We start from the raw sequence: 57,671 nt of genomic DNA, 5'->3' as shown, positions 1-57,671 counted from the left end.
CCGTTGACGAATTCCTTGGGATCGAAGCTCGGATCAGCGTCGCTCAGCGCCCGAAGCTGGGTGTTCAGTGTTGTGCCAGCCTTGGCGAAGGCATCGATCGATTCGTAACGACCCGCTTCTTCTTCCGCGCTCTCGCGTCGCGGCAATTGCACGACTTTGCCCTTGTCGCCGTTTTCCGGCCCCTGGCTCATGTCACGCGGCGAATAGGGATCGAATGGCGGCCGTTCGCTTCCTGTCCGGCGGCCCAAAACGCTGCGCAGTTGCAGGAAAATGACCACCGCGGCGATCAGGAAAAAAAACGTGATGAAGTCAAAAGAGCCCATTTCCACCCGGAACCGCTGTTAGAATTTCTCGTGGCTATTCCATATAGTCCGCAAGAATAGATCATTCAAATGGCGATGTCGCACCCTTACAGCACCGAACGTCTTTTAAGACGCACAAAGGTCGCTGTGGCGCTTTAGAGTTGCTGCATGTTTTTGCTCTTAAGTCGGAGACGATTTAAGGGAACACCAGGTTTCATTTTCGGGCAGATTGATGCGCTCATTTCTTATTCCCCTTGTCATCCTCGGGCTCCCGCTCGCCGAGATCGCCGGTTTCGTCGTCGTCGGCCGAGAGATCGGACTTTTGATTACGCTGCTTCTGGTGCTTGCAAGCGCATTTGTGGGTGTGATCCTGCTCCGAGTCCAGGGATTTACCGTCATCCGCAGGATGCAGGATGCCACCCGCACCGGCAGTGACCCGGGCCGGGAGGTGATCGGCGGCGCCTTGCTGTTCGTGGCAGCGATCCTGCTCGTCGTGCCGGGTTTCGTCAGCGACGTGATCGGTCTCCTCCTGTTTCTGCCCTTTGTCCGCAACGCCGTGGCCGCCTATCTGCGCAAGAGGATGACGATCGTGACGGCGGCATCCGGGACGAACTGGTACCCACAAGACGACCCGCGGCAGCCACGACCCTCGACGCGCGTCATCGACCTCGACGAAGGCGAATTTTCGCGGAAGGACGACGAGGATCCGCCGCAAGGTGGGGACCGCGATCGCCCCTAGACGAGGAGCGTTTGGCGGAATGCGCATCCGGCACTCTGTCGCCCACATTCCGGAGCATAATCCTGGCTTGGCGGTTTGGAGCAAAGGTACGCGCATCCGCCTGAAAGCGCCGGGTCCGCAGGGTTGTAAGCCCTAGGCCGAAATGCTAGATGGCCTCACCGAATTGATGTCGAGGAACCCTTATGACGACTGATACCGCATCCAACGGCAACGGCAGCGCGCAGCAGAGCCCGTCGCTGAACATCCTCGCCCAGTATATCAAGGACCTTTCCTTCGAAAACCCGGGCGCTCCGCGTTCGCTGCAGGCTCGCGACAAGGCGCCGTCGATCAACATCAACGTCAATGTCAACGCCAATCCGCTCGCAGAGAACGATTTCGACGTCGTTCTGTCACTGAACGCCGAAGCCAAGGACGGCGACCGTGTTCTCTTCAATGTCGAGCTCGCCTATGGCGGCGTCTTCCGCGTTGCAGGCTTCCCGCAGGAGCACATGCTGCCGCTGCTCTTCATCGAGTGCCCGCGCCTGCTGTTCCCGTTCGCGCGCCAGATCGTTGCCGACGCGACCCGCAACGGTGGCTTCCCGCCGCTGATGATCGACCCGATCGACTTCGCGCAGATGTTCGCGCAGCGCATGGCAGAAGAAAAGGTCCGTGCTCAGGTTTCGAACTCGAACGAAACCGCGAACTGATCGAAAATCAGAACGCTGAAACAATGAAGCCCGGCTCACGCCGGGCTTTTTTGATGCCTGATTATTCCTGGGGATCGTATTTTGCCCAGATCGCCTTGGAGCCGATCTTGGCAATCAGCGCAGCGTGAGCCGCAAGTTCGTCCTCCGACAGCCGGCTCGGCAGCGGACGCGGACGCTGGCCAATGACGATCGGCACATCATCGAGCTCGATCGACTGCCCCGCCGATTTCGTCGAGACAAGGCCGAGCGCTGCCTGACGACCACCGATCATCTCAATATAGACTTCGGCGAGCAGTTCGGAGTCGAGAAGAGCGCCGTGTTTCGCGCGGTGCGAATTGTCGATGCCGTAACGACGGCAAAGCGCATCGAGCGAGTTCGGCCCCATCGGATGCTTGCGGCGAGCAAGCGCCAATGTGTCCGTCACCCGATCGATGGCGATCGGCGGCAGTCCCAGACGCGCGAACTCGGCGTTGACGAAGCCCATGTCGAAGGTGGCGTTGTGGGCGACCCAACGCGCATCGCCGAAGAAATCGAGGATCTCATCGACGACATCGGCGAAGGGCGGCTTGTCCTTCAGGAAGTCGTCGGTGATCCCGTGGATGGCGAGCGCATCCGGATGAACCTTGCGGCTGCCGGGATTGATGAAGATATGCAGCGTGCGGCCGGTTGGAAACTGGTTTTCGAGTTCGACACCGCCGATTTCGATCACCCGGTCCTCGCGATTGTCGAGCCCAGTCGTTTCCGTATCGAAGATGATCTCACGCATCCGCGTCTCCGTTTCTGGCTGCGAGTTCGTCGACGACTGCCTTCACCTGGCCGCGGGTGACGTCGAAACTGTCGCTGGTATCGATGATGTAGTCGGCGCGTTTACGCTTTTCGCTGTCCGGCACCTGCCGCGCAAGGATCATCGCGAGTTTTTCCTCTGTCATTCCCGGTCGCTTCAACGCCCTTTCGCGCTGGAGCTCGGCCGAACAGGTCACCACGACGACGCGGTCGACCCGTTTTTCCGCTCCCGTTTCAAACAACAGCGGGATGTCCAGGACGATAAGGGGCGCAGCCGTGGCCGCGTACTTTGCAAGGAACTCCTGTTCCTTCTTGCGCACGAGCGGATGTACGATCGCCTCGAGTTCGGACAGCCGTCCCGGCGCCTCCATGAGCTGGCGCGACAGTTCGGCCCGGTCAATCTCACGGTCTTTCGTCGTTCCGGGAAAAGCCGCCTCGACCGGCGCAACCGCCTCGCCGCGATAAAGTTGATGCACCACCTCATCGGCATCGTTCACCGGAACGCCGAAGTCACGGAACATCTGGGCGGCCGTCGACTTGCCCATGGCGATCGATCCTGTGAGCCCAAGGATAATCATCAATGCCTGTCCATGTCATCGATGATGCGTTGTCGAAGCGTGGCATCGACCGTCGGCCGACAGCCGAACCAGAGCTCGAAGCCGGGGACGGCCTGGTGCAGGAGCATGCCCAAACCGTCGACGATCGCAAAACCTTGCGCCTCTGCCTGTGCGAGGATCGGCGTCTTCAGGGGAACATAGACGATGTCCGTGACAACGGCGCTGGAAGCCATGACGCCGAAATCGAGCGCGAGCGCTTCGCTGCCATCCATGCCTAGTGACGTGGTGTTGATGAACAGGCCGGCACCCACCATTACGTCTTTGAGCGCGCCCATCGGATGCGCTTCGACCGCCGGGCCGAAACGATCGGCGAGTTCCTTCGCCCGCTCGACCGTCCGATTGACGACATGGATCGTCTTGATGCCGCGATCACGGACGGCCTGAATGATCGCCCGGCTGGCGCCGCCGGCGCCGAGGATGACTGCGGTCGACGTCTTGTCCCAGCCAGCCGCCCGCTCATCGAGATTGGCAACGAAGCCGCGGCCATCGGTGTTGGTAGCGTGCACCTCTCCATCCCTGAGCCACAGCGTGTTGGCGGCGCCGAGTTCCTGGCTCAGCTCATCCGGCCGATCCGCCAGGCGACAGGCGAGCTCCTTGTGCGGGATGGTGACGTTGCCGCCGCAGAAGCCGGATGTTCCGTCCTTGAGACTTTCGATGAAAGCGACAAAATCTTCCGGCCTTACCTCATGCGCGCGGTAGCTTCCGGCCAGACCGAGCTCATTCAGCCAATAACCGTGGATCAGAGGCGACCGGGAGTGTTTGATCGGATAGCCGGTGACGAAGGCGTGGTTAACAAATGTTTCACGTGAATCACGCATCGATCGTTCCCAGTTCACGAAGTTTGGCGAGCAGCGGCAGCATCGGAAGACCGAGGATGGTGAAGTAGTCGCCCTCGATCTTCTCGAAGAGCTGGATCCCCTCGCCCTCCAATTGATAGGCGCCGACGCTCGAAAGCGCCTTTTCGCCAACACGCTGCAAGTGGCGATCGACGAAAGCTGCCGTCAGCGGCCGCACGGTCATGTGGGCGGAAGAAACGTGCCGCCAGACAACCTCTTCACCGTGCAAAAGCACGATGGCGCTGTTCAGGCGATGGGTCTTGCCGGACAACGACAGCAAGTGCCGAGCCGCTTCCGCCATATCCTTCGGCTTATGATAGACCCGTGCTTCCAGAGACATGGTCTGGTCGGAGCCGATCACCAGCGCCTCGCCATAATGTCGGGCGACGTCGCGCGCCTTTGCCTCCGCCAGTGCGAGCGCTACCGTTTCGGGTGCAGCACCGGCTTCTTCGAGCGGCTTTTCCAGCGTACGTTCATCAATCTTAGCTGCCTTCGCCTCGAAAACGAGGCCGGCATTTTCCAGGAGCGCACGTCGAAACGGGCTTGCCGAGGCCAGGACGAGCGAAAGATTCATCATGCAGGTTCCCGTATTGTTCGATTCGGGTCTAGCGCAGACGCGGACGCAGGGCAACGATTGCCGCCGCGGTTTCCTCGATCGAACGGCGGGTGACGTCGATGACCGGCCAATTGTTGCGGGCGCAAAGCGACCGGGCATATTTCAGTTCCTCGGTAATCGAGGCCTTGTCCGTATATTGATCGCCGTGAAAACCCTGAGTCGTTCCGAGCACCCGGTGCTGGCGCACCTGCGAGATACGGTCGGCCGTGGCGATCAGGCCGACGACGAGCGGCCTCGTCGCCTCCATCAATCTTTCGGGTAGCGGCACGCCCGGGACGATCGGGATGTTGACCGTCTTGATGCCGCGGTTGGCGAGATAGATGCTGGTCGGCGTCTTCGACGTCCGGCTGATGCCGACCAGAACGACATCCGCCTCGTCGAAATCGGCGGGCAACTGACCGTCGTCATGGTCCATCGTGAAATTGAGGGCGTCGATGCGGGCGAAGTACTCCGCATCCATCACGTGCTGGGCGCCCGAGCGGCGGCGCGACGGCGATCCCAGATAGGACTGGAAGAGGTCGATGATCGGATCGAGCACCGAGACGCAAGGGACACCCATCTCGCGGCAACGCCGATCGATGACATCGGCGAGTTCGCGGTCGACAATCGTATAGAGCACGATGCCGGGCGCACCATCGATGGCGTCGAGGACCTGCAGCAACTGTTTGCGGTTGCGGATCAGCGGATAGACATGTTCCAGCGCATGCGAGCTCTGAAACTGAGCGGCAGCGGCGCGTCCGGCAGCAATCAGAGTCTCGCCCGTCGAGTCCGAAATCAGGTGAAGGTGGAAGTAGTTTTTCTTGTTCTCCACGCAATTCTCCTGGTGCTGTTGATAAGCCGGGATGAAAGACAGCTAACGACGGGGCGCCGACCCAGGCAAGTGGAAAACTGCCGACTTATTCACAATTGGCGCTGTCGCGGAAACCGTTTCGGGGCAAATGTGGAAAAGACTCGCGACGATGACAAAGTGTCACGCGTATCAACCGCTTGTCCACAAGCGCGAGTAAAACCGTGGTTCCGCTAATCGACTGAATCCAAAGGCCTTTATTCGCCTCTCTACACTGTTTTTCCAGATTGCCCAGACGCTATCCCATCGCGCGCCGTCCCGAGCAACAGCCGTGGACAAGTCAGTGGGTTGTTTTAATCCTTGATACTCACCGACTCTAAGAAATAGAAACCTTCTAAATATCTTTGATTTTATATTGGGAGAGATGATCCGTGACCGAAACGCGCAGAAAGGTTCTGGAGGTTTTGGCAGGGAAGACGGTGTCTCCTCCTCCGATCTGGCTGATGCGCCAGGCAGGCCGTTACCTGCCGGAGTACAGGGCAACACGGGCTACGGCCGGGAGCTTCCTCGATCTCTGTTACACACCCGATCTCGCAGTCGAGGTGACGCTGCAGCCGATCCGTCGATACGCCTTCGACGCTGCCATTCTCTTCTCCGATATCCTGGTCATTCCCGATGCTCTGAAACGCAATGTGCGCTTCGAGGAAGGTCATGGACCGCGAATGGATCCGATCGATGTCGACGGTATTTTGCGCCTGAAGCCGGAGGGCATCGCTGAACACCTCCAGCCTGTCTTTGAGACGGTGTCGCGGCTGCGTGCTGAACTTCCCGCCGAAACGACCCTGCTCGGCTTCTGTGGCGCTCCCTGGACGGTTGCGACCTATATGATCGCTGGACACGGGACGCCGGACCAAGCCCCGGCCCGGCTCTTCGCCTACCGCAACCCGGAGGCCTTCGATCACCTGCTGTCCTTCCTGGCGGATGTCTCTGCCGATTATCTCGTGCGACAGATCGATGCCGGCGCCGATGCGGTGCAGATCTTCGATTCCTGGGCCGGCGTTCTTGGCGAGGAGGAGTTTGCGCGCTACGCGGTCAAGCCGGTGCAGCGCATAATTGCTTCGGTCAGGGCGCAGCGGCCGAACGCGAAGATCATCGCCTTTGCAAAAGGCGCCGGTCAGCTGTTGAAGACCTATCGCCAGGCGACGGGCGCCGATGCCATCGGTCTCGACTGGACCGTGCCGCTTTCCTTCGCGAAGGATTTGCAGAAGGAAGGGCCGGTCCAGGGCAATCTCGATCCGATGCGGGTCGTGGCAGGCGGCGTGGCACTCGAGGAAGGCACCGATCGTATTCTCGATGCGCTTGGCCACGGACCGCTGATCTTCAATCTCGGCCATGGCATCACGCCGCAGGCCGATCCGGATCACGTGTCGGCGCTGGTTGCCCGGGTTCGCGGAGCGCAATGATGGCCGAGAAGCAGACCGATCTGGCGCCCGGCAACAGGGCGCGGCTCAGGGCAGCGATCGCGATTGGCGCTTTCGTGGCGCTTCTTGTCGGTCTCTTCGTCTGGCGGCCGGATGATTTCTATCTCTGGATCAAGGCGCTGCATGTCATCGCGGTGATGTCGTGGATGGCTGCCCTGCTCTACATGCCGCGCCTTTTCATCTACCACACCGATGCCGAGCCGGGTTCCGCGCAGTCGGAAACCTTCAAGATGATGGAGATGCGGCTGCTGAAGGTCATCATGAACCCGGCGATGATGATCTCCTGGGTGCTCGGCCTCTACCTCGCCTGGAGCGTCTATGGCTTCCAGGGCGGCTGGCTGCACGCCAAGCTGCTGTTCGTAGTGCTTTTGACGGCAGTCCACATGCGCTTCAGCCGTGCCGTTCGCGAATTCCAGCGGGACGAAAACAAGCACGATGCGCGTTATTGGCGGCTGATGAACGAGGCCCCGACGCTGCTGATGATTCTCATCGTGATCATGGTCGTGGTGAAGCCGTTCTGAATTTAATCGATTCGTGATTTGCAATAGTCGTTTCTAATTTGCGACAGCCCCTTGCAGGGTTTCACGTGAATCGCTATTTTCTGCCATCTCCTCTTCATGGCTTGTGACAAAGACAAGAGCCTGCCTCTTCCAGCCGCAGCTCCCCAACGAATACTCGCCATCTCTCCACTACCCATACCAAACATGGATCCTTCATGGCTGAAATGAAGCTACAAGAACTCAAGAACAAGACGCCGACCGATCTGCTCGCCTTTGCCGAGGAGCTCGAGGTGGAGAACGCCAGCACGATGCGCAAGCAGGAGCTGATGTTCGCGATCCTCAAGATGCTCGCGGCTCAGGATATCGAAATCATCGGCGAAGGCGTTGTTGAAGTGCTGCAGGATGGGTTCGGCTTTCTCCGGTCCGCGAATGCAAACTACCTTCCCGGCCCTGATGATATCTACATCTCGCCTTCCCAGATCCGCCGCTTCTCGCTGAAGACCGGCGACACGGTCGAGGGCCCGATCCGCGGACCGAAAGAAGGCGAGCGCTACTTCGCTCTCCTCAAAGTCAACACCATCAATTTCGACGATCCGGAAAAGATCCGTCACAAGGTTCACTTCGACAACCTGACGCCGCTCTATCCGAACGAGCGCTTCAAGATGGAGCTCGAGGTTCCGACGTCGAAAGATCTCTCCGCCCGCGTCATCGACCTGGTGGCGCCGCTCGGCAAAGGCCAGCGTGGTCTGATCGTCGCACCGCCGCGCACCGGTAAGACGGTTCTGTTGCAGAACATCGCGCACTCGATCACTGCCAATCATCCGGAATGCTATCTGATCGTTCTTCTGATCGACGAGCGTCCGGAAGAAGTGACGGACATGCAGCGCTCGGTGAAGGGCGAAGTCGTTTCATCGACCTTCGACGAGCCGGCGACGCGCCACGTCCAGGTCGCCGAAATGGTGATCGAAAAGGCGAAGCGTCTTGTCGAACACGGCCGCGACGTCGTCATCCTGCTCGACTCGATCACCCGCCTCGGCCGCGCCTACAACACGGTTGTTCCGTCATCGGGCAAGGTCCTGACCGGTGGTGTCGACGCCAATGCGCTGCAGCGTCCGAAGCGCTTCTTCGGTGCCGCCCGTAACATCGAAGAGGGTGGCTCGCTGACGATTATCGCGACCGCGCTGATCGATACCGGCAGCCGCATGGACGAAGTCATCTTCGAAGAATTCAAGGGCACCGGCAACTCGGAAATCGTGCTCGACCGCAAGGTCGCCGACAAGCGCATCTTCCCGGCGATGGACATTCTCAAGTCCGGCACGCGTAAGGAGGACCTGCTGGTGCCGCGCCAGGATCTGCAGAAGATCTTCGTGCTCCGCCGCATCCTGGCGCCGATGGGCACGACCGACGCGATCGAGTTCCTCATCGACAAGCTCAAGCAGACGAAGAACAATGGCGATTTCTTCGACTCGATGAACACGTAAGACCCGTTCGATATCCGATTTCAAAGACCGGTCGACCTATCGTCGACCGGTCTTTTGTTTTCCCAGAACCTTATCCGGATTCTTCTTCCTCATTGATTCGGCTTCGCAACAATCTCGTTCTCTTCGGGATCTGGGATCGGTGATCGCTCCGGCTGATTCACGTGAAACACACCGACGCTGTGAAACATGAGCGTGGCGGGACCTTGATATTTCGGCGCCGTTTCGGCATAAGCTCCCCGACCCTTTGAGATACCGTTTTCATTCTGCGTGAGCACGCTCCGCGAAGAATAAACAATCGGTCCGGAACTTCGACGATCCCCATTGTTTCGACCAGCGAGGCGCCCTTCCGTCTCCGCGGTCTTTTCAGGTGAGCCAATGACAGCAATGCACACGATATATGCGCTTTCCAGTGGAGCCCTGCCCGCTGGCGTCGCGGTCGTGCGTGTCAGCGGTCAGCGCACTGCGGCGGTCCTACGGGAATTGTGCGGCGATGTCCCGTTACCGCGGGCAGCAACGCTCAAAACGATTCGGACACGCAACGGTCTTGTGATCGATAGCGGTCTTGTTCTCTATTTTCACGGACCAGCCTCTTTCACGGGGGAAGACTGCGCCGAGTTTCAGATCCATGGCGGTCGCGCTGCGGTGAACGCCCTGCTCGAAGAGCTCTCCGAGTTCGAAGGTCTACGCCACGCCGAAGCGGGTGAGTTCTCACGACGCGCCTTCCAGAACGGCAAGCTGGATCTTGTGGAAGTCGAGGGTCTCGCCGACCTGATCGTCGCCGAGACCGAGATGCAGCGCCGCCTGGCGATCGAACACTCTGGCGGCGGGCAATCGCAGGTCTATGCGGCTTGGGCGAAACGTCTCACGCACGCGCGAGCGATGATCGAGGCCGAACTCGACTTTGCTGACGAGGACGATGTGCCGGGCTCGGTGAGCGAACGCATCTGGCAGGACATGTCCGTGCTTGCACAGGAGATCGCCGCACACATTGCCGATGCGCCGATTGCCGAGATCATCCGTGATGGGCTGAAGATCGTCATCGCCGGTGAGCCGAACGCCGGAAAGTCCAGCTTGCTCAATGCACTGGCGCAGAGAGATATCGCGATCGTCACGGAAATTGCCGGGACAACGCGTGACGTGCTCTCGGTGGATCTTTCATTAGCCGGATTCTCAGTCAAGCTTTATGACACCGCCGGTCTGCGTGAAACCGAGGAACGTGTCGAGCAAGAGGGCATACGTCGCGCGCGAGAAGTTATCGAGCGAGCAGATTTGATCCTCCTCCTTTCGGAGACGGCGAGCGGCTTTGATTCTCTGTCCGATATCACATCTGACGGCACTGCCGTCTTGCGTGTAGCAACGAAGATAGATCGAGATGATCGGCAATGGTCTCCTGATGAAGCCGATGTTTTGATCTCGACCCGGACGGGTGAGGGCATGGATCGCCTACTGGATGAGATCGCCGCCCATCTCCCCGACCTCAGCGGTCGAACGTCGCTTGCCTTGCCTTCACGTCGCCGTCACGTCGATAGTCTCCGGCAGGCTCTTCGGGCAATCGAAGAGAGCTTGGCGGGGCAACATTACGGCCTGGACATCCGAGCAGAGCAGCTTCGTCTTGCCGGAGACGCGATTGGACGGATTACCGGGCGGGTGGATGTCGAGAACCTTTTGGATGTGATATTTTCCGAATTCTGTATCGGAAAATAGTCTGTGGAAACAACGATACAACGTTTGCGAGTCCATCGTTGTGTTTCACGTGAAACGATTCGTGCCGGTGCAAAGGTGTGCTGGCTTGGAGATATGAGCAATGACCCAGTATGATGTTATCGTCATTGGCGGTGGACATGCCGGTTGCGAGGCGGCGGCCGCGGCTGCACGTCTCGGCGCCAACACGGCACTGATCACGCACAAGGCGTCGACCATCGGCGTGATGTCCTGCAATCCAGCGATTGGTGGATTGGGCAAGGGCCATCTCGTGCGCGAGATCGATGCCATGGATGGTCTGATGGGTCGGGTCGCCGATGCCGGCGGGATTCAGTTTCGCCTGCTCAACCGTCGCAAGGGCCCGGCTGTCCGCGGTCCGCGCACGCAGGCCGACCGGCGCCTTTATCGCGAAGCCATGCAGCGCGAAATAAGCGGCATTGCCAACCTCACGGTGGTTGAGGGTGACGCCTTCGACTTGATCGAGAGTGATGGCAAGGTCAGCGGTGTCGTCATGAAGGACGGCCGGACGTTTGCATCGACGTCCGTGGTTTTGACGACCGGCACCTTTCTGAAGGGGCTGATCCATATCGGCGACCAGAAGATCCCGGCTGGCCGCGTTGGTGAAGAACCCTCTGTTGGGCTTTCGGCGACACTGCTGCGCTATGGTCTGAAGCTGGGACGTCTGAAGACCGGTACGCCGGCACGCCTGGATGGGCGCACGATCGATTGGGACAGTGTCGGCCGACAAGGTCCCGACGAGCATCCTGTACCGTTCTCCTTCATGACCGACCGCATTCTGAACCGTCAGATTGATTGCGGCGTGACGCGCACGACCGAGGCCACCCACAAGATCATCGCCGACAATATCGGAAAGTCCGCGATGTATTCGGGTCAGATCGAAGGCGTCGGTCCGCGCTATTGCCCGTCGATCGAAGATAAGATCGTGCGTTTTGGCGAGCGCGACGGTCATCAGATCTTCTTGGAGCCGGAAGGCCTCGACGATGACACCATCTATCCGAATGGGATCTCGACCTCATTGCCGGCTGATATCCAGGAGGCGTTCATTCGAACAATTCCGGGATTGGAGAATGTGGCGATCCTGCAGCCCGGCTATGCCATCGAGTATGACCATGTGGATCCGCGCGAGTTGAACGCGACGCTGGCGGTGCGCAAGATGCCCGGCCTGTTCCTGGCAGGGCAGATCAACGGGACGACAGGTTACGAAGAAGCCGGCGCCCAGGGGCTGGTCGCGGGCCTGAATGCGGCGCTGCTGGCGACCGGTCGGCCCGAGGTGATCTTCAGCCGCACCAACTCCTATATCGGCGTCATGATCGACGACCTGACGTCGCGCGGCATTACCGAGCCTTACCGCATGTTTACATCTCGAGCGGAGTATCGTTTGTCGCTGCGCGCTGATAATGCCGATGCGCGACTGACGCCATTGGCGATGGAACTCGGCTGTATTTCAGATGCGCGCCGCGACCGCTTTACCGACTGGCAAGTACAGTTCGATGATGGACGGCAACTGTTGAAGAGCCTCTCGGTGACGCCAGCCGAAGGCAATCGTCATGGCCTGAAGCTGAACCAGGATGGCCAGCGGCGCACCGCCTTTGAAATCCTCTCCTATCTGGATCAATCGATTTCCGCCTTGGTGCCGATCTGGCCGGAGCTGTCGTCGATTGGTTCACGGGTCGTCGAGGCGCTGGAAATTGACGCCGCCTATGCGGTCTATATGGACAGGCAGGCGGCGGATATTGCAGGCATTCGCCGCGAGGAAAATCTGGTGATCCCTGAAGGCTTTGACTTTGACAGGCTGTCGGGATTGTCCAACGAGTTGAAGCAGAAGCTGAAGCAGCATGCCCCGCGCAATCTGTCGCAGGTGATGAAGGTTGATGGCATGACGCCCGCCGCCGCATCGCTGATCCTTGCCTGGCTGAAGCGTCAAAACGGAAGCGCAGAACGCGAAGAAAAGGCAAGTGCACAATGAAAACGAGTCCAATCGATGTGTTGAACGGACTGCGTGTTTCACGTGAAACGAATGAACGCCTGGAGCACTTTGCCCGCCTTTTTCAGAAGTGGGCGAAGTCGATCAATCTCGTAGCGCCTTCGACGATTGAGGATCTATGGCGCCGCCATATCGTTGATAGCTTGCAGCTTGTACAGTTGTCGCCCGAGCCAAAGACCTGGGTTGATCTGGGAAGCGGCGGCGGCTTCCCGGGCATCATTACGGCGATCTATCTCTCGGAGTTCGCTGACGGCTGGGTGCATCTCGTCGAAAGCAACAACAAGAAAGCCGCATTCTTGCGAGTCGCCTTGGCCGAAACGGGCGCGCGTGGCTCCGTTCACCCGATTCGAATCGAAGAAGCCGGCAAGGTGATTCCGCACGCCGACGCGGTTTCGGCGCGGGCCTTGGCCGATTTGACGCTCTTGCTCGACTACTCTGCGCCGTGGTTGCTGGCAGATGAGCGCAAAACGGTCGCCTATTTCCACAAAGGGCGGGATTACCAGCGCGAAATCGACAAAGCCATTGGCCGCTATCAGTTCGATCTGGTAAAACATCCAAGCGTCGTCGAGCCGGACTCTGTTGTGCTCGAGATCGCAAATCTATCACGCAAGGTTCAGTGATCGGCGAGCGGAAACATGTTTGGCGCAAGAAATCGGATCATCACAATCGCAAATCAGAAAGGTGGAGTCGGTAAGACGACGACCGCCATCAATCTGGCGACCGCTCTCGCGGCAATCGGCGAGCGAGTCCTCATCGTCGATCTCGATCCGCAAGGCAATGCCAGCACCGGTCTGGGTATTCAGCGGCGCGATCGGAACCTCTCATCCTACGAGCTGATGATGGGCTCGCACGGGATCAACGAGATAGCACAGCAAACCGCTGTGCCGAATCTTTCGATTGTGCCTTCGACTATGGATCTTCTCGGCGTCGAGATGGAGATTTCTCAGGAACCGGACCGGGTCTTCCGCCTGCGCAAAGCTTTGGTGAGCCCGGCGGCGATGGAGTACTCCTATGTGCTCGTCGATTGCCCGCCGTCGTTCAATCTCCTGACGATGAATGCCATGGCCGCAGCGCATTCCGTGCTGGTGCCGTTGCAGTGCGAGTTCTTCGCGCTGGAAGGTCTCAGCCAGCTGTTGGAAACTGTGGATCAGGTTCGCCGATCGGTGAATCCGTCGCTGGATATACAGGGTATCGTGCTGACGATGTTCGACTCGCGCAACAATCTCGCCCAGCAGGTCGTCAGTGATGTCCGGACCCATCTTGGCGACAAGGTCTATCACACGCTCATTCCGCGCAATGTTCGCGTTTCCGAGGCGCCGTCCTATGGCAAGCCTGCGATTCTCTATGATCTGAAATGCGCTGGAAGCCAGGCCTATCTGCAGTTGGCATCGGAAGTGATTCAGCGTGAACGCCAGCGCAAGGCTGCATAATCATTTCGGTAGCGTAATTTAAATCGGGTGACGATATGAACGACGATAGCTCGAAGAGACGGCTTGGTCGCGGACTGGCCGCGTTGATCGGCGAGATGGATCAACCGCTGCAGGCAGGTGCTTCCGCCCCTGCCCCGGTCAATCCGGACCGGCGTGTGCCGATTGAGTTCGTGTCGCGCAACCCGCGCAACCCGCGCCGGCAGTTCGACGAAGCCGAGCTTCAGGATCTCGCCAATTCGATTCGTCAGCACGGCATCGTTCAGCCCGTTGTCGCTCGCACGATCGGCGCCGACCGCTACGAGATCATCGCCGGCGAACGTCGTTGGCGGGCCGCACAGTTAGCCGGATTCACCGAGATTCCGGTCATTATCCGTGACGTCGACGATCGCACGGCGCTCGAGATCGCGATCGTCGAGAACGTTCAGCGCTCGGATCTCAACCCGCTCGACGAGGCGCTCGGCTATGAGCAGTTGATTGCCGAACACGGTTACACGCAGAACGATCTCGGCGAAATTATCGGCAAGAGCCGCAGCCACGTCGCAAACAGCCTGAGACTGCTGAAATTGCCGGAACCGGTGCGCGACATGCTGTCGGAAGGCGCGCTGTCTGCCGGGCATGCGCGAGCGCTGATTCCGACGTCGGATCCGGCGGCGCTGGCCCGCACGATCGTCTCCAAGGGGCTTTCGGTGCGTGATGCCGAGCGCATCGCCCAGAACGATATCCGCGCGCAGAACGACCCGAATTTCGGCAAGACGGCACGCCGCGACGAGAAGGATGCGGACACGCTGGCGCTTGAACGCACCCTGTCGGACAGCCTTGGCCTCGAGGTCACCGTCAATCACAAGGCTTCCGGCGGCCATCTTCGCATCGCTTACAAGACGCTCGATCAGCTCGAGGAGATCTGCCGTCTGCTCGAGCGCCGCTGAGCGCATACAAACGCCATTGTGAGAACAATCGAGAGGCGCCCCCTGCAAACAAGGGCGCGCCTTAATATATTGATTTCTCTAATCTTTCTGCGCGAACGGACCAGATTCAAAGGGATCGCCTGCAAGGACGCGGATCCATGCGTGTAAAGAGGCAATTCCAGCTAGGAAATGAAGGAAGCAAGCGAACTCAGCCGGCTGAGTTCCCCTGGGCCGAACGCATCAACGCCGTGCGGATTGCACCGCGATCGCCATGAGGTTCTGCAAGACCAGGCTTTCTTCGAGGCTGGCGCGACTGCGGCTTTGGAAGATGGTTGTCTGCAGGCGATTGAGTTCACGCCGTATCGCCGGCGCCGTCCATTGCTTCAGCGCGGCCTCGACGATCGGTTTGCGTCGGAAATGCAGACCACGCCCGAGCGTCGCAATCACTTGCCCTGCCTGTTGACGACTGGCGTCCATCTCGGCGCGCATCACGTCGAGCTGCTGGAACTGCCGCAGACAGGCCTGCAGTACCAGAAACGCCGGGGTCTTCGAGGTCGTGATCTTTTGCATCGCGTGCAGCAGGCCATCGAGATCGCCCTTGAGCACCGCATCGACCGCGTCATCGACGGAAATGGCGCTGGCATCGCCGACGATGTCGAGCACGTCCTCCTCGTCCACGGCCGTCTTCCCACGGCAGTAAAGGGCGAGCTTGCGCAGCTCGTTGCGTGACGCCAGACGGTCGCCGCCGAGAGCGTCCACGAGGCGCGCACGGGCGGCCGGCGTGATTCCCAGCTTCTCGTCGCCAAGTTCCTTATCAATCAAGGCCTGCAGGCCGCGAACGTCATCACTGTAGCAGGCGATACAGGCAACAGAGCGGGCCGTCTCGCCGATCTTGCGAAGGGCGGCACCCTTCTTCAGGTCACCGGCCTCGACGATCACATAGCTGCCTGAGGGCGGCTCGGCCGCCAAAAGCTGCATCGCGTCGACGAGTGACTTCTCGTTGGCTGCTCCCCGCACCCAGATGAGCTTCTCACCGCCAAACAGGCCGATGGAATTGACCTCGTCCAGCAGCCGGCCGGGCGATTGCGCCAGCTCGCTGACATCGAGCTTCAGGACGGAAAAGGGATCATCCAGCGGCACGCCGCAGCGCGCGGCGAGTGCGGACGCACGCTCGGATACGAGCCCGCGATCGGGCCCGTAGAGAATGAACAGCCGGTAGACCCCGACGGACTTCTGGAGGAAGGAGTCGAATTCGTGCGACTTGACTTCGCTCATCCCGACACCGGACTAGCGACTGAGGGCCGCGGCAACATCAGCCCGGATCAGCTCGGCCAATTCCTTTGCGGCGCGGTTTTCGCCATCGCGCACGGCGCGCACCTTGGCAAATTCCTGGACGGAGAAGTCGACAAGCGCGACCGCCGTGCGGTTGCCAGACTTGATCGTCTCGCCCGTTCCGATCTTCGTCAGGTTGTAGTCCGCCTTGACGACGATGCGTCCGGCGCTTGCCCGATCCACGCGGTCCTTGTTCTGATCATAGAGCACGCCCATGGCGCGGCTCGTGACGTCCAGCGACAGGTGATATTGCGGGTTTACCGGTTCGCCCTGCCCGCCCGCCACAAGGAAGATCAGCGCGTTGCGGACTTCCTGTTCGACGCGCTCGTCGGCATCGGAGATCTCGATCGCCGCCAGCGCCGTCGACGTACCGACAGGATCGGAGTAGAGCGGCCTGACCTGGCAGCCGGCGAGCGCGGTCAGCAAAAGAACACCTGCCAGCACCGGAAACGACCGGATACGGGAGCCAGCTCTATCAGACAACGACATTGACGATCCTCTGGGGCACGACGATGATTTTCTTGGGGCTGCTGCCGTTGAGCGCGGACTTGACGGCATCGAGCGCCAGGACGGCGCTTTCGATCGCACTCTGATCCGCATCGCGGGCGATTGTCAAATCGGCGCGCTTCTTGCCGTTGATCTGCACGGGAAGGGTGATTTCGTTCTCGACGACCAGCGCAGGATTGAACGTCGGCCAGCCGCGCTCCGCGATCAGCCCCTCGCCGCCGATTTCGCGCCAGCATTCCTCGGCGAGGTGCGGCGTCATCGGTGCAATCAGGCTGACCAGGATCGTCGTGGCGTCCTTTACAGCGCTCGCGAGCGCTGCGTCCGCCTTGCCGGCGGCAACCTGTGTCAGCGGTGCGGCAAGCGTGTTCACGAGCTCATAGATCCGCGCCACGGCCTTGTTGAAGGCCAGCTTGTCATAATCCGCCTCGACCGCGCGCAGCGTCTTGTGCGCGGCCTGAGAAACGGCAAGGGCTTCGCCTTCAAGCGCCGGTACGGCTTCGATCCCGCGCAGCTTTTCGGCCGCCTCGCTCATCAAGCGCCATACGCGCTGGACGAAGCGATGTGATCCTTCGACACCGGCTTCGGACCAGATGACGTCACGATCCGGCGGCGAATCGGAGAGAACGAAGAAGCGCGCGGTATCGGCGCCATAGGAAGCGATGATGTCATCGGGATCGACGACGTTCTTCTTCGACTTCGACATCTTCTCGATCGAGCCGATGGCGATTTCCTCGCCGGTCTCGAGCAGCACGGCGCGGCGGCGTCCGTCGATTTCCTCAATGCGGATCTCGGCCGGGGTCACCCATTCGCGCTGGGCACCCTCGCCGCGGCTATAGGTTTCGTGCACGACCATGCCCTGGGTGAAGAGACCCTTGAACGGCTCGTCGAGCGCGACATGACCGGTCGCCTTCATCGCGCGGGTGAAGAAGCGCGAGTAGAGCAGGTGCAGGATCGCGTGCTCGATGCCGCCGATATATTGATCCACCGGCAGCCAATGGTTGGCGACCTTGGGGTCGGTCGGATTGTCTTCCCACGGCGCGGTGAAGCGGGTGAAGTACCAGGACGAATCGACGAAGGTGTCCATCGTGTCCGTCTCGCGCCGGGCATCCTTGCCGCAATGCGGGCAGGCAACGTGGCGCCAGGTCGGGTGACGGTCGAGCGGATTGCCCGGCTTGTCGAAGGTGACGTCCGGCGGCAGAATGACCGGCAGGTCGGCCTTCGGAACCGGCACGACGCCACAATCATCACAATGGATGACCGGAATCGGGCAGCCCCAATAGCGCTGACGCGAAATGCCCCAGTCGCGCAGGCGGAAGTTCACCTTGCGCTCGGCGCGCCGCGTGCCGTCGAGCGTTTCCTGCTCGAGCTTCGAGGCGACTGTCTCAAATGCCTCTTCCGTCGACAGGCCGTCGAGGAAGCGCGAGTTGATCATCACGCCGTCGCCGATATAGGCCTCGTCGCCGATGGCGAAGGTTGCGGCATCGCCGTCCTTCGGCATAACGACCGGAACAACCGGCAGGTCGTACTTGCGGGCGAAGTCGAGGTCGCGCTGGTCACCGGAGGGGCAGCCGAAGATGGCGCCCGTGCCGTAGTCCATCAGTACGAAATTTGCGACATAAACAGGCAGTTCCCAGCTCGGATCGAGCGGGTGCTTGGCGCGAATGCCGGTATCGATGCCCTTCTTTTCCGCCGTTTCCAGCGCGGCGAGCGAGGTGCCGGCGCGGCGGCACTCCTCGCAGAAGGCATCGACTTCCGGATTGGTCGCCGCCGCCTGCCTAGCCAGCGGATGGTCGGCAGCGATCGCCAGGAAGGAAGCGCCGAAGAGCGTGTCCGGACGGGTCGTGTAGACGGTCAGCTCGGTCGCGTCACCGGCGGTGCCTTCGACCAGTTCCCAACGCAGCGACAGGCCTTCGGAGCGGCCGATCCAGTTCTTCTGCATCAGGCGCACCTTCTCGGGCCACTGATCCAGCGTGTCGAGCGCGTCGAGCAGTTCCTGGCTGAAGTCGGTGATGCGGAAGAACCACTGCGTCAGTTCGCGCTGTTCGACCAGCGCGCCCGACCGCCAGCCGCGGCCGTCGATCACCTGCTCATTGGCGAGCACGGTGTTGTCGACCGGGTCCCAGTTGACCTTCGACTGCTTGCGGTAGACGAGGCCCTTCTCCAGGAAGTCCAGGAACAGGTGCTGCTGGCGCTGGTAGTAGGCGGGGTCGCAGGTCGCGAATTCGCGGTTCCAGTCGAGCGACAGGCCCATGACCTTGAGCTGCGCCTTCATCGAGGCGATGTTCTGGTAGGTCCAGCTTGCCGGATGCACGCCGCGTTCCATGGCAGCGTTTTCGGCCGGCATGCCGAAGGCGTCCCAGCCCATCGGGTGCAGCACGTTGAAGCCGCGGGCGCGCTTGTAGCGCGCCACCACGTCACCCATGGTGTAGTTGCGCACGTGGCCCATATGGATGCGGCCCGACGGATAGGGGAACATCTCGAGCACGTAGTACTTTTCGCGCGGATCGTCGTTCTCGGTCTGGAAGACCTCGTTCTTTTCCCATTCCTGCTGCCAACGGGGCTCGGCATCACGCGGATTGTATCGTTCGCTAGACATGTCTTTTCGATGTTCCGGAAGTTCTGCGGCGCATAGGGCGCGCCTCATGATAGTTGGGGTGACCTTCACCACGAAACCGCCTGACGGTCAAGTTTTTGAAGGGTTTGCCGCGACACTTTGGCGGATTTGCGCCCGTCATGAGGGTGGCGGTCTTGGCAAGCCGATCAACTTTGCCTAATCCGCTCGGTGAGTGGTTTGAGAAATCCGTTTCGGAGAAAAGGTCCATGGAAGTCCAAGAGCGATTGCAGGATGTCGTGAGCCGGATTCAGGCGGCAGAGAAGTCTGCTCATCGCGCCAAGGGTGCAGCCACGCTGGTCGCCGTGTCCAAAACCTTCGACGCCGATGCAATCCGGCTGGTGATTTCCGCAGGCCAGCGGGTCTTCGGAGAGAACCGGGTTCAGGAAGCGCAAGGCAAGTGGCCGGTGCTGAAGGCTGAAACGCCCAGCCTCGAACTGCACCTGATCGGCCCGCTTCAGTCGAACAAGGCGGCTGAGGCAGTCGCCCTTTTCGACGTCATCGAGACGGTCGATCGCGAGAAGATTGCCCGCGCGCTTGCCGCGGAAATGCAGAAGCAGGGCCGGAACCTCAGGCTCTACGTTCAGGTCAACACCGGGCTGGAGCCGCAGAAGGCCGGCATCCCACCGGAGGAAACGGTCGCCTTCGTCGATCTTTGCCGCCAGGAGCTGGGTCTGCAGATAGAGGGGCTGATGTGCATTCCGCCGGTCGAGGAAAATCCCGGCCCGCATTTCGCCCTGCTCGCCAAGCTGGCCGCCGCCTGCAAGCTCGAGAAGCTGTCGATGGGCATGTCCGGCGATTTCGAGACGGCGGTGCAGTTCGGCGCCACCAGCGTCCGTGTCGGTTCGGCCATTTTCGGCGCGCGATAACGCCATTTCGCCGCATTACGCTTTCGTCGGGGTTCCCCTGCCCACCCATTAGCCTATCCTTGTGCACGAGGAGGCCGGACATGTCCGGCAAATGCATAGGGAGGAACGGAAATGGCGAGTCGCTATTCCGAAGTGTACGCCGCCTGGAAGGCGGATCCGCAAGGTTTCTGGTCCGGTGCTGCCGACGCCATCGACTGGTTCGAACGCCCGCAACGCGCTTTCGATGCCGCGGGCGGCACCTATGGGCACTGGTATGCCGGTGGCTCGACGAACACCTGCTATAACTGTCTCGACCGCCACGTCGAAGCCGGGCGCGGCGAGCAGATCGCTTTCATCTATGACAGTCCGGTCACCGGCCGTGTCGAGCGCATCTCCTATGCGGCATTGCTTGCCGATGTGGCAGCACTGGCTGCCGTCTATCGGAAGCTCGGTGTCGGCAAGGGTGATCGCATCATCATCTACATGCCGATGATCCCGCAGGCGGCGGTTGCCATGCTGGCCGCCGCCCGCATCGGCGCCGTTCATTCGGTGGTCTTCGGCGGTTTTGCCGCCAACGAACTGGCGGTGCGCATCGACGATTGCCAGGCTAAGCTCGTGGTGTCCGCAAGCTGCGGCATCGAACCCGGCCGAACCGTCGCCTATAAGCCGCTGCTCGATGCAGCGCTGGAGATCGCGACCCACAAGCCGGCGCATTGCCTCGTCTTCCAACGGGAGATGGCGGAAGCGGACATGATGGAGGGACGCGACATCGATTTCGCTGTGGCGCTGGCGGCGGCGAAGCAGGAGGGTGAAGAGGTCGGATGCACGCCCGTTGCCTCAACCGATCCGCTTTACGTGCTCTATACGTCGGGCACCACCGGCCAGCCCAAGGGCGTGGTGCGCGACAATGGCGGCCACATGGTTGCGCTCAAATGGTCCATGGAGAACTTCTTCGGCGTCCAGCCGGGAGAGGTATTCTGGGCCGCCTCCGATATCGGCTGGGTCGTCGGCCACTCCTATATCGTCTATGGCCCGCTCCTCAACGGCAGCACCTCGATCCTTTTCGAGGGCAAGCCGGTCGGCACGCCTGACCCCGGAACCTATTGGCGGATCATTGCCGAGCATGGTGTCGTGGTGATGTTTACGGCGCCGACCGCTCTGCGCGCGATCCGCAAGGACGATCCCGACGCGTCCTATGTCGGCCGCTATGACCTGTCGCGCTTCCGCGCGCTGTTCCTTGCCGGTGAGCGGGCGGATCCGGATACGATCCGCTGGGCGGAGAAGGCGCTTGGGGTGCCTGTTATCGACCACTGGTGGCAGACGGAGACCGGTTGGCCCGTGGCCGGCAATCCCATGGGCCTCGGCCTGCTGCCGGTCAAGTACGGTTCTCCGGCGGTCCCACTGCCAGGGTATGATGTCCAGATTCTCGACGATGCCGGACATCCGGTCGACCCGGGCACGCTCGGCAATGTCGTCGTAAAACTGCCGCTGCCGCCCGGCTGTCTGCCGACGCTCTGGAATGCCGACCATCGTTTCCGCGCGGCCTATCTCGAAGAATTCCCCGGTTACTACAAGACCGCCGATGCCGGCTATCTCGACGAGGATGGTTACATCTTCATCATGGCGCGCACCGACGACATCATCAACGTCGCCGGTCACCGCCTCTCGACCGGGGCAATGGAGGAAGTCTGCGCCAGCCATCCTGATGTCGCCGAATGCGCTGTGATCGGGATAGCCGATGATTTGAAGGGTCAGGTGCCAGCGGGCTTCCTCGTCATCAATTCCAATGTTTCCCGTGAAACGTCGGAGATCGAACGCGAAGTAATCAGCCTCGTGCGCGAGCGCATCGGGCCGGTGGCGGCCTTCCGCCTGGCGATTTGCGTCAAGCGACTACCGAAGACGCGGTCGGGCAAGATCCTGCGGGCGACGATCCAGAGGATTGCCGATCGCCAACCCTGGAAAATGCCGGCGACGATCGACGATCCGGTTGTCCTGGACGAGATCACGTTGGCGCTGCATGGCCGGGGAATCGGCATCTAGCGACGTCCTGAGCCGGCTTATGATGTGAGCGCCACTGCGCTTGCATCAAGACCTGACGACGGTCGCGAACCAGTCGCTGAAGATTGACACTGCCTTTGAGCGCGCGGTCTTGGTGATGAGAAAATAGCTCTCGTCTTCGAGAGTGGCGATGTCGGAGAGGATCACGAGGTCGCTACTTTCGATTTCGCGCCGGAAGACCTCGACCGGACAAAGGGCCACGCCATGGCCGGCGATGACGGCCGTGGCGAGAAGGTTGAAGTCCTGGAAGATGGGGCCTCGCAGGCTTTGTCCCGTCGTCACCCGTGCCCTGGCGAACCAATCGCGCCAGCGCGAGGTTGTCTCGTCGTGCAGCAGATCGGCGGAAGCGATCGCCTGCACTGCCCTCAACTCACCTTTCCGTTCGATGTAACGGGGGCTCGCAACTGGCCGATTGATTCGCGAAAACAGCCGGTCTGACCGCGTCCCTTCGCTCGTATCGGCGCCGAGAGTGATGAGGATATCACAGCCGGTTTCGCGCAATTGCTGTTCGGCCATGGCATAGACGACCTTGACGTCGACCTCGGGATGTCGGCCGAGAAATTCACCGAGTGCCGGTATCAGCCAGCGGGTGGCGATCGAGGGAATACAGGCGACGCTCACTTGCGCCTTGGCATTCAGCCGCAGCAACTCGGTTTCCGCGGCGATGCGCTCGAAAGCCGAGGTCAGCGCTGCTGCCAGGCTCTCGGCTTCCGCCGCCAGCCGCACACCACGTTTCTCCCGCACGAACAGCGGCCGGCCGAACCACTCCTCCAGCAGCCGGATCTGGTGGCTGACGGCCGCATGCGTCACGTGCAGTTCGTCGCCGGCACGGGAGAAACTTGCCAAACGCGCCGCGGCTTCGAAGGCGCGCAGCATGCCAAGTGGTGGCATCATCATCTGTAAATTATCCTCATCAATCCCTTGAGGAATCGTCGTTTGATTGGGTGCCGCTGTCAACGGATACTGGGACTATCCCGGTAGCGGGTCGGAATCCTCACCCGAAAACATTAGAAATCCTTACAGATGGAGAGAGCCATGTTCGTGCGCAGCCTGCAGCAGATCGAAGCAACCGATCATTTCGTCGAATGGGGCAGCGGCACCAGTCATCGGCTGCTTACCGAGAAGGATGGCATGGGCTTCACCGTCTGCCACACCGTGGTGCGCGCCGGCACGGTGTCTCTGCTCGAGTACCGCAATCATCTGGAGGCCTGCTACTGCATCGCCGGCCACGGCGAGGTCGAGGACATGCAGGGCAAGATCTTCCCGATCAACAAGGGCGACATCTACGTGCTGGACCAGCACGACAAACACTATCTGCGCGGCGGCAAGGGCGAGGATCTGATCCTCGTCAGCATCTTCAATCCGCCGCTTAAAGGGACCGAGCGCCACAACCTCAACGATCCATCCGGTTCGGCTTACTGAACACATATTGAACGCTGCCCAACAAAAAAGCCCGGATCGACGATCCGGGCTTTTTTCATCGAGCTGGACGGCGATCAATAGTGATCGTCTTCGTCCTCGTCCTTGCGGTCCGACTTCAGCGACTTGAGCTTGGCGAAGACGGCATCGGCGTCGATTTCCTTCTCTTCCTCACGCTCGTAGCTGAAGCCCAGCTTTTCGGTCTCCTGAGCCGATTCCAGCGTCTGGCCGAGTTCGGCAGCTGTCGGCAGCGGGCGGCCCTTGGAGGCGCGTTCGACTTCGAGGTCGAGGTCGATCTGCGAGCAGAGGCCGAGGGTCACCGGATCCATCGGCGTCAAGTTGGCGGAGTTCCAGTGGGTGCGCTCGCGGATCTGTTCGATCGTCGACTTGGTCGTGCCGACGAGGCGCGAAATCTGCGCGTCCTTCAACTCGGGATGGTTGCGAACGAGCCAGAGAATGGCGTTGGGGCGATCCTGGCGCTTGGAAACCGGGGTGTACCGCGGACCTTTACGCTTCGAGTCGGGAACGCGGACCTTCGGCTCGGAAAGCTTCAGCTTGTGGTTGGGGTTTCCTTCTGCGCGAGCGATCTCGTCACGCGAAAGCTGGCCCGTGGCAATCGGGTCGAGGCCCTTGATGCCCTGCGCGGATTCACCGTCGGCGATCGCCTTTACTTCAAGCGGGTGCAGCTTGCAAAACTGCGCGATCTGGTCGAAGGACAGCGCGGTATTGTCAACGAGCCAGACGGCTGTTGCCTTGGGCATAAGCAGTTGCTGAGCCATGGATATAGTCCTTTTGTCCGCCGCGCCGGTGTCGCGGGCCGTGGAGTCTACCACTGATTTCCGGGAAATGTGGGCCTCTATACCGTCCTTGTCTCAAAATTGCAATTCTTCAGTTCCAAATGTCCTTTTGTCTAATTGCGGCGGGCATTTGACCTGCTATGTATGTCCGCGAAACGGGCTGGCCCTGGGAGTGGCGAGCCGCACTAGGAATGCGTAGGGAGGAAAATATGTCCGCCAAAATCTATCCGGTGTTGAAGTCTGCCAAGAGCCGGACGCTGCTCGACAATGCCACTTACCTGAAGTGGTATGAGGAGAGTGTTTCGGACCCGGCAAAGTTCTGGGGCAAACACGGCAAACGGATCGATTGGTTCAAGCCCTATACCAAGGTCAAGAACACCTCCTTCAAGGGCAAGGTTTCGATCAAGTGGTATGAAGACGGCCTCACCAACGTCTCCTACAACTGTATCGACCGCCACCTGAAGACGCATGGCGAGAAGACGGCAATCATCTGGGAAGGTGACAACCCCTATATCGACAAGAAGATCACCTACAACCAGCTCTACGAGCAGGTTTGTCGCCTCGCCAACGTGCTGAAGAAGCACGGCGTCAAAAAGGGCGACCGCGTCACCATCTACATGCCGATGATCCCGGAAGCGGCCTATGCGATGCTTGCCTGCGCCCGCATCGGTGCCATCCATTCGGTCGTCTTCGGCGGTTTCTCGCCGGATGCGCTTGCCGGCCGTATCGTCGACTGCGAATCCACCTTCGTCATTACCTGCGATGAGGGCGTGCGCGGCGGCAAGCCGGTACCGCTCAAGGAAAACACCGACACCGCGATCGACATCGCGGCCAAGCAGCATGTCATCGTCAACAAGGTGCTCGTGGTCCGCCGCACCGGCGGCAAGACCGCCTGGGCGCCTGGCCGCGACCTCTGGTATCACCAGGAAATCGCCACGGTGAAGCCGCATTGCGAGCCGGCGAAGATGAAGGCGGAAGATCCGCTGTTCATCCTCTATACCTCAGGCTCGACCGGCAAGCCGAAGGGCGTGCTGCACACGACCGGCGGTTACCTCGTCTATGCGTCGATGACGCATGAATATGTCTTCGACTACCGCGACGGCGAAGTCTACTGGTGCACGGCCGACGTCGGCTGGGTCACCGGCCACTCTTATATCGTCTACGGCCCGCTGGCGAATGCGGCGACGACCGTCATGTTCGAAGGTGTCCCGAATTTCCCGGATGCTGGGCGCTTCTGGGAAGTGGTCGAAAAGCACAAGGTCAACGTCTTCTACACGGCGCCGACGGCGATCCGCTCGTTGATGGGTGCCGGTGACGACTTCGTCAAGCGCTCGTCGCGCTCGTCGCTCCGCCTGCTCGGCTCGGTTGGTGAGCCGATCAACCCGGAAGCCTGGGAGTGGTACTACAACGTCGTCGGCGAGCAGAAGTCGCCGATTGTCGATACCTGGTGGCAGACGGAGACCGGTGGCATCCTGATTACGCCGCTGCCGGGCGCAACCGATCTCAAGCCCGGTTCCGCCACCCGGCCGTTCTTCGGTGTGCAGCCGCAGCTGGTCGACAATGAAGGAAACGTGCTTGAGGGCGCCGCTGACGGCAACCTCTGCATCACCGACAGCTGGCCCGGCCAGATGCGCACGATCTACGGCGATCACGCGCGCTTCGGCCAGACCTACTTCGCCACCTACAAGGGCAAGTATTTCACCGGTGACGGCTGCCGTCGCGATGAGGACGGCTATTACTGGATCACCGGTCGCGTTGACGACGTTCTCAATGTTTCCGGCCACCGTCTCGGAACGGCAGAAGTCGAATCGGCGCTGGTATCGCATCACCTCGTTTCGGAAGCCGCCGTCGTCGGCTATCCGCATCCGATCAAGGGCCAGGGTATCTACTGCTATGTTTCGCTGATGGCCGGCGAAATCGGCAATGACGATCTTCGCGCGGCCTTGGTGAAGCACGTCCGTTCGGAAATCGGACCGATCGCTACGCCGGACAAGATCCAGTTCGCACCGGGTCTGCCGAAGACCCGCTCTGGCAAGATCATGCGACGCATCCTGCGCAAGATCGCCGAAGACGATTTTGGTGCGCTCGGCGATACCTCGACGCTCGCCGATCCGGCCGTCGTCGACGACCTGATCGCCAACCGTCAGAACAAGGCCTGATCCCTTGCGGCCGCCGCGCATCTCTTGGGTGCGCAGTGGCCGTTTCCACTGAAACAAATAAGCTTCGCTTTGATCTAAGACGTTATTTGCGCACGCCGCAACTTAGTGAGCCGGATTCAGACCGCGGCTAAAGGGCTGGCAGACGGCAGTCCCTGACTCAGAAGTCGATCGCCCGACCCTTGATCTCCCAGTCGCCGTAGCGGGCAGGATCTTCACCGCCGCGCCCGCCGATCTCTGGTGGCAGTTCCTTCTTCTCTTCCGCCTGACGCCGCTCTTCGGCTTCCTTCAGCGCGCGTATGGCTGCGGGCGGCAGTGGCCGTTTCGGGCGATCGGGAGCGTTGTCATTGTCGTTCTGCATCTGAACGGTATCCGGATTCGAGCATCAATATTGAAGAACGGGGCATTTGCACCCATCATATAGGATGCCGTTCCCACAACGGGAACCCTGATTCACGTGAAACATCGACGATCCGGAGACTTAGATGAACCTTGTCCGCACCGCCATGCTGCTTGCAGTCATGACCGCCCTGTTCATGGCGGTGGGCTTCGTCATCGGCGGACGCGGCGGCATGATGATCGCCTTCGTCATGGCTGCGGGCATGAACTTCTTCTCCTACTGGAACTCCGACAAGATGGTGCTGCGCTTGTATCGCGCCCAGGAAGTCGATGAGCGCAGCGCACCGGAGTATTATGGCATCGTGCGGAACCTTGCCCGGAATGCCGGCCTGCCGATGCCACGCGTCTATGTAATCGATAGCCCGCAGCCGAATGCCTTCGCCACCGGTCGCAACCCGGAAAATGCCGCGGTTGCCGCCTCCACCGGCCTGCTGCATGCGCTCAGCTATGATGAAGTGGCGGGCGTCATGGCGCACGAGCTGGCGCACGTGCAGAACCGTGATACCCTCACGATGACGCTGACGGCGACGCTTGCCGGCGCGATCTCGATGCTCGGCAACTTTGCCTTCTTCTTCGGCGGCAACCGTGAAAACAACAATCCGCTCGGTTTCATCGGCACGCTGGTCGCCATGATCGTGGCGCCGATGGCGGCGATGCTGGTGCAGATGGCGATCAGCCGTACCCGTGAATACTCGGCTGACCGGCGCGGCGCCGAGATCTGCGGCAAGCCCATGGCGCTGGCCTCGGCGCTGCAGAAGATTGCCGGTGCGGCGCAGCAGATTCACAATGACGACGCCGAACGCAATCCGGCGACGGCGCATATGTTCATCATCAACCCGCTCTCCGGCGAGCGGATGGACAACCTGTTCTCGACCCATCCGAACACCGAAAACCGGATTGCGGCCCTGCAGCAGATGGCCCAGGAAATGTCTTCGGTCTCGACGCCGCCGGTTCGGGCTGATAATCCGGTGCGCAAATCGCGCTCTGTACCCTCTACCGGTTGGGGTCGCGGTGGTTCCGAACCACCCAAAGGTCCCTGGTCCTGATGTCCGCAGATAACAAGAACGATTCACCCCCGAAACGATCGCACCGAAACGGCGCCGCAGCGAAATCGAAAAAAGCCGCCGATTCGCCTCGCGGCCCGGAAAAACCGGGGCTGAAAGCACGTCAGGCCGCCGCCAAGATTCTCGGCGCGGTGATCGACCGCAAGACGTCGCTCGACGGCATGCTCGACAGCGAGCACGGCAATCCGGCCTATCGCGAACTCAGTGAGGCCGACCGTGCTCTGGTGCGGGCGATCCTGAACTCAGGGCTTCGCCATCTCCCGCGCATCCAGGCCGCCATCAATTCGCTGCTGCAGACGCCTTTGCCGGAGGGCGCGCGCGCGCTTGATCATGTGCTTGCCGTCGCGGCAGCGCAGATCCTCTATCTCGATGTGCCTGATCATTCGGCCGTCGACCTCGCCGTCGAGCAGGCGCAGGCGGATCCCCGCAATCGGCGTTTCGCCAATCTCGTGAATGCTGTTCTTCGGCGCCTGTCACGTGAAAAGGATGCCATTCTCGAAGGTATGCGTGATGTCCCGGCGATGCCAGATTGGTTCTTCGAGCGCCTGGTCGCCCGCTATGGCGCTGGGCCAGCGCAACAGATCGCAGATGCGCAGCTGACGCCGGCGGCAATCGATTTGTCGGTCAAGTCTGAGCCCGCAGCTTGGGCCGAGCGTCTTGGTGGCATCGTCTTGCCGACAGGTTCGGTCCGTCTCGGCGCATTCTCTGGCTCCATCCCTTCCTTAGCCGGATTCGACGATGGCGCCTGGTGGGTTCAGGATGCTGCAGCGTCGATACCGGCGCGGCTGTTCGGCGACCTCAGCGGCAAGCGGGTCGTCGATCTCTGTGCCGCGCCGGGCGGCAAGACCGCACAGCTCATCCTTGCCGGCGCCGAAGTGACGGCGCTTGATCAGTCCGGCAGCCGTCTGCGTCGGCTGAAGGGCAATCTGAAGCGGCTTGGCCTGGAGGCGGAGACGAAGGAAGTCAACATGGCCGACTTCCAGCCGGAAACGCTATTCGATGCGGCCCTGCTCGATGCACCCTGCTCTTCCACCGGCACGACACGTCGTCACCCCGACGTGCTGTGGACCAAGGGGCCGGAGGATATCGCAAAGCTCGCCGCCTTGCAGGAGCGGCTGCTCCGCCATGCGCTCACCGTCGTCAAGCCCGGTGGCATCGTCGTCTTTTCCAATTGCTCTCTCGATCCGCTCGAAGGCGAAGAGGTTGTTGAGCGAGTGATCGGTTCCGGTGCTGCCTATGAACGGGTTGCGATTTCGGCTGCGGACTGGCCGGGGCTGGAGGACGCAATCACGCCGCTCGGCGAAATGCGCACCACGCCGGCGATGTTCCCGCTCGACGCGCCCTTTGCCAGTGGTCTCGACGGCTTCTACGCGGCGGTGATTCGCCGCAAATAGCAGCGCCAACCGAAGTTGAGTCGGTCAAAATGGGGCTCAAGGCCCTGTTTTGCCGCGTCATTTGACGCTATCGCGCCAGAGGCCTATCAAAGACGACAATATTGATAAAAGTTTAACGGTCTCTCTGACACCATGCGGCGGCTGGCGCGAGACCATCGCCCGTTCAGATGTTGAGCGGTCGTGCCAGAAATAAGGAAACCGGCGACCTTGATGTTGTTTTCCGGCAGGCGGAGGCTTTCTTACCTGTATGTGCGTGAAGGCTGGCGCCGCGTGTCGCGCCGGCTATCGATCGGTCGCGTCTCCACTTTGCGCTTTACCGGCTCGACGCCCAACCGCCTGATCGTCGCGCCCACCGATCTTAGAGCCGTCGATCCCTTTGTTGCCGAAGAAATTCTTGCTGGTCGTTTCCCGCTTGCCGGCCGCGTTGTCGATACGGAAGGCGAATCGCCGTTCGAGATCGACCTGCCGTCGCGCGAGTTCGCGGCGCGTCTGCACTCCTTCGGCTGGCTGAGGCACCTGCGTGCGATCCGCGAGGATGCCGGCTACGTGCGTTTGCGCCAGATCGTCGACGACTGGATCGCCACCCATGGCCGCGATCTCGGCGGCATTGCCTGGGATCCGGATATCATCGCCCAGCGCATCATTGCCTGGCTTTCCCACTCGCCCGTTGTTTTGCGCAATGCGGAGCATGGTTTCTATCGCCGTTTCCTGAAGAGTCTCGCGCTTCAGGTGCGCTACCTGCGCCATATCGCCGAGACGGTGCGCGATGGCGAGGCGAGGCTTCGGGTGCGGCTTGCGCTTGCCATGGCGTCGGTCGCCATGCCAGCTTCGCCGAGCGCCATTCGCAAAGCCTCGCGCCATCTCGACCTCGAACTCGATCGCCAGATCCTGCCGGATGGCAGCCATTGCTCGCGTAGCCCCCGGGCCGGGCTCGAATTGCTGCTCGATCTGCTGCCGCTTCGGCAGACCTACGTCAATCTCGGCCATGACGTGCCGTCGCGGCTGATCCCCTGCATCGACCGCATGTATCCGGCCCTGCGCTTTTTCCGCCATCAGGGCGGCGAGCTCGCGCTGTTCAACGGCGCGACGTCGGTCCTGGCGCACGAACTGGCCTCGGTGCTGCGTTATGACGAGACGGCAGGCGAACCGTTCCGTTCACTGCCCCATGCGCATTACGAGCGTCTGGCGATCGAGAACACGGTCGTCATCATGGATACCGGCCGGCCGCTTTCCGTCGATCTTTCGCGCAGCGCTCATGCCGGCTGCCTGTCCTTCGAAATGTCCTCGGGCAAGACCCGCTTTGTCGTCAATTCCGGCGCGCCGAAGTTTGCCGGCGACCGTTTCCGGCAGATGTCGCGTACGACCGCCGCGCATTCAACGGTCACCGTCAACGACACGTCCTCTTCGCGTTTCTCGCAGTCCCGTTTCCTGGGGCCGATCATGACGACAGGCGTTTCCAAGGTAACGGTGGCGCGGAAAGACGAGCCCGGCGGGCTGGAGTCGGTGACGGCAAGTCACGATGGTTATCTCGCTGCCTTCGACCTGGTCCACGAACGTGATATCGGCGTCCTGAACGGCGGCCGTATGATCCGTGGTCGAGACCGGCTGTCGCGGGCAGATGGCAGTGATCCGGACGAGGCCAATACGGCCACGGCGGTGGCGCGCTTCCACATCCATCCGGCCGTCGGCATCCGCCAGAATAATGCGCGCGAGATCTTTCTGACCGCGCCGGATGGCGAGATCTGGCTCTTTGCCTGCCAGGACGGGGAGCTTGCGGTGGAAGAGGATATCTTCTTTGCCGATCCCTCGGGCATCCGCGCGTCGTCGCAACTGACCGTAACCTTCGCCGTCGCCCGCCAGCCGGAGATCCAGTGGACCTTCTCGCGCGCGAACTGAGGTGCTTATTTTAGCGTTGCCGTCTCGTTGAGGTTCCTTCGGCAGACAAGCTATGCTAACGGGCAGCCATCCCAACCGCCGGAGCCTCCTCCCGGGCGTCCGGCGCCGCTAAAGGAGCATGGTTGATGGCTGTCGCCTCCAAGAAAATCCCCGCCCCGAACGAGGTTACGGTCCGCACCGCCCTCCTCTCCGTGTCCGATAAAACAGGCGTCGTCGATCTGGCGCGCGCTCTTCACGAAAAGGGCATCCGGCTCGTATCGACCGGCGGCACGCACAAGGCGCTGTCGGAGGCCGGCTTGCCGGTGAGCGACGTTTCCGAACTGACCGGCTTTCCTGAAGTCATGGATGGCCGCGTGAAGACGCTGCACCCGGGCGTGCACGGCGGCTTGCTCGCGATCCGCGACGATGCCGATCACGTCGCCGCGATGTCGACGCACGGCATCACCGCGATCGACCTTGCGATCATCAACCTCTATCCCTTCGAAGAAGTCCGCGCCCAGGGCGGCGACTATCCGACCACAGTCGAAAACATCGACATCGGCGGCCCGGCAATGATCCGCGCCTCGGCCAAGAACCATGCCTATGTGACGATCGTCACCGATCCGGCCGACTATCCGGTTCTTCTGGAAGAGCTTGCTGCCGGCAAGACGACCTATGCCTTCCGCCAGAAGATGGCGGCCAAGGCCTATGCCCGCACCGCGGCTTACGATGCAGCCATCTCCAACTGGTTCGCCGAGGCGCTCGATACGCCGATGCCGCGCCACCGGGTAATCGGCGGCGTGCTCAAGGAAGAGATGCGCTACGGCGAGAACCCGCATCAGAAGGCCGGGTTCTATCTCACCGGCGAGAACCGCCCGGGCGTCGCCACGGCAACGCTGCTGCAGGGCAAGCAGCTCTCCTACAACAACATCAACGACACGGACGCGGCCTTCGAACTGGTCGCCGAATTCCTACCCGAGAAGGCGCCGGCCTGCGCCATCATCAAGCACGCCAACCCCTGCGGCGTTGCGACGGCGCCGACGCTGGCGGAAGCCTATCGCCGGGCGCTTGCCTGCGATTCCACCTCGGCTTTTGGCGGCATCATTGCGCTCAACCAGGAGCTCGATGCCGAAACGGCGGAAGAAATCGTCAAGCTCTTCACCGAAGTGATCATCGCACCGTCTGTCAGCGATGCGGCCAAGGCGGTCATCGCCCGCAAGCCGAACCTGCGGCTGCTTTCGACCGGCGGCCTGCCGGACCCGCGCATCCCCGGTCTTGCCGCCAAAACCGTTTCCGGCGGCCTGCTGGTCCAGACGCGCGACAACGGCATGGTCGAAGATCTCGAGCTCAAGGTCGTGACCAAGCGCGCGCCGACGGCCCAGGAACTCGAGGACATGAAGTTCGCCTTCAAGGTGGCCAAGCACGTGAAGTCGAACGCGATCGTCTATGCCAAGGATGGCCAGACCGCCGGCATCGGCGCCGGCCAGATGAGCCGCGTCGATTCCGCCCGCATCGCTGCGATCAAGGCCGAGGAGGCGGCGAAGGCGCTCGGTCTCGCAACGCCGCTCACCAAGGGCTCCGCTGTCGCCTCCGAAGCCTTCCTGCCCTTTGCTGACGGTCTGCTGTCAGCGATCGCGGCGGGTGCCACCGCCGTCATCCAGCCGGGCGGCTCGATGCGTGACGAAGAGGTGATTGCCGCTGCCAACGAGCACGGCGTTGCCATGGTCTTCGCCGGTATGCGCCACTTCCGCCACTAAGGCGCGTGAACGACAAGTCAGAGGCCGTCGCGTCCGAAGGATGCGGCGGTTTTTTTGCGCCCGTCGTCAGCCGGATAGGGCGTGCGCAGGAGGATCAACAGGCCAACGACCAGAAACGCGATGAGGGCCATCATGCCGATGCGGGCCGAACCGGTGGCAAGCGTGATCGTCGCGACCGAGGCAGGGGCAAGGAACGACGTGGCGCGGCCGGAAAGCGCATAGAGACCGAAGTAGCGCCCGGCCTCGTCCAGGCTGACGCTGCGGGCAAGATATGAACGCGACGAGGCCTGAACCGGGCCGAAGGCTATGCCAACCAAGAGGCCATAGAGGATGTAGGCCTTCTCAGCCGCCGTGCCGAACAGGCCCCCGGTATCCTCCGTCGACAGCGGCATGAGACCGAACAGGGTGAAGCCCGGGCCGGTCGAGACGATGCCGATCGTTGCCAATGTCAGGCAGATCAGGCTGGCAGTGACGATGACCTTGGAGCCGAGCCGCGTATCAAGCCTGCTTGCATAGAGGCAGCCGCCGATGGCGACGACGTTCAAGATGATGCCGTAGATGCCGAGTTCCAGCGTCCGCCAGCCAAACATTGCGGCGGCGAAGGTGCCGCCAAGCGCCAGAAGGCCGTTGACGCCATCCTGGAAGATCATGCGCGCGATGAGGAAGCGCAGAATGCCCGTTCTTTCCTTGAGTTCGCCGAGCGTGCCCTTCAATTCCCGAAGGCCGGTGACGGTTGCCTTGCCAAGCGACATGGTCGCCTTAGTCGCATCCTGGGTGAACAGGAACATCGGCAGGATGAAGACGAGGTACCAAAGCGCCGAGATCGGGCCGGTGATGCGCGCATCCTCTCCCTTGGCAGGATCGAGACCAAACAACGGATCGATGCCGGCTGCCGTCTTGCCGGTCTCGGGGCTGCCGGCAAGGAGTGCCACGACGGCGATCAGCACGATCATGCCGCCGAGGTAGCCGAGCCCCCAGGCGATGTTGGAGATGCGGCCGACGTCTTTCTCCGGGACGAGGCGGGGCATCATCGAATCGTTGAAGACGATCGAGAACTCGGCCGCGATGCTTGCGAGGATCATGAAGATCGCCGGGTAGAGGATCGGCGAGCCTGGGGCTGCGAACCAAAGCATAGCCAGCGATATGATCTTGATGACCGCGAAGAAGGCGATCCAAGGTTTGCGCGGCCCGGTCGCGTCGGCAATCGAGCCGAGAACCGGTGAAAGGATCGCGATGATGATGCCGGAAACGGTGAGTGTGTAGCCCCACATCGCCTGGCCGACGGCGTGATCCTCCGTCAGTCGCGAGACGAAATAGGGGCCGAAGATGAAGGTGGTGATGACCGTGAAGAAGGGTTGCGCCGCCCAGTCGAACAGCATCCAGCCAGCGATGCCCGCGCGCGACGCCCGCGGTTGTTCCTCAGTCCTCTCGGCCGAAATCTGCAAGGTCCCCTCCCGAAACGACTGCGCCGCGCGTCCTCTCGAACGCGCGGCGCAGCCTATCTTCAATCCCACCGATTCCAAAAGGTCCAGAGCAGGATGCGGACGAAAAAACTGCCCGCATCTGCATTTGTCCCGTTCAGGCGGGTCGGATCCATCCAACCCGCGCCGATCGGTACGGGATAAACTGTCTTACTTCGCCCTACCGCGTGCGAGGTCATTGAGCAGACCAGCAGCAACGGTGATCTTGGCGAGCGTCGTTTCGCCCTTCTCGGTCAGGAGCCGCAGCTGGCCCGTCGCCTGGGCGACACGGACGCGTTCGGCCTCTTCCCAGGCGGCTACCGGATTGCGGTCCTTCTTCTGCTCGCGCAGCGCTGCCGCGGTGATATCCCGCCGCGCGGCGGCGATATCGGATACGGCTCGCGATAGAGCCATTGCCTCGAACTGCTCCGTTGCCGGAACACGATCGGACGCCGCAAGCAGGCGGTTGATCCGAAGCGTATCGGTGACGGCGAAGTAGCCCTGGGCCGTGCGGCTCAGCGTTTCACCGGTTTCAGCGGCAATCTGCATGATCTCGGGCACGAGCGTCATCAACGCCAGTTCCGAAATCTCCTCGGCGAGCTTGACGGGTACCCCGCCCTCGACGAAGGCAGCCGTCTTCAACCGGGCCTCTTCAGCACTCTCGCCGGAGACGGCGGTCCGCATGGTAGCGCGCAGCTTCTGCAGGCCGTCGCCGAGGCGCGATACGGCTTCGGAGACCGAGCCGGTCGCTGCATGGGTCCGCAGCGCCCGCTCGGTGACGAGCGTGAAGATGCGGCCGACTTCCTGGTAGAGGATGTTCTGCAGGCCGCCGCCGATCTTGTTGTCGAGTGCGTCGATCTCGTCATAGATGCGCGGCAGGTCGAAGCCGTCGAGCGCCAGCACAGCGGCCTTGACGACGTCGGCCGAGAAGAAGCCGGTCGCATCCGTCAGCGTCGAGACGAAAGCCGGGCCACCGCGGTTGATGACCTCGTTGGCGAGGATCGTCGCGATGATTTCGCGGCGCAGGCGATGGCCGTGAATGTCGCCGGCATAGGTCTTGCGCATCTTCGCCGGGAAGTAGCGCTCCACCGTTGCCGTGAAGTACGGATCGTCGGGCAGTTCGCTCGCGATCAGTTCATCGAAGAGAACGAGCTTGGAGTAGGAAAGCAACACGCCGATTTCCGCGCGGGTCAACGGCTTGCCTGCCTGGTAGCGCTCGGTCATCGCCTGGTCGGTCGGCAGCGTCTCGACCTTGCGGTTGAGATGGCCGTCGGCCTCGAGGCGCGTCATGAGCCGGCCAAGCGTCGTCCGGTTGCCGAGTCCTTGCATCGCGGTCAGCGAGATCGCCAGCGATTGCTCGTAGTTGTTGCGCAGCACCAGATGGCCCACTTCCTCGGTCATCGAGGCGAGCAGCGTATTGCGCTTCGGGCGGGTCAGGCGACCATCGCGCATGGCCGAAGCAAGCGCGATCTTGATGTTGACCTCGACGTCGGAGGAGTTGACGCCGGCCGAGTTGTCGATGGCGTCCGAGTTGCAGCGGCCGCCATTGAGGCCGAAGCCGATGCGGCCCTTCTGGGTAACGCCCAGGTTAGCGCCCTCGCCGATGACGCGGGCGCGGACCTCTTCGGCCGTCACACGGATGGCATCGTTGGCGCGGTCGCCGACTTCCGCATCCGTTTCGTTGCTGCCGCGGATGTAGGTGCCGATGCCGCCGAACCATAGCAGATCGACCTGGTTCTTCAGGATCGCATTCATGATCTCGAAGGGCGTTGCCTTCTGCTTGTCGAGGCCGATGGCGGCCATCGCCTGAGGCGTGAGCGTCACCGACTTTTCGGCACGCGAGATGATCATCGCGCCCTCGGAGAGCGTCTTGCGGTCATAGTCCTGCCAGCTCGAACGCGGCAGAGCGAACATGCGCGTGCGCTCGGCGAACGAGGCATCGATATCCGGATTCGGATCGATGAAGATGTCGCGGTGGTCGAAGGCCGCGATCAGGCGGATCTTCTCCGAGAGCAGCATGCCGTTGCCGAAGACGTCACCGGACATGTCGCCGACGCCGGCAACGGTGAAGGGCGTCGTCTGGATGTCGATGTCCATCTCGCGGAAGTGCCGCTTGACGGTCTCCCAGGCGCCGCGGGCGGTGATGCCCATCTTCTTGTGGTCGTAGCCGGCGGAGCCGCCCGAGGCGAAGGCGTCGTCAAGCCAGAAGCCCGCTTCCTGCGCCAGGCCGTTGGCCGTGTCGGAGAAGGTCGCAGTGCCCTTGTCGGCGGCAACGACGAAATAGGGGTCGTCACCATCGCGGCGCAGCGTATCGGCGGGCGGCACGATATCCTGGCTGACGATGTTGTCAGTCACCGAAAGCAGAGTGCGGATGTAGGTCTTGTAGGCTTCGGTACCGGCCCTGAAGACCTCGTCACGGGTGCCGCCGACGGGGAGTTGCTTCGGATAGAAGCCGCCCTTGGCGCCAACCGGCACGATGACGGCGTTCTTGACCTGCTGCGCCTTGACGAGGCCAAGCACTTCCGTGCGGTAGTCCTGGGCGCGGTCAGACCAGCGCAGGCCGCCACGGGCGACCTTGCCGAAGCGCAGGTGAACGCCCTCGACCTCGGTGCCGTAGACGAAGATTTCGCGGAACGGACGCGGTTCCGGCAGGCCGTCGAGCTGCTTCGGGTCAAGCTTAAAGGCGAGAACCGCGCGCGGCTTGCCGTCGGCGCCATGTTGGAAGTAGTTGGTCCGGAGCGTCGCTTCGATCGCGTTGACGTAGCGACGAAGGATGCGGTCCTCGTCAAGGCTCGGAACGGCAGACAGCGCGTCCTCGATCGCGGAAAGCAGGGCGCTGCACTTCTTTGCACGCGGCTTTTCCTCGAGCTTCGGATCCATCCGGGTCACGAACAGCTTGAAGATATCGGCTGCGATCGCCGGATACTTGTTCAGCGTGTCGGCGATATAGCCCTGCGAATAGGTGATGCCGGCCTGGCGCAGATAGCGGGAATAGGCGCGCAGCACTGTGACTTCACGGGCATTGAGGCCCGCAAGCAGGATCAGCCGGTTGAAGTTGTCGTCCTCGATCGTGCCGTTCCAGGCGGCGAGGAAGGCTTCCTCCAGCGCCGCACCCGACTTTTCGAGATTGAGCGCAAGGCCGTCGCGATGGATCAGCTCCATGTCGTGCAGCACCACGCGGTGCTTGTCCTCGCCGTGCCTGCCGACATTGAGGTCGTAGGTCTGTTCGCTGATGACCCGGAAGCCGAGGTTTTCCAGCAGCGGCACGCGGCGCGACAGCGACACGGGCTCGCCGGCATGGAAGATCTTCAGCTCGGCCGTGTCAGGACGGTTGACCGGGCGGTTATAGTTGTAGAACGAGATCCGGATCGGATCTTCCGCCTTGCAGGCGGCAATGTCTGCAAGGTCGGCATAGGCTTCCGCCGGCGTGAAGAACGACTGGTAGGCGCCGTCGACATCAAGCTCGATGCCGTCCTTACGGGCGAGAAGGTCGAACCGATCGATCCAGCGCGTGACGATGCCGCGAACGGCCTCTTCAAGCTTGGCCTGCGGAATGCGCGGGGTCTTGCCGCTGGTGCGGCCTATGATGAAGTGCACGCGCGCCAGACCGCCTTCGGGGAAGGCCGGGTAATAAGCCGAAACGCGGCCGTCATAGGCGGTCTTCAGGTAGTCGCCGATCTTTTCGCGTACGTCGGAATCATATTGTTCGCGCGGCACGAAGACGATGACCGAGACGAAGCGGTCGAAATGGTCGATGCGCGGCAGGACGCGGATGCGCGGCCGGTCGCCGAGTTCGTTGATCTGTTCGCAGAAGGCGGCGAGCAGACCGACATCGATCTGGAAGAGGTCGTCGCGCGGATAGGATTCGAGCGTGTTGTCCAGCATCTTGCCGGAGTGGCTCTGCGGGTCGTAGCCGAAATGGTCGACGATCTTCTCGATCTTGTGGCGCAGCAACGGGATTTCAGCCGCCTGGCGGGTATAGGCCGAGGAAGTGAACAGGCCGACGATGCGCAACTCGCCGGCGACATTGCCGTCGGCATCGAAGCGCTTGATGCCGATATAGTCCATATAGGCGCGGCGATGGACGACCGATTTCACGTTGGCCTTGGTGACGATCAGGAAATCGGGGCCGTCGAGGAAGGCGAGGATTTCCGGCGTGGTCAGTACTGCGTCCTTGCCCTGGCGCAGAACGCGCACGTCGGGGTTGGAGAGGATGCCGAGGCCCCTGCCCTTGCCGCGCTCGACCGTCGCCTTTCCGCCCTTGCCCGAGTAGGTATACTCGCGCATGCCGATAAAGGTGAAGTTGTTGTCGCGCAGCCAGCGAAGGAAGGCGAGCGCCTCATCACGGTCGCTCTTCTTGCGCGAGGCGTTGTAGGCCTCGAGTTCCTGCACGGCCTGGTCGAGCAGCGCCGTCATCGCCGGCCAGTCGTGTACCGTCTGGTGTACCTGCTCCAGCACGTCGCGGATGCGGTTGCTGAGCTGCTCGGCTTCGACGGGCGCCAGCTTCGTCAAGTGGATCTGGATGTGGCTGACGCGGTGCGCCGGATCGCTTGCCTCTTCCGGATCGAAGAGTTTTACCGGCTTGCCCGGTTCCTTGACCAGGATGGGATGGATCGCGAGGTGGATATCGCGGTGCGTGCTGGTGATTTCCCCCATGACCGAATCATAGAGGAACGGCATGTTGTGTTCGGTGATCGCGATGATCGAAACCTCGGTGCCACCCGGCGCGACGCCGGCGACGGTTTCGACCGAAACCTGCGGCTTGCCGCCATCCCAGCGGGCGAGTTCACGATGCGCATGGGCTGCAATCAGCGCCAGCATGTCCGCCGAATAAAGATCGAGGTCGTCGTTGCTGGCCCCACCGAAGAGGCTCTCCGGCGCCAGCGCGTCGACGCCCAGTTTGATGGCGGCCGCCTTTGCTGCGTCGATGTGTCTGTCCCGCTTCGGATTGTATTTCACGCCCATGAAGTCTCTCCCACTCATGATAGGCCAAACCCTATCAGAACCATGGCTAATGGCGACCGCTTTTTACGCCGATTTCGGCAAAATCGAGCCGAAAATTGGAGAATTTCACGTGAAAACAGCTTAAATCCATTTAAATCGAAGGCGATTTCGCGAAAATTGCTCGAAATTCGATGAAAAAGCACGAAAACGCCAGCGGCTTCCACCGGACGTATCTGCCATCGCCTGTTGACAGGGCGGTGACAGTCGGGTGATCAGAGTTTCTAGATCGAAGGATTGGACTCGTCGATGCCCGAAATGCCCTCCCTGCCCGGCGCCGTCATCGTCATCTCGAGCCATGTCGTGCGTGGCAAGGTCGGCAACCGGGCCGCGGTGTTCGCGTTGGAGACGCTGGGGCATCCGGTCTGGGCACTGCCGACGGTCATTCTTCCCTGGCATCCCGGACACGGGCGCTCGACCCGCGTCACCATTTCAGACGCGGATTTCCAGTCGATGATCGACGACCTCATTGCCGCGCCCTGGGTCGGCGAGGTGCGCGCCGTGCTTTCGGGCTATCTCGGATCGCCCGGCCAAGCCGAAGGCGTTGTGCGGTTGGTGACGACTCTCAGGGAACGTAATCCCAAGCTGATCTACGCCTGCGATCCCGTCATTGGCGATGCCGGCGGGCTCTATGTCCCGGAGGCGACCGCGACGGCCATCCGCGACCAACTGTTGCCGCTTGCCAACCTGGCGACGCCGAACCGCTTCGAGCTCGCCTGGCTCGCCGGCGCGACGCTGGAGACCAATACGGCGATCCTCGATGCCGCTCTCGGCCTCGGTCCGGCCCGCGTGCTGGTGACCTCGGCGGTGCCGATGATGAGCGGCGGTACCGGCAATCTCTTCCTCTCGGGCAATCACGCACTGCTCGCCGAACATCGGCTCGTCGAGAACCCGCCGAATGGCACCGGCGACTTGCTGACTGCCCTGTTTCTGGCGCGGCTTCTCGAAGGACTATCGGAAGAGCGAGCATTGCAGATGGCGACTGCAAGCGTCTTCGAAATCATCGCGCGGAGCGTCAAGCGCGGTGCCGACGAGCTGACAATCGAGCAGGACGCGTCGAGCCTTTCGACGCCGATGGCGATGGTGCAGATGCGCCGCCTGGTGCACCCGAATCAGATGCGGCGCAAATAGAAGAAACTGTTCATGGGCAGCAGCCCTTGTGGCATCGTGGATTGAACTTTAGGTCATGATGATATTCATGGCGGGGCGTGATGCGGGCGGAATTCCGCTCATCCCGCTCGAAGCAGCAGCGGAGTAATCGATGGACAAGCAGCAGCAGCGTTTTCCGGACCACCTTCTGAACGGCTACCACAACTTCATGAATGGCCGCTTCAGCGAACAGCAGAAGCGCTACAAGGTGCTAGCGGAAACCGGCCAGAAGCCGAGGACAATGGTTGTCGCCTGTTGCGATTCGCGGGCGGCGCCGGAAACGATTTTCGACAGCGGGCCGGGTGAACTCTTCGTCGTGCGCAACGTCGCCAATCTCATGCCGCCCTATGAGCCGGACGGCCATTACCATTCGACGTCGGCCGCGCTTGAGTTCGCCGTGCAGTCGCTCCGCGTCAGCGACATCGTCGTCATGGGGCATGGCCGCTGCGGCGGTATCAAGGCGGCGCTCGATCCGGATGCCGAGCCCTTGTCGTCGGGCGATTTCATCGGTCGCTGGATGAACCTCCTGAAGCCGGCCGCCGAGCAGATCCAAAGCAACGACGTCATGACCCAGGCGGAGCGGCAGCGTGCGCTCGAGCGGGTCTCGATCCGCAACTCGCTTGCCAACCTGCGCACCTTTCCTTGCGTTCAGATCCTCGAAGCCAAGGGCAAGCTGCATCTGCACGGCGCCTGGTTCGACATCTCGACCGGCGAGCTTTGGATCATGGATCCCACGACCGGCGACTTCTCCCGCCCGGGCATGTAACCGGCAAAAAAGCCCGGATCGACGATCCGGGCTTTGCAATCTTCCGAAAGGCATCGTGCATCCGGAGAGATGCGCGAATTGGGTTCGATCAGAGGCCGTCGATCTCGGCGCCGATGATGGCGATTGCCTGCTGGTAGACGGTTGCCGCGTTCCAGCCCTGGATCGCGCCGAAGTTCGCCTGGCCGGGCTGATAGCCGGCGCCAGGCTGCCAGCCATGGCCGCGCAGGAAGTTGGCGGTCGAGGCCAGCGCGTCGGCCTTGGAGCGAACCATGTCGATGTGGCCGTTGCCGTCGCCATCGACGCCGTATTTCAGGACGTTGGCCGGCAGGAACTGGGTCTGCCCGATCTCGCCGTGGGCAGCACCGCGCGCATCGGGGCTCAGGTCACCGCGCTGTACGAGCTGCAGGGCGGCATAGAGCTGGTCGGTGAAATAGTCCGAGCGGCGGCAGTCATAGGCGAGCGTCGAAACGGCCGAGAGCGTATGCTCCTTGCCCATGAAGCCGCCAAAGCCCGTTTCCATGCCCCAGATAGCGATCAGCGGGCCGGCAGGCACGCCGAAGCGGCGTTCAATGCTGGTGAAGAGCGCCGCATTCTGCTGCTTCATCTTCTTGCCGCGGGAAATGATCGTCTGACCGCCGCGCTTCTGCATGAACTGGTCGAGCGACAGCTTGAAGCTCTTCTGGCCGCGGTCGGCGCGGATCGTCGCCTTGTTGTAGGAGACGCTGGAAAGGGCGCGGTCGAGCACCGCAGGGCTGATGCCGCTGCCGGAGGCTTCCTGCTTGAAATTCTGCACCCAGGCCGCAAATCCGCTTCCGTCGTTGCCGCATTGGGCGGCGGAGGCCACCGCCGGAAAAACCACAGTCGAAACCAGGGCAGCAAGCCCCACCGCTACGCACTTTGCCCTGTGCATGAAATACCCCGTCATAGCCCGAATCTCATTGCTTTCAAAAATGCCAGCCTTGGCCGGCCATGTCACCTGCCGGAAGCGGCGGTAACTTTTTCGTGGTTTCACGTGAAGCCGGGGCGAAACGACCCGCGATTGTGAAACAGGAAACCCGCCAAGCCCGGATGGGCTCGGCGGGAACGAATTGCTCAATTGCCGTTTCAGGCGGCCTGCTTACGCGGCTTGATGAGACCGCGGTTGACCAGGAGCTCGGCAATCTGGATCGCGTTGAGTGCCGCACCCTTGCGCAGGTTGTCGGAAACGACCCAGATGTTGAGACCGTTTTCGACGGTTGCGTCCTCGCGGATGCGCGAGATGTAGGTCGCATCTTCGCCGGCGCATTCGTAAGGCGTGACGTAGCCACCGTTTTCGTGCTTGTCGACGACCAGGCAACCCGGTGCTTCGCGCAGGATGTCGCGGGCCTCGTCTGCGGTGATCTCGTTCTCGAACTCGATGTTGACCGATTCCGAATGGCCGATGAAGACGGGAACGCGCACAGCCGTGCAGGTCACCTTGATCTTCGGATCGAGCATCTTCTTGGTTTCGGCCAGGACCTTCCACTCTTCCTTCGTGTAGCCGTCTTCCATGAACACGTCGATGTGCGGGATGACGTTGAAGGCGATGCGCTTGGTGAACTTCTTCGATTCGATCGGATCAGCGACGAAGACGGCGCGGGTCTGGTTGAAGAGTTCGTCCATGCCGTCCTTGCCGGCGCCGGAAACCGACTGGTAGGTCGAGACGACGACGCGCTTGATCTTGGCATGGTCGTGCAGCGGCTTCAGCGCCACGACGAGCTGGGCCGTCGAGCAATTCGGGTTGGCGATGATGTTCTTCTTGGTGAAGAGCGAGATCGCGTCCGGGTTCACTTCCGGCACGATCAGCGGCACTTCGGCGTCGTAGCGCCAGGCCGAAGAGTTGTCGATGACGACGCAGCCCTGCTGGCCGATCTTCGGCGAATACTTGAGAGAAACAGCGCCGCCGGCCGACATCAGGCAGATATCGGTATCGGAAAAATCGTAGTTTTCGAGGTTCCTGACCTTGAGGGTCTTGTCGCCAAAGGAAACTTCCGTGCCCTGGGAGCGGGCGGAAGCAAGCGCGACCACTTCATCCGCGGGAAAGCCGCGTTCGGAAAGGATGTTCAGCATCTCCCGGCCGACATTGCCGGTGGCGCCTGCGACTGCAATCTTGAAACCCATGATCTAAGCTCTCTTTCTGTCTCTCCTCGTCGGGTGGAGGGGGAACCGCGCGCGTTGCCACGAAGGTTCCGGTCCCCGGCCTTACCGGGGAGAGAGCGGAGGGCCAGAGACGTCAGACGGTTTTCGTCGTCGTTTTGGCCGTTGTTTTGCAAGCGAACGAAAAATCGACATCCTGCCCCGCGGCAAGAGCCGGCAGGATCAAAGCAGCGATGGCTGGACCGATCGGTCGCATGGTGGTGATTTCCTCGTTCGTCGCTGCTCTTACGCGGTTTTGGGGAAGAGTCAAGACGCCGCTGCATCGTGGTGGCTTCCCCGGCGTGGTCCGCGGTCGATCGCCGCATTAGACGAAAGTCATAAGCCGAAAGCATCTCTGCCTGCGCCGCAGGTTTTCTGACATCCTCTTCAACAGGCGCACCACGTCCGGCGGTTCTAGGGAGGAATGCCGGACCAGCCAATGGGCGCTCCAACAAGCTGTTTTGGAGTGGAGGATAAACGAAATGGCAAATGTCGCGACAGTGGACGACGCAAAAACGCGTCCAATGACCGGCGAGGAGAAGAAGGTCATCTTCGCCTCGTCGCTTGGTACCGTGTTCGAATGGTACGATTTCTATCTTTACGGCTCGCTTGCCGTCTATATCGGCGCGACCTTCTTCAGTTCCTATCCGGAAACGACGCGTAACATTTTCGCGCTTCTGGCCTTTGCCGCGGGCTTCCTCGTTCGCCCGTTCGGCGCCCTGGTCTTCGGTCGCCTCGGTGACCTCGTCGGCCGCAAGTACACCTTCCTCGTGACGATCCTGATCATGGGTCTGTCGACCTTCCTGGTCGGCATCCTGCCCGGCGCTGCCTCGATCGGCATTGCCGCACCGATCCTGCTGATCGCGCTGCGCATGCTGCAGGGTCTGGCGCTCGGCGGTGAATATGGCGGTGCCGCCACTTATGTGGCCGAGCATGCGCCGCACGGGCGCCGCGGTTACTTCACCTCCTGGATCCAGACGACAGCGACGCTCGGTCTGTTCCTGTCGTTGGTGGTGATCCTCCTCGTCCAGTTCCTGGTCGGCAAGGAAGCCTTTGCTGCCTGGGGTTGGCGCATTCCGTTCCTCGTCTCCGTCGTGCTTCTCGGCGTTTCCGTCTGGATCCGCCTGAAGATGAACGAATCGCCGGCCTTCAAGAAGATGAAGGAAGAGGGCAAGGGCTCCAAGGCACCGTTGTCGGAAGCTTTCGGCCAGTGGAAGAATGCCAAGATCGCGCTTCTGGCACTGTTTGGTGCCGTCGTCGGCCAGGCCGTCGTCTGGTACTCCGGTCAGTTCTACGCGCTGTTCTTCCTGACGGGCGTGCTCAAGGTGGACGGCCAGTCGGCAAATATCATGGTCGCCGCTTCGCTCTTGATCGGTACGGGCTTCTTCGTGCTCTTCGGCTGGCTCTCCGACAAGATCGGCCGCAAGCCGATCATCATGGCCGGCCTGCTGCTTGCCATGCTCACCTACTTCCCGCTGTTCAAGGCGCTGACCTGGGCCGGTAACCCGGCACTCGCTCAAGCCCAGGCAACCGTCCGCGCGACGGTGACCGCGGCCCCCGGCGATTGCAAATTCCAGTTCAACCCGACGGGCACGGCGAAGTTCACCACCTCGTGCGACATCGCAACCGCATTCCTCACCAAGAACTCGGTGCCCTACGACGTGGTAACGACGGCCGCCGCGGGTACGGCCGCAACGGTCAAGGTCGGCGAAACCACGATCAACAGCTACGACGCGGTCGCCGCAGGCGATGGCGCCAAGGCTGCCAATGCCGCCTTCGAAAAGCAAACCAACACGGCGCTTCACAATGCCGGCTACCCGCTGGTTCGTGGTGCGGCAAAGGTTCCGGAATCCAAGCTTGACGGCTTTGTCGCCGCCAACCCGGAACTGGCGCTTGATCCGGCTGCCGTTCGCGGCGGCGAGAAGACCATGGTTCCGGCCGACAAGCTCGTCGCCGACAAGCTGTTGACGAAGGATGAAGTCGGCACTGCCACCGAAATGGCCGTCTACACGATCGCCGGCGGCGGCACCTACGCGATGGTGGCGGATCCCGCCAATGTCAACTGGACGACGATCATCGCCGTTCTGACCGTGCTCGTCATCTACGTGACCATGGTCTACGGCCCGATCGCTGCGCTGCTGGTCGAACTCTTCCCGACCCGCATCCGCTACACCGGCATGTCGCTGCCCTACCACATCGGCAACGGCTGGTTCGGTGGCCTGCTTCCGGCAACGGCCTTCGCGATGAGCGCGGCCCAGGGCGATATCTACTACGGCCTTTGGTACCCGATCGTCTTCGCAGGCATCACGCTGGTCATCGGCCTCCTGTTCCTGCCGGAAACGAAGGACCGCGACATTCACGCGATGGACTAAGTCTGCAGTCACGCGCTCCCGGGAGAACCATTTCCCGGGAGCGCACCAAATCTTCCCCGAGCTACTATGGCTCTCCTGACTCCGGCGCGGCCTTCCGCGCCGGCTTTTTTATGGGCGTGGATCGCTGCGCCCCACGAGCGGCCATCCACCCTCGCTCAGATGAAACAGCCGGTTCTGCCGCGCGAAGAGAAACGCCACCATCACGGATGTCCAGAGACCGAGCAGCAGCCCGGCAGCGACGTCGCTTGGGTAGTGTGCGCCGACGATGACGCGGGAAACGCCGATCGTCAGCGCCAGGATCAGAAAGAGTGGCCTCAGCTTCGGCATCAGCATGGCGAAGACACCGAAGAAGGCGCCGGCCGCGGTCGAATGGCCGGAGGGGAAACTTTCGTACAGACCGCTGTTGGCAAACGGCGTCAGGCTGTAGGCGCCGAGCTCGGTGAAGAGTTCCGGCCGGGCCCGGCCGACGATAATTTTCAGTGTGTGGACCAGCGCGCTGGCTGTGCCGATCGTCAGGAGGAAATAGGCCGCAAGATCGCGGGCGGCACTTGCCCTGCGCTGAAGCGGCCCCTGGTTTGCCGCGCGACGCAGGATGAACGTCGCTGCCAGGAGCCCAGCTGAAAGGTAGATCATCCAGGCGAACGTCCCGAAGTCCGTGATCATCCGATTGAAATCGACGATGCTTTCCGGCAGCGCCTGCGCGCTTTGCGACAGATATGGATCCAATGGAATGAGTGCGAGCACGAGGACGAAAGTAGTCAGTGCAATCCATCCGGTGGTCGCAAGTGGTCCGTTCATGAATCTCCGTCCTGCCGCCGCGTCGCATGTCTGCGCCGCGTTCGTTCTTCTCATGGCGTCTAGTTCCCCGATGTGTCGGTTCTTTCGGCAAATTCAAGGCCGTGCGACGCAAAACACCTCCGGATGCGCTCCGGAGGTGTCTGTTCTTGCCTGCAGGTCGGCGTCAGATCACGCCGACTGGAATCGTTGGTGGCTCAGGCCGACAGCGCCTTGAACGCGGCGAGGATGGCGTCGCCCATTTCCGTCGTGCCGACCTTCTTCGCACCCTCGGCCATGATGTCGCCGGTGCGGATGCCCTGATCGAGCACGGCGGCGATCGCCTTTTCCAGATTGTCGGCTTCCGTCACCAGGTTGAAGGAATAGCGCAGGCACATGGCAAAGGAGGCGATCATCGCGATCGGGTTGGCGATGCCCTTGCCGGCAATGTCGGGGGCCGAGCCGTGCACCGGCTCGTAGAGCGCCTTGCGCTTGCCGGTCACCGCATCCGGGGCGCCGAGCGAGGCCGACGGCAGCATGCCGAGCGAACCGGTGAGCATCGCTGCCACGTCCGACAGCATGTCGCCGAACAGGTTGTCGGTGACGATGACGTCGAACTGCTTGGGCTGGCGCACCAGCTGCATGCCGCCGGCGTCGGCCAGCATGTGCTCGAGCTGGACGTCGGCATATTTCGCCTTGTGCGTCTCGGTCACCACCTGGTTCCAGAGCACACCCGACTTCATGACGTTGCGCTTTTCCATCGAGCAGACGCGGTTCTGCCGCGTGCGCGCCAGCTCGAAGGCGACGCCGGCGATGCGCTCGATCTCGTAGGTGTCGTAGACCTGGGTGTCGATGCCGCGCTTCTGGCCGTTGCCGAGATCGATGATTTCCTTCGGCTCGCCGAAATAGACGCCGCCGGTCAGTTCGCGCACGATCAGGATGTCGAGGCCTTCGACGAGCTCCGGTTTCAGCGACGAGGCGGCAGCCAGCGCCGGGTAGCAGATCGCCGGGCGCAGGTTGGCGAACAGCTCGAGATCCTTGCGCAGGCGCAGCAGGCCGGCTTCCGGACGCACCTCGTAGGGCACCGCATCCCACTTCGGGCCGCCGACGGCGCCAAACAGCACCGCATCGGCGGCCAGCGCCTTCTTCATGTCCGCTTCCGAGATCGCCTGGCCATGGGCGTCATAGGCCGAACCGCCGACCAGGCCCTCGTCGGTCACGAAGCCGGCTGAAAGCTCGGCATTCATGTAGGCGATGATTTTGCGGACTTCCGCCATGGCTTCCGGGCCGATGCCGTCGCCGGGCAGAAGGAAGAGGGTGCGCACAGTCATGGATAGTCCTTCTCGCGGGGGAAAACTCGGCCGCGTTCTAGCGCAACTTCGTGTCGAGGGAAATCGCCGCGACGAAAGATTTGTGCGCGGCTGCGAGCGGCACGTTCCCGGCGGAACAGCTGCTCTACCGAGGAAGTGGGATGCTCTTTTCGAGGCCGCGCATCTTGCCCGGCCATCGATTCTCCGAGGAGAAAAACATGCGCAAGTTCGTCCATGCAGTCGCCACACATATCCGCGCCACGGCCAAGAATTTAACCTTTGCTGGCAAGCGGTCACCTGCGTCGTCATATAGCTGGCTTAGCTTTCCTCTTGACTGAATCGGTGCCTCCGGATCGAATGCGGGCAACACAACCGGGAACCCGCCATGTCCGAGACGCTGCTGATCGGAGCCTTTCTCGCCGCCCTTTCCTATGTCCTCATTCCCGGACCGGCGTTTCTGGCGTTGCTCGGCATCGGCGCCGGCCAGGGGCGCAAGGCAGGCGCCTTGTTCATGGGCGGGCACCTGGCGGGTGACGTTCTCTGGTCGACCCTGGCGCTGGTTGCCATCGTTGGCGCGCGCTCGGTCGGCACCACGATCTTCGATATTCTCGGGCTGTTCTGCGGTGCCTATCTCGGCTGGATCGGCTGGACGGCACTTCGTGCGAGGCCGGCGGGCGAGAACCGGGCACTTCTGACCGTCGAGCGTCCGCTGCGGCGCGGCCTGATCTTTGGGCTCACCAATCCCAAGGGATATCCGGTGGCGCTTGCAACCTTCACGGCGCTGCTTGCCAGCTCGGCGAACGCGCTTGAGTTCAACGCGCTTCCGGCGCTGCTTGGCGTCTCGCTCATCGGCTTTCTCGTTGCCGACCTGATCCTGATCGTCATCATCGGCACCTCTGTGGTGCGGCGTTTCTACCGACACCACGAATTGGCAATCGTCAGGCTCTCCGGTCTCCTGTTCATGGGCTTCGCCGCTCAAGCCGTCTGGCACGCCGCGCCGGGACTTCTCGGGCTGCGCAAACCTTGACGGTATCCCTACCGGCAACCACCTTCATGTTCGCCGCTTCCTCATGTCGGAGGTAGCCGGCCCCCTCCCCGGACCTAAGCCGGACCGCATGCGAAAGGATTTCTGATGACCACCAGCACCCCGCTCAATCCCGCGCTCACGTCATGGACAGGCCACGAGGGCCTGCCGCGTTTCGATCTGGTAAAGGACGAGGATTTCGCGCCGGCGTTCGAAGCGGCCTTCCGGGAGCACGAAGCGGAGATTGACGCGATTGCCGATAATTCCGCCGCTCCGACCTTCGGAAACACTATCGTTGCTCTCGAAATCGCCGGCGATGCACTTTCGCGCGTGTCCTCCATCTTCTGGAATAAGGCCGGGGCCGACACGAACGAAACGGTTCAGGCGCTGGAGCGCGATATCGCCCCGAAGATGTCGCGGCACTATTCCAAGATCGGCATGAATGCCGCGCTGTTCAAGCGCATCGACACGCTGTGGGAAGGCCGCCAGTCCCTGGGACTCGATCTTGAAGCGACCCGTGTGCTCGAGCGGCACTGGAAGGGTTTCGTCAAATCCGGCGCCAAGCTCGCTAAGCCCGAGCAGGAGCGGCTGGCCGCGATCAACGAAAAGCTCGCCGGCATCGGCGCGAAGTTCGGGCAGAACGTGCTTGCCGACGAGAAGAACTGGGTTCTGTTCCTCGAAAGCGAGGAACAGCTCGCCGGTGTGCCGGACTTCCTTCGCGACGCCATGGCGGCAGTGGCCGAGGACCGTGGCCAGAAGGGAAAATACGCGGTTACCCTGTCGCGCTCGATCATCGAACCGTTCCTGACCTTCTCGGAAAATCGCGAGCTCCGTGAACAGGCCTTCCGCGCCTGGGTCGCGCGAGGCGAAAACGGCGGCGACACCGACAATCGCGGGCTGATCGCCGAGATGCTGGCGCTGCGCGCGGAAAAGGCGAAGCTGCTCGGCTATGAAAACTTCGCGTCGCTGAAGCTCGACGACACCATGGCGAAGACGCCGGCCGCAGTGAACGGTCTCCTGATGCAGGTCTGGGAAAAGGCCGTTGCCCGCGCCCACGAGGAAGAGGCGGAGCTTGCCCGGCTCGTTGCCGGCGAGGGTCGCAATCACGACGTCATGCCTTGGGACTGGCGCCATTATGCCGAAAAGCTCCGGGCCGAGAAGTTCAATTTCTCCGAAGGCGAACTCAAGCCTTACCTGCAGCTCGAAAAGATCATCGAAGCTTGCTTCGACGTTGCCAAGCGCCTGTTCGGCATCACCGCGACGGAGAAGAAAGGCATCGCCGCCTATCATCCTGACGTGCGGGTCTTCGAGATCAAGGACGCGTCCGGCAAGCTGGTGGCCCTCTTCCTCGGCGATTATTTCGCCCGGTCGTCGAAGCGTTCCGGCGCCTGGATGAGCTCGTTCCAGTCGCAGCACAAGCTGAAACTGAAGAACGGCGCCGAAGGCGAACTGCCGATCATTTATAACGTCTGCAATTTTGCCAAACCCGCCGAGGGCAAGCCGGCACTGCTGTCGCTCGACGATGCCCGCACGCTCTTCCACGAGTTTGGCCATGCCTTGCATGGCATGCTATCCAACGTCACCTATCCGTCCGTTTCGGGTACCGGTGTGTCGCGCGATTTCGTCGAGCTGCCGTCGCAGCTCTACGAACATTGGCTGACGGTGCCGGAGATCCTCAAGCGCTACGCAGTGCATTACCAGACCGGCGAGCCGATGCCGCAGGCGCTGCTTGACAAGGTGCTCGCCGCCCGGACGTTTAACTCCGGCTTCGCCACCGTCGAGTTCACTTCTTCTGCTCTGGTCGACATGGCCTACCACACGGCCGAGGAGACGGCGGAGCCGATGGCGCTCGAAGCAAAGAAGCTCGATGAGATCGGCATGCCGAAATCCATCGTCATGCGCCACCGCAGCCCACATTTCCTGCACGTCTTCTCGGGCGACGGCTATTCGGCAGGCTACTATTCCTACATGTGGTCGGAAGTGCTCGACGCCGACGCCTTCGCGGCCTTCGAGGAAACCGGCAATGCCTTCGATCCGGCGATGGCCGCCCGCCTCAAGGACAATATCTATTCGGTCGGCGGCTCGATCGATCCGGAGGATGCTTACAAGGCGTTCCGCGGCAAGCTGCCGAGCCCGGATGCGATGCTGGCAAAGAAGGGCCTGGCGGCCTGAGGTGTCCTGAAACCTGCCCGGTTGGCTGGATATTGGAACGGCGCCCTCGGGCGCCGTTTTAGCATTCTGCTCAAGCGCTCTGCTCGACGCCAAATGTCGATAGCAGGCTTTGCATCCGTTGCGCCGCCAGTTCCGGCCGGTCGAGCACATTGGCGCGGTCGGCGAGACGGAAGATGTCGGCATAGTGCAGCGCCCCGCGGGCGGACTGCATGCCGGCGGGCATGGTGAAGTGGCGCTGGTGCCCGTTCAGCCAGGCAAGGAAAACGACCCCGGCCTTGTAGTATTGCGTAGGCGCCTCGAAGATCTTGCGTGACAACGGCACGGTCGGCTCGATCACGCCGCGGAAGGTGGCGAGGTCACTCTTGGCGAGTGCTGCGAGCGCCTTGGAGGCGGAGGGTGCCACCGCATCGAAAATGCCGAGCAGGGCGTGGCTAAACTTCGTGCCGTCGCCTTCGATCAGTTCCGCATAGTTGAAATCGTCGCCGGTAAAGCAGAGCACGCCGTCCGGCAGGCGGTTGCGTAGCGCCACTTCCCTGGCGTTGTCGAGCAGCGAGATCTTGATGCCTTCGACCTTGTCGCGGTTGGCTTCGATGATCGAGAGCACGGTATCGAGCGCCTGGTCGAAGTCCTCAGAGCCCCAGTAACCCCGAAGTTGCGGGTCGAACATGTCGCCGAGCCAGTGCAGCACGACCTTGTGTCGGGTCTGGCCGAGGATGCGCCCATAGACATGGCGATAGTCGTCGGCGGAGCGGGCAACGCGGGCGAGTGCGCGGCTTGCCATCATGATCGCCCTGCCCCCCTCGCCTTCGACGAAGCCGACCTGCTCTTCGTAGGCGGCAATCACGTCGTCCAGCGATCGCGCATCGGTCGGCGCCAGGTGGTCGGTGCCGGCACCGCAGGCAAGATCGGCGCCCGGAACCTGCCGCGCGTCCGCAAGCGAGCGGCGGATCAGTTCCTGCGCGCCCGGCCAGGCAAGGCCCATACCGCGTTGGGCGGTGTCCATCGCCTCGGCGATCTTGAAGCCAAGGCTCCAGAGATGGTGGCGAAACGCCATCGTCGCCCCCCAGTCGATCGCCGGATTGCCCCAGGGATCGAGATCCCGGAGAGGATCCGAGACCACATGGGCGGCCGCATAGGCGATGCGGTTGAAGGTCGGCGGCGTCTGCGGCCGTTCGATCGGGGTTCCCGTCAGGCGGTAGTGTTCGAGCGAGCCGTCTTGGTGCGGCAGCGTCAGGCTTGTCATCGGGGTAGGTCTCCTCCGCGGAAGTTTGTGTTGAAATACTTTGGATCGTTCCAAATGGCAAGTGGCATTGTTTTTGGGAATTCGCCAACAGTGTTATCGGTAGCGGCTCACGTGTGATTACATCGTTGTTTTGTATGGATTTATGTCATCAGGAAGGCGCCAGTATCACTGGCATTTAATGCCGATTGATCGCTAGAAGAGTCGTTGGTCCAGAAAAAAGTGATCAATCATCTCTTGACGAAATTGGAACGTTCCAATTATGAAAGAGAAAAGCAGGTACGAGAATTCGGGAGGATGCTGTGGTCAAGGAAAGGGTGACGGTCATCGATATTGCGCACGCCGCCGACGTGTCCAAGTCGACCGTGTCGCTCGTTCTGCAGGGCAGCTCGCTCGTCAACGAGGCGACGCGCGCCAAGGTGAATGCCGCGATCCGCGATCTCGGCTACGTCTACAACCGTGGAGCTGCCAATCTTCGCCAGGCGAAGTCCAAGATCATCGGCATCGTCGTCAACGATCTCACCAACAGCTTCTTTGCGGAGCTGGCCGTCGGTGTCGATGCCGTCGTGCAGTCGGCTGGCTTCGTGCAGTTCCTTGCCAACACCGGTGAAAAGATCGAGCGTCAGCGCGAAGTGGTGGCGTCGATGCGTGAGCACGGCGTCTCCGGCCTGATCGTCTCTCCGGCGCGCGGCACGGAAGTTGCCGATCTCGCGCCTCTGGTCGATAGCGGCATTCCCGTCGTGCTTGTCGTGCGCGACATTGCCGGCGCCGACGTTTCTTCATTGATATCCGACAATCACGCCGGTGCCATGGCGGCCGTGCGTCACCTGATCGAGCGTGGCCACCAGCGCATCGCCTTTCTCGGCGGCTTTCCCGATACTGCCGTCTTCGAGGCGCGCATGCGCGGCTACCGCGATGCTCTCATCGAGGCCGGTATTGCAGGCTCCGATGCGTTGATCATCGGTTCGGCGCCATCGCGCGCCGGCGGGGTAACGGCGGTGGAACAGGCAATGATGCTCGCCGACCGCCCGACGGCGGCGCTCTGCTTCAACGATGCGGTCGCCTTCGGCGTCTGCGACGGCCTTCGGGCGCGGCGGCTGGAGCCGGGCGCCGATTTCGCCGTCATCGGCTTCGACGACGTGATCGAGGCAAAGACCGCCGTGCCGGCACTGACGACGGTTTCCGTCGATCCGCAGGGCATGGGTCAGCGGGCCGCCGAACTGCTGCTGAAGCAGATCAAGGCCGGCAAGGCGGAACCCGAAGCGATCGTCAGTTCGGTGCGCCTCGTCGTTCGCCAGAGCTGCGGCGCTGCGGTGGAGAGAAAAAGGGAGGCATTGGCATGACGCGGTGGGGTCTGATCGGCGCAAGCACGATTGCGCGCGAATGGGTGATTGGCGCGATCCGCGCCGCCGGTGGCGAGGTCGTCTCGGTCATGAGCACCAATGCCGAGCGCGGCGCTGCCTATGCCGAGGAAAACGGCATTCCGAAGTCGGTGACGTCAGTTGCTGAACTGGTCGGTGATCCCGACGTCGATGCGGTCTATGTCTCGACCACCAACGAATTGCATCGCGAACAGACGCTGGCGGCGATCGCTGCCGGCAAACACGTGCTTTGCGAAAAGCCGCTGGCGATGAATCTCAATGATGGCTGCGAGATGGTGCTGAAGGCGTGTGAGGCGGGCGTCGTGCTCGCCACCAACCACCATCTGCGCAATGCCGCCCCCCATCGCGCCATGCGTGAAGCGATCGCCGCGGGCCGAATCGGCAGGCCGATTGCGGCACGCGTCTTCCATGCCGTCTATCTGCCACCGCACCTCCAGGGCTGGCGGCTCGACAGGCCGGAAGCCGGCGGCGGCGTCATTCTCGACATCACCGTGCATGATGTCGATACGCTGCGCTACGTGCTCGACGACGACCCGATCGAAGCGGTCGCCATCAGCCACAGCGCCGGCATGGGCAAGGAAGGCCTGGAAGACGGCGTCATGGGCGTGCTGCACTTCCGCTCCGGCGTCATCGCCCAGTTCCATGACGCCTTTACCACCAGGTTCGCCGATACCGGCCTCGAGGTGCATGGAACCGAGGGCTCGCTGATCGGCCGCAAGGTCATGACCCAGCGACCGGTCGGAACCGTGACGCTGCGCAATGCCGATGGTGAGACCGAGCTGTCGCTCGACCATCGCAACCTCTACGAAACCGCACTTTCCGCCTTCCACGCCGCAGTCAAGGGCGAAGGCCGTCCTTCGGCCACGGGTGAAGACGGCGTGTGGTCGCTGGCGACGGGTCTTGCCGTGGTCAAGGCGGCTGCGACCGGCCAGGCGGTGGCGATCGAAACGGGACTTTGAACTCATGTCGATGAACAAGCATATCTCGCCGGCCGAAGCGGCCGCCCTGATCCCGGATGGCGCGGTGGTTTCCGTCTCGTCGTCCAGTGGACTCGGCTGCCCCGACCTGATGCTGAAGGCGATCGGTGAGCGCTTCGAGGCGACCGGTCATCCGCGCGATCTCACGACACTGCACCCGATCGCCGCCGGCGACATGAGCGGCATCAAAGGTGTCGACTACATCGCGAAGAAGGGCCTGCTGAAGAAGATCATCGGCGGCTCCTATCCCTCCGGTCCGTCCAGCGCCGAGCCGCCGCTGATCTGGCAGATGATCGGCGCCAACGAAGTGGCCGCCTACAACGTCCCGTCCGGCATCCTGTTCGACATGCATCGCGAAGCTGCGGCCAAGCGGCCGGGCGTGATGACCAAAGTCGGCCTCGACACCTTTGTCGACCCATCGCGCGAGGGCTGCGCGATGAACGCTTCGGCGGCGGCCGAACCGGTGGTCAAGAAGGTCTCGTTCGAGGGCGAGGACTGGCTCTATTTCAAGGCGATCGCGCCTGAGGTGGCCATTATCCGCGCCACGACCGCGGACGAGCGCGGCAACCTCACCTATGAACACGAGGGCGCCTATCTCGGCGGCCTCGACCAGGCGCTCGCCGCCCGCAACAACGGCGGCATCGTCATTGCCCAGGTCAAGCGCATCACCAAGGAAGGCTCGTTGAAGCCGCACGACGTGCGCGTGCCGGGCGTCCTCGTGGATTATGTCGTCGTCGATCCCGACCAGAAGCAGACGACCCAGACGCTCTACGATCCGGCGATCTCAGGCGAAATCTTCCGACCGCTCGAGAGCTTCCGCGTGCCGGAATTCAACATCCAGAAGGTCATTGCCCGCCGTGTGGCGCAGGAACTGGAAGCCGGCAGCGCCGTCAATCTCGGCTTCGGCATCTCGGCCAACGTGCCGCGCATCCTGCTCGAAGAAGGCCTGCATGGCGCGGTCACCTGGGTGATCGAGCAGGGCGCCGTCGGCGGCGTGCCGCTTCTCGATTTCGCTTTCGGCTGCGCCTCGAACGCTGATGCCTTCATGCCTTCGCCCTACCAGTTCACCTATTTCCAGGGTGCCGGCTTCGACGCGTCGCTGCTCTCCTTCCTCGAGATCGACCGTCACGGCTCGGTCAATGTCTCAAAGCTCTCGTTCCGTCCGCATGTGACGGCCGGCGCCGGCGGCTTCGTCGACATCACGGCGCGGGCGAAGAAGATCGTCTTTTCCGGCATGTTCAATGCCGGCGCCAAGCTTTCGATCGGCGATGGCAAGCTGGTGATCGAGAAGGAAGGCAAGCTGAAGAAGCTGGTCAACGAGGTCGAACACGTCACCTTCTCCGGCCGTCGCGGCATCGAGCAAGGCCAGGACATCACCTATGTGACCGAGCGCTGCGTGATGAAGCTGACGCCTGAGGGCGTCATGCTGACGGAGATCGCGCCGGGCGTCGATCTGCAGACCCATATTCTTGATCAGTCGGAGTTTCCGCTGATCGTGTCCAATCAGCTGAAAACGATGGATGCTGCCCTCTTCCAGGACGCACTGATCGGGCTTGAGCTGCCGAAAAAGGCGCAGCGTCGGCTCGACGGAGGCCACCATGGCTGAGGGGCGCATCCGAATTGAGATAGAAGGCGCGATCGCGACCATGACGGTCGCCCGCCCGGAAAAGCTCAACGCCTTCGACATCGACATGCTGAAGGCCCTGGCCGCCGCCTGCGATACGGTAGAGGCCGACCGCAACATCCGCGTTGTCATCCTCACCGGTGAGGGCAAGGCGTTTTCGGCCGGCGGCGACATCAAGGCCTGGGGCGGCATGGATGCGCCCGCATTCGGTCATGACTGGGTGCGCTTCGGCCATCGTGTGTTCGAGCGGCTGGCGACGTTGCGCATGCCTGTGATCGCCGCGCTCAACGGCCACGCGCTCGGAGGCGGGCTGGAGCTTGCGGCCGCGGCCGACATCCGCCTGGCCGAGGCGCAGATCAAGATCGGTCTGCCGGAAACGAGCCTCGGCATGGTTCCCGGTTGGTCGGGCACGCAGCGCCTGGTCTCGCGCTTCGGTGCCCAGATCGTGCGGCGCATGGTGCTGGGTGGCGAGATGTTCACTGCCGAGACTGCGCTCAAGGAAGGTTTGGTCGATGCCGTCGTCGAGACCGGCACGGTCCTTGCCGCCGCCCGCGACTACGCGGCGCGTGTTGCGAAGCGCGGCCCGGCGGCGCTCGAAATCTCGAAACTGATGATCGCTTCGGCGAATGGCGAAGACAATGGCTCGGCGGTCGAGGCTCTCGGCTCGATCCTCGTCGCCAAGACCGGTGATCTCAAGGAAGGCGTTGCCGCCTTTTCCGAAAAGCGTGAAGCCCAATTCAAGGGAGAATGGTAATGACCGTGCTCGTGAAACCCAAGGCGCTTGGCGACCACAAGGTCCGCGCCTTCCAGATGCTGATCGACGGCAAATGGGTGGACAGCGCCGAGCGGCGCATGATCGAGCGCGTGTCGCCGGGCCATGGCGTCGTCGTCAGCCGCTACCAAGCGGGCACCAAGGCCGACGCCGAAAAGGCGATCGCCGCGGCTCGCCGTGCTTTCGACGAAGGCGCCTGGCCGCGCATGACCGCTTCGCAGCGCTCGCTCGTGCTGCTGCGGGCGGCCGATATGATTGCCGAGCGCGCCGATGAACTCGCCTATCTCGACGCGATCGAATCCGGCAAGCCGATCAGCCAGGCCAAGGGCGAGCTTGGCGGCGCGGCCGATATCTGGCGCTATGCCGCGGCCCTTGCCCGCGATCTGCATGGCGAAAGCTACAACACGC

General features: G+C 61.9%; 47 protein-coding genes (2 of these 47 running past the window's edge). 28 read left to right on the top strand and 19 right to left on the bottom strand.

Translation table 11 applies throughout. From position 1 onward, the window contains the following. Positions 1 to 323, bottom strand: the beginning of a protein-coding gene (locus AC3WWH_RS12150; RefSeq protein ID WP_057252027.1) for a Tim44/TimA family putative adaptor protein. 382 nt of this gene lie to the left of the window's left edge; only the first 323 of its 705 coding nucleotides appear in the window; the start codon lies at positions 321 to 323; its stop codon lies beyond the left edge, outside the window. Between the two features lie 211 nt (positions 324 to 534). On the opposite strand from AC3WWH_RS12150, the gene AC3WWH_RS12145 reads away from it, so the two are divergent. Both AC3WWH_RS12145 and secB read left to right on the top strand, forming a co-directional pair. Continuing rightward, on the top strand, positions 535 to 1,041 hold the full coding sequence (locus AC3WWH_RS12145) for an FxsA family protein (RefSeq protein WP_058321617.1): 507 nt from the start codon (positions 535 to 537) through the stop codon (positions 1,039 to 1,041). Between the two features lie 182 nt (positions 1,042 to 1,223). Continuing rightward, positions 1,224 to 1,727: a protein-export chaperone SecB gene (gene secB / locus AC3WWH_RS12140; RefSeq protein ID WP_057252025.1), complete on the top strand. Its 504-nt coding sequence runs from the start codon at positions 1,224 to 1,226 to the stop codon at positions 1,725 to 1,727. 61 nt (positions 1,728 to 1,788) lie between these two features. Here secB and dnaQ read toward each other — a convergent pair whose 3' ends face one another. Genes dnaQ through AC3WWH_RS12115 form a run of 5 tightly spaced genes read right to left on the bottom strand, consistent with a single transcriptional unit; the run spans position 1,789 to position 5,390 of the window. Further along, positions 1,789 to 2,493, bottom strand: coding sequence for a DNA polymerase III subunit epsilon (dnaQ, locus tag AC3WWH_RS12135; protein ID WP_058321618.1), 705 nt, complete (start codon positions 2,491 to 2,493; stop codon positions 1,789 to 1,791). Then, the gene (gene coaE, locus AC3WWH_RS12130) at positions 2,486 to 3,088 is read right to left on the bottom strand and encodes a dephospho-CoA kinase (RefSeq protein WP_058321619.1); all 603 of its coding nucleotides are present in this window, start codon (positions 3,086 to 3,088) and stop codon (positions 2,486 to 2,488) included. Before coaE ends, dnaQ begins: the two co-directional genes overlap by 8 nt. After that, positions 3,088 to 3,945: a shikimate dehydrogenase gene (locus AC3WWH_RS12125; RefSeq protein WP_058321620.1), complete on the bottom strand. Its 858-nt coding sequence runs from the start codon at positions 3,943 to 3,945 to the stop codon at positions 3,088 to 3,090. Before AC3WWH_RS12125 ends, coaE begins: the two co-directional genes overlap by 1 nt. Continuing rightward, positions 3,938 to 4,537: a Maf-like protein gene (locus AC3WWH_RS12120; protein ID WP_058321787.1), complete on the bottom strand. Its 600-nt coding sequence runs from the start codon at positions 4,535 to 4,537 to the stop codon at positions 3,938 to 3,940. The genes AC3WWH_RS12125 and AC3WWH_RS12120 overlap by 8 nt, the downstream gene beginning before the upstream one ends. Positions 4,538 to 4,568: 31 nt before the next feature. Continuing rightward, positions 4,569 to 5,390: a pyruvate, water dikinase regulatory protein gene (locus AC3WWH_RS12115; protein ID WP_058321621.1), complete on the bottom strand. Its 822-nt coding sequence runs from the start codon at positions 5,388 to 5,390 to the stop codon at positions 4,569 to 4,571. A gap of 407 nt (positions 5,391 to 5,797) precedes the next feature. On the opposite strand from AC3WWH_RS12115, the gene hemE reads away from it, so the two are divergent. From hemE to AC3WWH_RS12075, 8 genes are all read left to right on the top strand, one after another. Then, positions 5,798 to 6,829, top strand: a complete 1,032-nt coding sequence (gene hemE / locus AC3WWH_RS12110; RefSeq protein WP_058321622.1) for a uroporphyrinogen decarboxylase — start codon at positions 5,798 to 5,800, stop codon at positions 6,827 to 6,829. Next, a complete protein-coding gene (gene hemJ, locus AC3WWH_RS12105; RefSeq protein ID WP_065376371.1) occupies positions 6,826 to 7,368 on the top strand; it encodes a protoporphyrinogen oxidase HemJ in 543 nt (180 codons plus the stop codon). Before hemE ends, hemJ begins: the two co-directional genes overlap by 4 nt. A 194-nt stretch (positions 7,369 to 7,562) precedes the next feature. Further along, on the top strand, positions 7,563 to 8,828 hold the full coding sequence (gene rho, locus AC3WWH_RS12100) for a transcription termination factor Rho (protein WP_093233478.1): 1,266 nt from the start codon (positions 7,563 to 7,565) through the stop codon (positions 8,826 to 8,828). A gap of 375 nt (positions 8,829 to 9,203) precedes the next feature. Beyond that, on the top strand, positions 9,204 to 10,532 hold the full coding sequence (gene mnmE, locus AC3WWH_RS12095; protein WP_058321624.1) for a tRNA uridine-5-carboxymethylaminomethyl(34) synthesis GTPase MnmE: 1,329 nt from the start codon (positions 9,204 to 9,206) through the stop codon (positions 10,530 to 10,532). Positions 10,533 to 10,632: 100 nt separating this feature from the next. Further along, positions 10,633 to 12,516: a tRNA uridine-5-carboxymethylaminomethyl(34) synthesis enzyme MnmG gene (gene mnmG / locus AC3WWH_RS12090; RefSeq protein WP_058321625.1), complete on the top strand. Its 1,884-nt coding sequence runs from the start codon at positions 10,633 to 10,635 to the stop codon at positions 12,514 to 12,516. Beyond that, on the top strand, positions 12,513 to 13,154 hold the full coding sequence (gene rsmG / locus AC3WWH_RS12085; protein WP_058321626.1) for a 16S rRNA (guanine(527)-N(7))-methyltransferase RsmG: 642 nt from the start codon (positions 12,513 to 12,515) through the stop codon (positions 13,152 to 13,154). The genes mnmG and rsmG overlap by 4 nt, the downstream gene beginning before the upstream one ends. 15 nt (positions 13,155 to 13,169) lie before the next feature. After that, complete coding sequence (locus tag AC3WWH_RS12080; protein ID WP_057252015.1) at positions 13,170 to 13,964, top strand: ParA family protein; 795 nt, start codon at positions 13,170 to 13,172, stop codon at positions 13,962 to 13,964. A gap of 35 nt (positions 13,965 to 13,999) precedes the next feature. Next, positions 14,000 to 14,890: a ParB/RepB/Spo0J family partition protein gene (locus AC3WWH_RS12075; protein WP_057252014.1), complete on the top strand. Its 891-nt coding sequence runs from the start codon at positions 14,000 to 14,002 to the stop codon at positions 14,888 to 14,890. A gap of 219 nt (positions 14,891 to 15,109) precedes the next feature. Here AC3WWH_RS12075 and holA read toward each other — a convergent pair whose 3' ends face one another. Genes holA through leuS form a run of 3 tightly spaced genes read right to left on the bottom strand, consistent with a single transcriptional unit; the run spans position 15,110 to position 19,304 of the window. Next, positions 15,110 to 16,144, bottom strand: coding sequence for a DNA polymerase III subunit delta (gene holA / locus AC3WWH_RS12070; RefSeq protein WP_058321627.1), 1,035 nt, complete (start codon positions 16,142 to 16,144; stop codon positions 15,110 to 15,112). Positions 16,145 to 16,156: 12 nt separating this feature from the next. Next, complete coding sequence (gene lptE, locus AC3WWH_RS12065; RefSeq protein ID WP_057252012.1) at positions 16,157 to 16,690, bottom strand: LPS assembly lipoprotein LptE; 534 nt, start codon at positions 16,688 to 16,690, stop codon at positions 16,157 to 16,159. Further along, on the bottom strand, positions 16,677 to 19,304 hold the full coding sequence (leuS, locus tag AC3WWH_RS12060) for a leucine--tRNA ligase (RefSeq protein WP_058321628.1): 2,628 nt from the start codon (positions 19,302 to 19,304) through the stop codon (positions 16,677 to 16,679). The genes lptE and leuS overlap by 14 nt, the downstream gene beginning before the upstream one ends. Before the next feature lie 224 nt (positions 19,305 to 19,528). Between leuS and AC3WWH_RS12055 the strand changes: the two genes are divergently transcribed. Together AC3WWH_RS12055 and AC3WWH_RS12050 are read left to right on the top strand one after the other, a co-directional pair. Beyond that, positions 19,529 to 20,188: a YggS family pyridoxal phosphate-dependent enzyme gene (locus tag AC3WWH_RS12055; RefSeq protein ID WP_058321629.1), complete on the top strand. Its 660-nt coding sequence runs from the start codon at positions 19,529 to 19,531 to the stop codon at positions 20,186 to 20,188. A 111-nt stretch (positions 20,189 to 20,299) separates the two neighbouring features. Continuing rightward, on the top strand, positions 20,300 to 22,207 hold the full coding sequence (locus AC3WWH_RS12050; protein ID WP_058321630.1) for an AMP-binding protein: 1,908 nt from the start codon (positions 20,300 to 20,302) through the stop codon (positions 22,205 to 22,207). Between the two features lie 45 nt (positions 22,208 to 22,252). Here AC3WWH_RS12050 and AC3WWH_RS12045 read toward each other — a convergent pair whose 3' ends face one another. Beyond that, positions 22,253 to 23,119: a LysR substrate-binding domain-containing protein gene (locus AC3WWH_RS12045; RefSeq protein WP_058321788.1), complete on the bottom strand. Its 867-nt coding sequence runs from the start codon at positions 23,117 to 23,119 to the stop codon at positions 22,253 to 22,255. 141 nt (positions 23,120 to 23,260) lie between these two features. Between AC3WWH_RS12045 and AC3WWH_RS12040 the strand changes: the two genes are divergently transcribed. After that, entirely contained in the window at positions 23,261 to 23,647 is a 387-nt protein-coding gene (locus AC3WWH_RS12040; protein ID WP_057252007.1) for an ectoine synthase, read from the top strand. Positions 23,648 to 23,721: 74 nt separating this feature from the next. On the opposite strand, the gene AC3WWH_RS12035 is transcribed toward AC3WWH_RS12040, so the two are convergent. Beyond that, positions 23,722 to 24,423, bottom strand: a complete 702-nt coding sequence (locus tag AC3WWH_RS12035; protein ID WP_043624204.1) for a DUF1013 domain-containing protein — start codon at positions 24,421 to 24,423, stop codon at positions 23,722 to 23,724. Positions 24,424 to 24,650: 227 nt separating this feature from the next. On the opposite strand from AC3WWH_RS12035, the gene acs reads away from it, so the two are divergent. Next, complete coding sequence (gene acs, locus AC3WWH_RS12030; RefSeq protein ID WP_057252006.1) at positions 24,651 to 26,600, top strand: acetate--CoA ligase; 1,950 nt, start codon at positions 24,651 to 24,653, stop codon at positions 26,598 to 26,600. A gap of 157 nt (positions 26,601 to 26,757) precedes the next feature. On the opposite strand, the gene AC3WWH_RS12025 is transcribed toward acs, so the two are convergent. Beyond that, on the bottom strand, positions 26,758 to 26,958 hold the full coding sequence (locus AC3WWH_RS12025; protein ID WP_058321631.1) for a DUF1674 domain-containing protein: 201 nt from the start codon (positions 26,956 to 26,958) through the stop codon (positions 26,758 to 26,760). A 124-nt stretch (positions 26,959 to 27,082) separates the two neighbouring features. Here AC3WWH_RS12025 and htpX point away from each other — a divergent pair, with 124 nt between their 5' ends. From htpX to purH, 4 genes are all read left to right on the top strand, one after another. Further along, positions 27,083 to 28,042, top strand: a complete 960-nt coding sequence (htpX, locus tag AC3WWH_RS12020) for a zinc metalloprotease HtpX (protein ID WP_058321632.1) — start codon at positions 27,083 to 27,085, stop codon at positions 28,040 to 28,042. Beyond that, the gene (locus AC3WWH_RS12015; RefSeq protein WP_058321633.1) at positions 28,042 to 29,454 is read left to right on the top strand and encodes an RsmB/NOP family class I SAM-dependent RNA methyltransferase; all 1,413 of its coding nucleotides are present in this window, start codon (positions 28,042 to 28,044) and stop codon (positions 29,452 to 29,454) included. The genes htpX and AC3WWH_RS12015 overlap by 1 nt, the downstream gene beginning before the upstream one ends. A gap of 210 nt (positions 29,455 to 29,664) precedes the next feature. Continuing rightward, positions 29,665 to 31,350, top strand: coding sequence for a heparinase II/III family protein (locus tag AC3WWH_RS12010; RefSeq protein WP_058321634.1), 1,686 nt, complete (start codon positions 29,665 to 29,667; stop codon positions 31,348 to 31,350). A 125-nt stretch (positions 31,351 to 31,475) separates the two neighbouring features. Further along, positions 31,476 to 33,086 carry a bifunctional phosphoribosylaminoimidazolecarboxamide formyltransferase/IMP cyclohydrolase gene (purH, locus tag AC3WWH_RS12005; protein WP_058321635.1) on the top strand — a complete coding sequence of 537 codons (1,611 nt, stop codon included), beginning with the start codon at positions 31,476 to 31,478 and terminating at the stop codon, positions 33,084 to 33,086. A 17-nt stretch (positions 33,087 to 33,103) separates the two neighbouring features. Here the strand turns inward: purH and AC3WWH_RS12000 are convergent, their stop codons facing one another. Both AC3WWH_RS12000 and AC3WWH_RS11995 read right to left on the bottom strand, forming a co-directional pair. Further along, on the bottom strand, positions 33,104 to 34,531 hold the full coding sequence (locus AC3WWH_RS12000) for an MFS transporter (protein ID WP_058321636.1): 1,428 nt from the start codon (positions 34,529 to 34,531) through the stop codon (positions 33,104 to 33,106). A 186-nt stretch (positions 34,532 to 34,717) separates the two neighbouring features. After that, positions 34,718 to 39,511, bottom strand: a complete 4,794-nt coding sequence (locus AC3WWH_RS11995; RefSeq protein ID WP_058321637.1) for an NAD-glutamate dehydrogenase — start codon at positions 39,509 to 39,511, stop codon at positions 34,718 to 34,720. Between the two features lie 285 nt (positions 39,512 to 39,796). On the opposite strand from AC3WWH_RS11995, the gene pdxY reads away from it, so the two are divergent. Beyond that, positions 39,797 to 40,678 (top strand): pyridoxal kinase PdxY, encoded by an 882-nt coding sequence (pdxY, locus tag AC3WWH_RS11990; RefSeq protein WP_058321638.1) that lies wholly within the window; start codon positions 39,797 to 39,799, stop codon positions 40,676 to 40,678. Between the two features lie 130 nt (positions 40,679 to 40,808). Then, a complete protein-coding gene (locus AC3WWH_RS11985; RefSeq protein WP_057251997.1) occupies positions 40,809 to 41,462 on the top strand; it encodes a carbonic anhydrase in 654 nt (217 codons plus the stop codon). Between the two features lie 88 nt (positions 41,463 to 41,550). On the opposite strand, the gene AC3WWH_RS11980 is transcribed toward AC3WWH_RS11985, so the two are convergent. Both AC3WWH_RS11980 and AC3WWH_RS11975 read right to left on the bottom strand, forming a co-directional pair. Next, positions 41,551 to 42,372: a lytic murein transglycosylase gene (locus AC3WWH_RS11980; protein WP_057252121.1), complete on the bottom strand. Its 822-nt coding sequence runs from the start codon at positions 42,370 to 42,372 to the stop codon at positions 41,551 to 41,553. Between the two features lie 194 nt (positions 42,373 to 42,566). Then, the gene (locus tag AC3WWH_RS11975) at positions 42,567 to 43,601 is read right to left on the bottom strand and encodes an aspartate-semialdehyde dehydrogenase (RefSeq protein ID WP_057251996.1); all 1,035 of its coding nucleotides are present in this window, start codon (positions 43,599 to 43,601) and stop codon (positions 42,567 to 42,569) included. 497 nt (positions 43,602 to 44,098) lie between these two features. Between AC3WWH_RS11975 and AC3WWH_RS11970 the strand changes: the two genes are divergently transcribed. Next, positions 44,099 to 45,988 carry an MFS transporter gene (locus tag AC3WWH_RS11970; protein ID WP_057251995.1) on the top strand — a complete coding sequence of 630 codons (1,890 nt, stop codon included), beginning with the start codon at positions 44,099 to 44,101 and terminating at the stop codon, positions 45,986 to 45,988. 108 nt (positions 45,989 to 46,096) lie between these two features. On the opposite strand, the gene AC3WWH_RS11965 is transcribed toward AC3WWH_RS11970, so the two are convergent. Both AC3WWH_RS11965 and leuB read right to left on the bottom strand, forming a co-directional pair. Next, positions 46,097 to 46,786, bottom strand: coding sequence for a phosphatase PAP2 family protein (locus tag AC3WWH_RS11965; RefSeq protein WP_057251994.1), 690 nt, complete (start codon positions 46,784 to 46,786; stop codon positions 46,097 to 46,099). A gap of 194 nt (positions 46,787 to 46,980) precedes the next feature. Then, positions 46,981 to 48,093: a 3-isopropylmalate dehydrogenase gene (gene leuB, locus AC3WWH_RS11960; RefSeq protein ID WP_058321639.1), complete on the bottom strand. Its 1,113-nt coding sequence runs from the start codon at positions 48,091 to 48,093 to the stop codon at positions 46,981 to 46,983. Between the two features lie 364 nt (positions 48,094 to 48,457). Here leuB and AC3WWH_RS11955 point away from each other — a divergent pair, with 364 nt between their 5' ends. Both AC3WWH_RS11955 and AC3WWH_RS11950 read left to right on the top strand, forming a co-directional pair. Continuing rightward, positions 48,458 to 49,099, top strand: a complete 642-nt coding sequence (locus AC3WWH_RS11955) for a LysE family translocator (protein ID WP_058321641.1) — start codon at positions 48,458 to 48,460, stop codon at positions 49,097 to 49,099. 105 nt (positions 49,100 to 49,204) lie between these two features. Then, the gene (locus tag AC3WWH_RS11950; RefSeq protein WP_058321642.1) at positions 49,205 to 51,268 is read left to right on the top strand and encodes a M3 family metallopeptidase; all 2,064 of its coding nucleotides are present in this window, start codon (positions 49,205 to 49,207) and stop codon (positions 51,266 to 51,268) included. Between the two features lie 70 nt (positions 51,269 to 51,338). On the opposite strand, the gene AC3WWH_RS11945 is transcribed toward AC3WWH_RS11950, so the two are convergent. After that, complete coding sequence (locus AC3WWH_RS11945) at positions 51,339 to 52,511, bottom strand: dihydrodipicolinate synthase family protein (RefSeq protein ID WP_057254844.1); 1,173 nt, start codon at positions 52,509 to 52,511, stop codon at positions 51,339 to 51,341. Positions 52,512 to 52,810: 299 nt separating this feature from the next. Here AC3WWH_RS11945 and AC3WWH_RS11940 point away from each other — a divergent pair, with 299 nt between their 5' ends. The 5 genes in view from AC3WWH_RS11940 to AC3WWH_RS11920 are tightly spaced (at most 4 nt apart) and all read left to right on the top strand, a layout consistent with a single transcriptional unit that may run on beyond the window. Further along, entirely contained in the window at positions 52,811 to 53,851 is a 1,041-nt protein-coding gene (locus tag AC3WWH_RS11940) for a LacI family DNA-binding transcriptional regulator (RefSeq protein WP_058321643.1), read from the top strand. Continuing rightward, positions 53,848 to 54,849: a Gfo/Idh/MocA family protein gene (locus AC3WWH_RS11935; RefSeq protein WP_058321644.1), complete on the top strand. Its 1,002-nt coding sequence runs from the start codon at positions 53,848 to 53,850 to the stop codon at positions 54,847 to 54,849. Before AC3WWH_RS11940 ends, AC3WWH_RS11935 begins: the two co-directional genes overlap by 4 nt. Before the next feature lie 4 nt (positions 54,850 to 54,853). Further along, complete coding sequence (locus AC3WWH_RS11930; protein WP_082640734.1) at positions 54,854 to 56,473, top strand: acyl CoA:acetate/3-ketoacid CoA transferase; 1,620 nt, start codon at positions 54,854 to 54,856, stop codon at positions 56,471 to 56,473. Then, positions 56,466 to 57,245, top strand: a complete 780-nt coding sequence (locus AC3WWH_RS11925; protein WP_057254847.1) for an enoyl-CoA hydratase/isomerase family protein — start codon at positions 56,466 to 56,468, stop codon at positions 57,243 to 57,245. The genes AC3WWH_RS11930 and AC3WWH_RS11925 overlap by 8 nt, the downstream gene beginning before the upstream one ends. Next, positions 57,245 to 57,671, top strand: partial view of an aldehyde dehydrogenase family protein gene (locus tag AC3WWH_RS11920; protein ID WP_058321645.1) — the start only. The gene runs 1,082 nt beyond the window's last position; the window shows 427 of its 1,509 coding nt (coding positions 1-427); it begins with the start codon at positions 57,245 to 57,247; its stop codon lies beyond the right edge, outside the window. Before AC3WWH_RS11925 ends, AC3WWH_RS11920 begins: the two co-directional genes overlap by 1 nt.

Source organism: Ensifer sp. EB106-03-01-XG145 (genome assembly GCF_058792075.1).
The sequence above is the reverse complement of the archived record's forward strand: the minus strand, read 5'-3'. Positions and strand labels throughout refer to the sequence as shown.

Coding starts and splice junctions, on each gene's coding strand:
- secB (WP_057252025.1), top strand. CDS start 1,224: ATGACGACTGATACCGCATCCAACGGCAACGGCAGCGCGCAGCAGAGC.
- AC3WWH_RS12050 (WP_058321630.1), top strand. CDS start 20,300: ATGGCGAGTCGCTATTCCGAAGTGTACGCCGCCTGGAAGGCGGATCCG.
- AC3WWH_RS12040 (WP_057252007.1), top strand. CDS start 23,261: ATGTTCGTGCGCAGCCTGCAGCAGATCGAAGCAACCGATCATTTCGTC.
- AC3WWH_RS11950 (WP_058321642.1), top strand. CDS start 49,205: ATGACCACCAGCACCCCGCTCAATCCCGCGCTCACGTCATGGACAGGC.
- coaE (WP_058321619.1), bottom strand. CDS start 3,088: ATGATTATCCTTGGGCTCACAGGATCGATCGCCATGGGCAAGTCGACG.
- AC3WWH_RS11995 (WP_058321637.1), bottom strand. CDS start 39,511: ATGGGCGTGAAATACAATCCGAAGCGGGACAGACACATCGACGCAGCA.
- AC3WWH_RS11935 (WP_058321644.1), top strand. CDS start 53,848: ATGACGCGGTGGGGTCTGATCGGCGCAAGCACGATTGCGCGCGAATGG.
- hemJ (WP_065376371.1), top strand. CDS start 6,826: ATGATGGCCGAGAAGCAGACCGATCTGGCGCCCGGCAACAGGGCGCGG.
- purH (WP_058321635.1), top strand. CDS start 31,476: ATGGCTGTCGCCTCCAAGAAAATCCCCGCCCCGAACGAGGTTACGGTC.
- lptE (WP_057252012.1), bottom strand. CDS start 16,690: ATGTCGTTGTCTGATAGAGCTGGCTCCCGTATCCGGTCGTTTCCGGTG.
- AC3WWH_RS12120 (WP_058321787.1), bottom strand. CDS start 4,537: ATGAATCTTTCGCTCGTCCTGGCCTCGGCAAGCCCGTTTCGACGTGCG.
- AC3WWH_RS11945 (WP_057254844.1), bottom strand. CDS start 52,511: ATGACAAGCCTGACGCTGCCGCACCAAGACGGCTCGCTCGAACACTAC.
- AC3WWH_RS12025 (WP_058321631.1), bottom strand. CDS start 26,958: ATGCAGAACGACAATGACAACGCTCCCGATCGCCCGAAACGGCCACTG.
- leuS (WP_058321628.1), bottom strand. CDS start 19,304: ATGTCTAGCGAACGATACAATCCGCGTGATGCCGAGCCCCGTTGGCAG.
- mnmE (WP_058321624.1), top strand. CDS start 9,204: ATGACAGCAATGCACACGATATATGCGCTTTCCAGTGGAGCCCTGCCC.
- acs (WP_057252006.1), top strand. CDS start 24,651: ATGTCCGCCAAAATCTATCCGGTGTTGAAGTCTGCCAAGAGCCGGACG.
- AC3WWH_RS11980 (WP_057252121.1), bottom strand. CDS start 42,372: ATGCACAGGGCAAAGTGCGTAGCGGTGGGGCTTGCTGCCCTGGTTTCG.
- AC3WWH_RS11975 (WP_057251996.1), bottom strand. CDS start 43,601: ATGGGTTTCAAGATTGCAGTCGCAGGCGCCACCGGCAATGTCGGCCGG.
- AC3WWH_RS11955 (WP_058321641.1), top strand. CDS start 48,458: ATGTCCGAGACGCTGCTGATCGGAGCCTTTCTCGCCGCCCTTTCCTAT.
- leuB (WP_058321639.1), bottom strand. CDS start 48,093: ATGACTGTGCGCACCCTCTTCCTTCTGCCCGGCGACGGCATCGGCCCG.
- holA (WP_058321627.1), bottom strand. CDS start 16,144: ATGAGCGAAGTCAAGTCGCACGAATTCGACTCCTTCCTCCAGAAGTCC.
- AC3WWH_RS12035 (WP_043624204.1), bottom strand. CDS start 24,423: ATGGCTCAGCAACTGCTTATGCCCAAGGCAACAGCCGTCTGGCTCGTT.
- AC3WWH_RS12080 (WP_057252015.1), top strand. CDS start 13,170: ATGTTTGGCGCAAGAAATCGGATCATCACAATCGCAAATCAGAAAGGT.
- AC3WWH_RS12125 (WP_058321620.1), bottom strand. CDS start 3,945: ATGCGTGATTCACGTGAAACATTTGTTAACCACGCCTTCGTCACCGGC.
- rho (WP_093233478.1), top strand. CDS start 7,563: ATGGCTGAAATGAAGCTACAAGAACTCAAGAACAAGACGCCGACCGAT.
- rsmG (WP_058321626.1), top strand. CDS start 12,513: ATGAAAACGAGTCCAATCGATGTGTTGAACGGACTGCGTGTTTCACGT.
- AC3WWH_RS12055 (WP_058321629.1), top strand. CDS start 19,529: ATGGAAGTCCAAGAGCGATTGCAGGATGTCGTGAGCCGGATTCAGGCG.
- AC3WWH_RS12075 (WP_057252014.1), top strand. CDS start 14,000: ATGAACGACGATAGCTCGAAGAGACGGCTTGGTCGCGGACTGGCCGCG.
- pdxY (WP_058321638.1), top strand. CDS start 39,797: ATGCCCGAAATGCCCTCCCTGCCCGGCGCCGTCATCGTCATCTCGAGC.
- AC3WWH_RS12045 (WP_058321788.1), bottom strand. CDS start 23,119: ATGATGCCACCACTTGGCATGCTGCGCGCCTTCGAAGCCGCGGCGCGT.
- AC3WWH_RS11985 (WP_057251997.1), top strand. CDS start 40,809: ATGGACAAGCAGCAGCAGCGTTTTCCGGACCACCTTCTGAACGGCTAC.
- AC3WWH_RS11970 (WP_057251995.1), top strand. CDS start 44,099: ATGGCAAATGTCGCGACAGTGGACGACGCAAAAACGCGTCCAATGACC.
- AC3WWH_RS11965 (WP_057251994.1), bottom strand. CDS start 46,786: ATGAACGGACCACTTGCGACCACCGGATGGATTGCACTGACTACTTTC.
- AC3WWH_RS12145 (WP_058321617.1), top strand. CDS start 535: ATGCGCTCATTTCTTATTCCCCTTGTCATCCTCGGGCTCCCGCTCGCC.
- AC3WWH_RS12015 (WP_058321633.1), top strand. CDS start 28,042: ATGTCCGCAGATAACAAGAACGATTCACCCCCGAAACGATCGCACCGA.
- AC3WWH_RS11930 (WP_082640734.1), top strand. CDS start 54,854: ATGTCGATGAACAAGCATATCTCGCCGGCCGAAGCGGCCGCCCTGATC.
- AC3WWH_RS12010 (WP_058321634.1), top strand. CDS start 29,665: ATGTTGTTTTCCGGCAGGCGGAGGCTTTCTTACCTGTATGTGCGTGAA.
- mnmG (WP_058321625.1), top strand. CDS start 10,633: ATGACCCAGTATGATGTTATCGTCATTGGCGGTGGACATGCCGGTTGC.
- htpX (WP_058321632.1), top strand. CDS start 27,083: ATGAACCTTGTCCGCACCGCCATGCTGCTTGCAGTCATGACCGCCCTG.
- AC3WWH_RS11925 (WP_057254847.1), top strand. CDS start 56,466: ATGGCTGAGGGGCGCATCCGAATTGAGATAGAAGGCGCGATCGCGACC.
- dnaQ (WP_058321618.1), bottom strand. CDS start 2,493: ATGCGTGAGATCATCTTCGATACGGAAACGACTGGGCTCGACAATCGC.